Genomic DNA, 57,424 nt, shown 5'->3' with positions numbered 1-57,424 from the left:
TCCCCACGGACGGGGCCTGCGGGCAGCTGATCAGCGCGGCAGGCTGGCATGCCTGGCGCCCGGCGCACATCCACATCAAGGTCTCGGCGCCCGGCTTCCAGCCTGTAACTCAGCAGCTCTACTTCCCCGGCGACCCCCACAACGCCGACGACATTGCCTCCGCAGTCAAGCCTGAACTTATGCTCGATCCCAAGCCGCGCACGGATGGCGGCGCCGGCGAAGAAGTGGTCTATGACTACGTCCTCGCCAAAGAAGGCCAGCACAAGTAAGAACCACCGCTCACAAATGGTGCCGGTTCCCTCCGGCACCACAGGCGCTCCGGAGGGTCACCTCCGGAGCGCCTGTATCTTGTGCCGCCGTTGCCAGGAGCCGACATGCCACAATCCCGCCAGGACCCGCCCGCCGTCCCCGAAACGGAAACTGCTGCGGCCCGCGTACGACAGACCCTGCTGGAACGCCCGGGTGTCCGTCCCGCAGGCGTGCGACAGGTCTTCCGTGACCTCGGCATGCCTTATATTTCCAACGGGGTGATCGGCCTCATCTTCTCCGCTTCCGGCCCGATAGCTATAGCTCTGGCTGTTGGAACGGCGGGGGGACTTAGTGAAGCTCAGCTCGCATCCTGGGTGTTCGGCATTCTATTTTCCGGCGGAGCAGCAACCCTGGTCATGTCGCTGCTGTATCGTCAGCCCCTCGGCTTTGCCTGGTCCATTCCCGGCACGGTACTCCTGGGCCCGTCCCTGCAGCACCTGTCCTTTGCGGAAGTGGTTGGAGCCTTTTTCACGTCGGGCGTACTCATCCTGGCCTTGGGCGCCAGCGGCGTGGTCCGCCGAATCATGGCCCGGATGCCAATACAGATCGTCATGGCCATGGTGGCCGCGGTATTCCTTAAGTTCGGCACAGACATTATTGCCTCGACGCAGTCCAATCCGGCCGTTGCCGGCCCGATGGTGGCATCATTCCTGCTGCTCACTGCCGTACCGGTCCTGGGACGCTTCCTTCCGCCGGTACTCGGTACCTTGATGGCCGGCTGCGTGGCCGTGGCGGTAAGCGGCCAGTTCGTCCTCGGAGAAGCAGGACCCCTGCTGGCTGCACCCGTGTTCACAGTTCCCAACTTCACCTGGGCAGCCCAGCTCGAGTTGGTTATTCCCCTGGCCCTGACCGTGTTGTTTGTTCAGAACGGGCAAGGTATCGCCGTCCTCCGGGCTGCCGGCCATCCCCCACCTATTAACGCCTTTGCAGTCGCCTCTTGGGCCTTTTCCGTGCTCAATGCTTCATTCGGCGCCATTTCAGCATGCGTCACGGGCCCTACCAATGCTCTGTTGACATCCTCAGGAACCAAACAGCGCCAGTACTCGGCCGCCGTCGTCTACGGCACACTGGCCGTTGCCTGCGCCGTACTGGCCCCCTTGCTCACGAGGCTGATGCTTGCCAGCCCCAAGGAGTTCGTCCTCACCCTGGGCGGAATCGCGATGCTACGGGCCCTTCAGCAGGCCTTTGTGACGGCCTTCGCCACTGCCTTCACGCTGGGATCACTGGTGACATTCGTGGTCACGATTTCCGGCCTGAACCTTTTCAACATCCACTCCGCGTTCTGGGGACTGGTAATCGGTTACGCGGTTTCCAGGCTGCTTGAGCACGCGGACCATCTCGATCTCTAGGGCGGGTCGACTCCGCGGCGTTCCATACCGGCTTGCCTTGAGCCGGATTCCGTTCAGATTACGCCTCGCCAGGGGACAAATTCTTTCTTTCGGCGAGGTGAGAGGTCGTTTCTTTGGACACCGGCAGTGGCGCGTATTTTTCCAGGTTTTCGGTCCGTGCCAGCACGACCGTGTGGACGGGGCCGGCAGCGATGCGCCTTCTGAGACCGAGGCGTCCCCAGTCGTCGCCGTCCCTTCACAACCGTGTTGCCCCATGTCAGGCCGGCGTAACTTGGGGGAGCACCCTTCGACCCGCACTCCCGAGGTCAACGCACCACCCTGCGGTGACCGGCGTCCAACCGCTGGGTCCACCCCCGGGAATCGAGGTGTTCCAGCAGTGGAACCGCAATCCGGCGCGTTGTTCCGAGAGCCTGGCGCGCCTGGCTGGTGGTGAAGGGCTGCCCCAGGCCGGCAAGGGTGCGCATCGCAAGTGCCGGCGCCGTTGGCAGCAGCACCACGCCGTCACGCAGCCGCAGCAGGCGACCCGTGCGTTCGGCGGCAGCCAGCTCCCGGGTCCCTAAGCCCAGCGCGGCCAGCTCCTCGGATTCCGGGGCCCGAAACGCATGTGCGGTGAGCCTGCGCTCCAGCTCCGCGATTGCCGGTTCGATGGAGCCAAGGTTGCCCCGGCTGCCAGGCAGCCGGATGTGGCCTGCGTCCAGTTCCAGGGCAGCCGCACGGATGACATGGGAAAGCAGCCTCTCCTCGGGCAGGCGAAGCAGGTCGCGGGCTGCCCCCATGGAAAGGCCTGGCGCCAAGGGATCGCGTTCCTGCAGCGCCTGGACTGCGTCGCGAAGCTGGTGCTGCCAGGCCTCAAGGACAGGAGCGTGCACCCACCAGTCATCAATAACCTCTACGCCGGGCGGCGCCTTGGGGTCGTGCCCGGACAGCAGCCCCAGCCGGCGCAGATGCTCCAGCTGAACGGCTTTGCGGGCTGCCACCTCCCCCAGCACGTCGCCCGCCGGGTCCATGCCTGCAAGCCGCTCGGCCCAGTGGGCGCCGTCGCCGCGCCGCCGCAAGGCCGGTGGATCGGCGTCGAGGATGCGTGCCCCACCCAGCACGGAGCGGCTCCCGGGGTCGCGCAGCACCAGCCGGTCTCCCAGGACCAGAGGCAGGTGCCTGTCGAGCACGAGCCGGGCGTGGTCGGCGCCGAAAGGACGCAGCCGGGCCGGCACGGACGCGGTGCCGACATGGACCATGAGCTGCTCCGGCACATCCGTATAGGCCACGCCAGTCATCCGCTGGATGCCCAGGACGCCGGTGGTGGGCCAGGCATCGGGGGTAAGCAGCGCGTCCCCGCGCCGGATGTTCGTGGCGGAAACGTCACGCAGGTTCAAGGCCACACGGTTGACCGGCGCCACCGAGGTGTACGAGGTGTCCCGGCTTTGCAGGCCACGGACGACGACGGACCGGGAACCAAAGTGACCAAGCAGGGTAAGCCGGTCCCCTTGGACGATCGTTCCTGCTGCCAGCGTTCCGGTCACCACTGTGCCGGCACCGGTGATCGTGAACGAGCGGTCCACCCACAACCGGACCCGCCCACCGGTGACGGGATGGGGCACGCCGGCCAGGACGCCGTCGAGCGCTGCACGCAGGTCATCCAGGCCGGTACCGTCGATGGCGGACACGGCAACTGCCGGGGCGTCCCTCAGGCCAGTCCCGGCCAACTCCACGCGGGTCCGTGCCAGCACGTCTGCCACCCGCTGGCTGGACGCCCGGTCCGCGCGGCTGAGGACCACCACGCCGTGTTCGATGCCCAGCGCCGCCACGGCGTCCCGGTGGTCGCTCGACTGCGCCTGCCAGCCTTCGTCGGCGGCGACAACGAAACAGATCACCGGCGCGGGTCCGATTCCGGCAAGCATGTTGCCCAGGAAACGCTCGTGGCCGGGGACGTCCACGAATGCAACGTCCTGTCCGGACGGCAACGTGGTCCAGGCGTAACCCAGGTCGATGGTCAGCCCGCGGCGCCGTTCTTCTTCCCACCGGTCCGGCTCCATGCCGGTAAGGGCGCGGACAAGGGTGCTCTTGCCGGAATCAACATGCCCGGCCGTGGCAACGACGTGCACCGCTCAGCCCGCCCTGCCTGCATCCGCAGCCTCGAGGGTTGCCAGCGCCTGCCGTACGGCCTCGAGAATCCGGTCGTCGTCCGATGCGGGAACGCACCGCAGATCGATCAGGCAGGAGCCGTCGTGGACGCGCGGCAGCACGGCGGGATCGCCGGTGCGCAGGAGCCGCGCCAGTCCTTCGGGGAGCCGGAGCGCCCACCCGGGCAGGGGCACACCGGGGGCACCCCCGCCGCCTACCCTGCCGTCGTGCGGCACCACGGGTACTCCAAGTGCTTGGGCGAGCCGGTCGGTACGGCGCCGCAATTGTCCGACGTCGGCGTGCAGCGCCTGCACGACGGGCGGCATTCCGCCAGCGACGGTCGCCTCCAGGGCAGCGAGGGCAAGTTTGTCGGCCCTGACGGCCCGGGCAAGCGGGTGGCGGGCCAGCCGGGTGATGATCTCCTTGCGGCCCAGCAGGAGGCCTGCCTGGGGTCCGCCCAGCAGTTTGTCACCGCTGGCGATGACGACGTCGGCCCCGTCCGCCAAGGCGGAGGCAACATCAGGTTCATCAGGGAGGTGCGGGTCTGGTGCCAGCAGTCCACTGCCAAGATCGGCCACGAGCGGTACCCCGTTTGCCTGTGTCAGCGGGCCCAGTTCGTGCAGCGGAACAGCGGACGTGAAACCGTCCACCCGGAAGTTGCTCGGATGCACCTTCAGGACGCAGCCCGTATCGGGGCCGAGGGCTCCGGCGTAGTCGTGCAGGTGGGTCCGGTTGGTGGTGCCCACCTCCCGAAGCCTTGCGCCTGTTGACTCCATCAGGTCGGTGAGCCTGAAGCCGGCACCGATCTCAACGAGTTCGCCGCGGCTCACCACCACCTCCCGGCCGGCGGCCAGGGCTGTTGTGGCCAGTACCAGGGCCGCTGCTCCGTTGTTGACCACCAGTGCGTCCTCAGCGGCGGGACAGGCGGCAAGCAATGCCGCCCGGGCCCCGGCGCCCCGGCGGGAGCGGTTTCCGTCCGCCAGGTCGAGTTCCACATTGACGTAGCCGCTGGCTGCGATAACAGCTTCGAGCGCAGCCGCGGAAAGAGGTGCCCGCCCGAGGTTGGTGTGGACGATGACCCCGGTTGCGTTCAGCACCGGGCGCAGGGTTGTTGCCTTGCGCTCAGCGATGGCGGCCAGCAGGACTGGCTGCACCTGGCCGGGAGGGAGGTCGCCGCGCCGGGCCTGCTCCTGGATGGCCCGCACAAGTTCGCGGATCACACGCTCATTCAGCCGTGTCCCGGCTTCGCGGACGGGCGGCAGTGCCAGCAGGTCGTTCGTGCGGGGAATCCGGCGCCGGGGATCGACGTGGTCCACAGCCCTCCTCCTATCGCGGCATCCAGTGCCGAAAGTTGGCGGTGGCGGACGGGAATCGAACCCGCCAGGCCGAGATGCTCAGCCTCACCGGTTTTGAAGACCGGGGGGCCCACCAGGACCCGGACGCCACCGCGCATCAATATAGCAGGTCGCTTTGCGGGGGTACGCTAGGCGGGTGAACAAGGCCCAGACGTCAGTCCAGCAACCTGGCGGGGGCGCCGTCGGCGCGCTCCGGCTCACCGACTATGCCCACGGAGGAGGCTGCGCGTGCAAAATTCCACCGGGCGAGCTCGAAGATGTTGTCCGGGGCCTCATCGGCCAGCCGGGTGCAGAGGTGCTGGTTGGCCTGGACAGCGGCGACGACGCGGCAGCCGTCCTGGTGCGCGACGATCTTGCGGTTCTTACCACCGCCGATTTCTTCACTCCCGTTGTCAACGATGCCTTTGACTGGGGCCGCATCGCTGCTGCCAATGCGCTCTCGGACATTTACGCAATGGGCGGCAGGCCGGTCACGGCCATCAACCTGGTCGGCTGGCCCCGCGGCGTCCTGCCGATGGAGCTGCTCACGGAGGTCCTCCGCGGCGGCCTGAGTGTGGCGTCGGAGGCCGGTTGCCCCGTACTCGGCGGACACTCCATTGACGATCCGGAGCCCAAGTACGGCATGGCGGTCACCGGCGTCGCGCACCCCGACCGGTTGCTGCGCAACGACGCCGCCCAGCCGGGGCTGCCCATCACGCTTACCAAGCCGATCGGCGTCGGGCTTCTGAACAACCGGCACAAAGCGACCGGTGAGGTTTTCGCTGAGGCGATAGAGACGATGGCGAGCCTCAATCGCGACGCGTCCGAAGCCGCGGTGGCCGCCGGGGTCCGGGCAGCGACGGACGTGACCGGTTTTGGCCTGCTTGGGCACCTTTACAAGATGGTCCGGGCATCCGAAGTGGGCGCGGTGATCGATCTGAAGGCTGTACCGCTGATTGCCGGAGCCCGCGAGGCGCTCCGCGACGGCTTTGTCTCCGGCGGGACACGGCGCAACCTCGACTGGGTGCGTCCGCACCTGGATACCGCACCCGGCATCACCGAAGACGACCTGCTGCTTCTGGCCGATGCCCAGACCTCCGGCGGGCTGCTGGTGGTCGGCGAGCTGCCCGGGCACCCCGTCATCGGACACACCACTGCGGGCCGGGGCATTGAGATCCGCTGACGCCTGACCAGTCAGTCAGCTGCCGGTAGTGATCGCGTCGCCGGTCACGCCGGCTGCGCGGCGGGCCGCGAGCCGGTTCTTCTGCGGTTCGATGGTGTACCGCGGGTCCTTGGCGGAGGCCAGTCCCGCCTCGAACACGCCAAACCGGGTCAGTGCCGACGCGGCCAGCAAAGCCACCCCTGAAGCCGCAGCCGCAATGCGGTTGCGACCGCCGAGGAGTGTACCCAAACCGCCGGCAACTGCCAGCCGCTCGCTCCATTTCAGCATAGTGCCTGCCTTGCCCTGATGCAGGGGCTCGGCTGCTATCGGGTCCATCCGGCGCTCCATGATTTTCATGGCAAGCACATCGCCCACGACGCCGAGTACGGCAAGTTTGCGGGCAGGACCGGTCTCGCGCACCGGTGTGGTGACCATGGCGAGCCCGGCAGAAGCGAGGCACGCGGAACTCACAAAAACAAAAGGCAGTTCCTCGTGCGCGGCGTTCCATGTGGGTGTGGCGGTGTCGCCAAGCAGCACCGCAGTGTATGCCGCCAGTGGTCCGGCAAATAACGCAGCCTCAACGCCCGCCGGTCCTTCGACAGCCTGCAGCACCTTGCGCAAGGGTCCCAGCGGCAGCCGGTTTCCGCTCATCCGATCGATTTCCGCCACTGCCGCGACGCCCGCACCTGCGCTGAAGGCGCTGAGGATCCAGGAGCCCACGCTCATTGGCGAGGTCACCTTGAAGGTCCGCAGCATATGCAGGAATCGCTCCGGCCTGCCCAGGTCCTTTACCAAAGCGACGGCGCCGCCGCTCACGGCGGTCAATGCACCCAGCCGGGCATTCCGGCGAAGTGTCGGCCGCCCGGTCAATTGCCCGCCGAGGCCAAGCAGCGCCGAGCCTGCTGCCACGCCGCCCAGGAACAGGTAGATCGCAACGTCATCGCCCCAGGGTGCGGGCTTTACGACGGGGCGGCCGTAGTAAGAGGTGAATTCCGGCTCCGGGACCATGGGCATTTCGCGGGAACCGTCGCCGTTGTCCCTGCGGCGGCGCATGCCACGTTTGCCGTCCTGCCGGCGACGCCGGGCAGGCTCCGCCGGCCGGAAGCTGTCGAATTCCGAAAGGGTCACGCCCGTCCTCCCAGGAAAGCCAATGCTGCGGCCGCAGCCATGCCCGCTACAGCCATGCCTGCCCGCCGGTACATCTGCGGCAGGTCGGCTGTGGGGACGCGTGGGTCCGGCGGGAGCCCATACACCTCGGGCTCATCAAGCAGCAGGAAGACCGATCCGGTTCCGCCGACGCCGTCGTTCTCGTTCGCACCGTAAAGCCTCGCTTCGGTCATGCCCTGCGCATGCAGGGTGGCGACGCGTTCCCGGGCCGTCTCCACCATGTCGTCGTGGTCGCCGAACTTGATGGACGTCGTCGGGCATGCTTTGGCGCACGCGGGCGTCTCATCTGCCACCAGACGGTCGTAGCACAGTGTGCACTTCTGGGCGATGCCGACGTTGGGGACCTCGGGATGCTTCGCGTGCTGTTCCTCCCTGCTGGTGGCGACCTTGACCGTGCCATTGCTGCGGCGCTCGATCACGCCGAAGGGGCATCCGGCCACGCAGGTTCCGCAGCCGTTGCAGACGTCGTCTTGGACGACGACGGTGCCGAATTCGGTGCGGAAAAGGGCTCCGGTGGGGCAGACGTCGAGGCATCCGGCGTGCGTGCAATGCTTGCAGACGTCGGAGGACATCAGCCACCGGAAGTCGGCCGTGTCCGGCGGAGTGGTATCCGCCTCCGCGAGGTCCGTCACAGCCGGCGCTGCCTGGGCGGGAGGACCGATGCGCGGCATCCCCAGGTTGACCAGGGCACGGCCTGATTCCCGCGCCTCGATGATGCGTTCCTGGCCCTGCTCAATGAATGCCACGTGCCGCCACGTGCTGGCACCCAGCGCTCCGGTGTTGTCGTAGGAGGACCCGAGCAACTCCAGGTTTCCGTCCTGCGGGTTGTGGTTCCACTCCTTGCAGGCGACTTCGCAGGCCTTGCAGCCGATGCAGATCGAGGTGTCGGTGAAAAACCCCTTGCGCGGATGGTTGTGCTCCCAGTGGGCATCGGCGGTGGGGTCGGTCGGTCCGGACAGCTGGCCCATCTAATCCTCCAACGTGGGGTTGTTGCCCGGAAGGCTGCCGGCGGGCGGTCGCAATCCGGGCAGGGCGGTGTGTGGTTCGGGTAAGGCAGTGGCAATCACGTTCATCAGCCCGGCCCACCGGCGGTGCGGCCATCCTTACCCGGGCCGGGTTCGATGCCTTCCGCCGCCGGATCTGTGACCGCGCGATTACCAGTTTCGATGGTTATTCCGGCCCGCACCTGATACTCGGCAACCAGGTCAAGCAGTTCCCGCCCTCGCGGCCGTCGGCCCGGACGGATGTCGCATGAGGCCACCTTGGATTCCTGGATCTGGACGTTGGGATCCAGCGTCACACCCAGCAGATCATTGGCCGCGTCACCGCTGACGACGGCACTATTGCCGACGCCCCAGTGGTAGGGCAGCCCGATTTGATGCACGGTGTGACCGCCTATGGCCAGGGGCCTCATCCGGTCAGTGACAAGCACCTTCGCCTCGATGGCGGAGCGGGGCGAGATGATGGTGGCCCACCCATAGGGTTCCAATCCGCGCTCGGCGGCCAGCTCGGGCGAGACCTCGCAGAACATCTCCGGTTGCAGTTCGGACAGGTATGGCAACCAGCGGCTCATCCCTCCTGCTGTGTGGTGCTCGGTGAGCCGGTATGTGGTGAAGACGTAGGGGTAGATGTCTGCACCACTGGTACCGGCGCTCGGCGCGCTGAGGTTGTCCGAGCGGGGGAACACCAGCCGCGCAGGACTCTGCTGCTGCGGGTAAAGCGCGTTCGCCACCGGGGATTCCTGGGCTTCGTAGTGGGTGGGAAGGGGTCCATCCACAAGGCCCTTTGGTGCGAACAACCAGCCCTTGCCGTCGGCCTGCATGATGAAGGGATCATCTCCGCTGAGTGCGGCGGGACCACCTACAGAGGGATCGGGCTTGCTGCCCGGTGCCCGGTCAACCGGGAAGTCCGGCACGTCGTCTCCGACCCACTTACCCTGTTCCTCGTCCCACCAGATGTATTTCTTCCGCTCGCTCCACGGCTTGCCGGCCGGATCGGCCGACGCGCGGTTGTATAGGATCCGGCGGTTGGCCGGCCATGCCCAGCCCCATTCCGGCGCCGCGGGCCCCTGTTCCTGGCCCGGCTTACGGTTGGCGGCATGGTTGAAACCGTCAGCGTACACGCCGGTGTAGATCCAACAGCCGGCCGCCGTGGACCCGTCGGCACGGAGTTCGGTGTATGCCGAGAGTGGTTTGCCGGCATCCGGGCCGTCCAGGTGGCGTCCATTGATTTCCGCAAGCACCGCCTCGGCATCAGGATCGCCATGCTCATCCGTAGGATAGTCCCAGGTGAGGTCGAGCAGCGGACGGTCCCGTTCGTCTTCCGACCCGGCCAGCTTCTCGCGGATCCGCTGGCCCAGCTCGAAGAAGAACTGCAGCTCGCTTTGGCACTCCCCCGGCGGTGCCACCGCCTGGTGCCGCCACTGCAGCAGCCGCTGGGTCTGCGTGAAAGAGCCGGCTTTCTCGACGTGGGTGGCGGCAGGCAGGAAGAACACCTCGGTTTCAATATCCTCCGTGCGCAGTTCCCCGGATTCGATTTCCGGCCCGTCTTTCCACCACGTCGCGGACTCGATGAGGTTCAGGTCACGCACCACAAGCCACTTCAAATGGGACATGGCGAGGCGCTGCATCCGGCCGTGGGCGGAACCCACCGCCGGATTTTGTCCGAGGATAAAGTAACCCTCCACTTCATCCTCGAGCATGCCCATCACTGTCTCGTATGTACCGTGGGCGCCGGTCAGTCTCGGAAGGTAATCGTAAGCCCAGTCGTTGTCGGCAGTTGCGGCGTCGCCCCACCAGGCCTTCAGGAGGCTGACGGTGTAGGCGTCGGCGTCGGCCCAAAAACCCTTCTGCTTTTTCGAGCCAATCACTGACAGGTAGTCCTCAAGGCTGTCATGGCGTCCGGCGCTGGGCATCGGCAGGTACCCGGGCAGAAGGTTGAAGAGGGTGGGGATGTCCGTGGAGCCCTGGATGCTGGCATGGCCGCGCAGGGCCATTATTCCGCCGCCCGGGCGTCCGATGTTTCCGAGCAGAAGCTGCAGGATAGCGGCTGCCCGGATGAACTGCGCTCCAAGGGAGTGCTGGGTCCAACCGACGGCGTAGGCGAAACAGGTGGTCCGGTCGCGACCGGAGTTTTCCGTGATGGCGCGGACCATATACTCGAAGTCCGCGGCGTCGATACCGCACATGTCCCGGACCATCTCCGCGGTGTAACGGGCGTAGTGCCGCTTCACGATCTGGAAGACAGTCCGCGGGTCCTGGAGCGTGTCGTCGCGCTGCACTTCCGCGTGCTCCAAGGGGGGGCCCCCGCTTCCAAAAGCGTGGCCGGCGGCCCGGGCCGTGGCATCGGCGCCGTGTTCCGAACCGGGCCCCGGCTCATCAATGGCACCGTCCCCTTTTTCCGCATATGCCCACGACGACGTGTCGTAAGCGCGCTTCTCCGGATCAAAGCCGGAGAACAGCCCGCCCAGGTCCTCGGCGTCGCGGTAATCCTCGTGGACCAGCGTGGCGGCGTTGGTGTACGCAGTGACGTACTCCTTGAACCACAGGTCATTGGTGAGGACATAGTTGATGAGCGCACCGAGGAGCACCACGTCAGAGCCAGCACGAATGGGAATGTGCCTATCCGAGACCGCGGAGGTCCGCGTGAACCTGGGGTCCACGTGGATGACCTTCGCTCCGCGGGCTTTAGCCTCCGCCACCCACTGGTATCCAACGGGATGGCACTCGGCCATGTTGGAACCCTGGATGATGATGCAGTCGGCGTTGGCCATGTCCTGCAGTGATTGCGTTGCACCACCGCGTCCAAACGAGGCTCCCAAACTGGGAACCGTGGCGGAGTGTCATATGCGGGCCTGGTTCTCGGTCTGCACCGCCCCTGCAGCCGTGAAGAGCTTCTTGATCAGGTAATTTTCTTCGTTGTCCAGTGTTGCCCCGCCGAGCGAGGCGATGCCCATGGTGCGGCGGAGCAGCCGGCCCTGGTCATCCTCCTGCTGCCAGGTCCTGCGGCGCGTTTCGATGAACCGGTCCGCCACCATCTCGACGGCCGTAGCCAAGTCCAGGTGTTCCCACTCCTTCGAGCGCGGCGCACGGTAAAGCACTTTGGTCTGCCGGCCAGGCGAATTGACCAGCTGCTCGCTGGCAGAGCCCTTGGGGCACAGGCGGCCGCGCGAGATGGGTGAGTCCGGATCGCCTTCGATTTGGACGACCTTTTCGTCCTTGACGTAGACACGCTGCCCACAGCCAACGGCGCAGTAGGGGCACACGCTCTGGACAACGCGGTCAGCAGTAGCTGTGCGCGGGGCAATAGCTTTGGTCTTGGCCGAGGTGACAGCGGGCCCTCGGCCCAGCAGATCCCCCGTGCTCAGTTGACGGACGACCGGCCATTGGAGAAAACTTCGCGGTGCCATTTCAGGAGCATATCCCGTCCCGGCCTGGAGCAACAGGACAACGTTCGCGTGTCCTTTCCATGTGATGCGGCGCAAAGTTGCGGTTGAAGGGCCAGGGCCCCCGCCCCGCCACATGTCCGAGGGCAGCGCCCTGCCCTGAAAAGGGCCGGGCGCTGACTTGCTGGGGCAAACGGGTGTGCCGGGTGGTGCTCAGCCTCCGAAGGCGGCGCGGAAGGCGGCGAGGGCGGCGTCTCCTGATTCGAGGTCCGGGCCGCCGGAGGCTCCGGCCTCGAGACCGATGACCCCGTTATATCCGGCTTCTCTAAGGGCGGTGGCCACGGCCCGGTAGTTGACCTCGCCGGTGCCGGGTTCAAACCTGCCCGGGACGTCGGCTACCTGAATTTCCCCGATCGCGGGCAGCGCGGCCCTGACGAGTTCGATCAGGTTTCCCTCGCCGATCTGGGCGTGGTAGAGATCCAGCATCATCTTGACGTTGGGGTGGTCAACTGCCGCGACCAGCGCCATGGTGTCCTTGGCCCGGGCGAGCGGTATGCCCGGGTGGTCAAGGATGGTGTTCAGGTTCTCCAGCGCGAAGGTCACGCCGTGCTTCTCGCCAAGGACGGCCAGGCGCTCGAGCGTGCGCAGGCCGGTCAGCCACATTTGACCGGTGGACCGGTGGATGGGACGGACGGCCAGGCCGCCTTCGCCGAGCTCTGCCGGGTGGACCACCATCCGCTCGACACCGAGTTCAAGGGCGACAGGAATCAGCTTCTCCGCCGATGCCAGCACCTCGTCGGCGCTGTCGGGGTCGATGAGGCTGCCGCCGAAGTAGCCGCTCATCGAGGAGAATTTTGCCCCTGTGGCGGCGAGAGCGGCGATGTCCCTGCCCCGGGCGTCCCAGAGTTCAACGTCGAATCCCTGCCCGTGGATCCTGTCCACGCGTTCGATCAGGGGAAGGTCGCCGTAGACCATCTCAGCGCACACGGCCAGGCGGAAGCTCATGCCTTTCCACCCGTCAGGTGGAGTTCGGGCTCGGCAGGACGCAGCTCGGCGATCGATGCAACATCCACCGGCATGCCGGTCTCCGCCGAACGGGCGGCCGCCAGTGCGACCGCGAGGGCGTTCCGGGCATCGGTGCCGCCGGGGCCAGGAGTACCGGGAGCCTGGCGGCTGTCGCGGCGGGTTTTCACGGCGTCCACGAAGTGGGCGAGTTCCGCGGTGTAGGCGTCCCGGAAGAGGTCCACGTTCAGGCGGACGGTGGCTGCGCCGATGCCGGCGGAGGTGTAGCTCGTGGCGCTGGAGGCCTGCGGCCCGCCCGCTGTGACCATCCCCATGGAGCCGAACACTTCACCGCGCACGTCGTAGCCATAAAGGGCATTGAAGTTCGCCTCTGCCACGGCGATTGCCCCGTTGCTGTACGTGACAGTCACGACTGCCGTATCGAGAAGTCCCCCGGCCTTTGCCTCCGGGGCTACCAGCGCGTCAGCGACCGCGTGGACGCGGACGGGGACGGCGCCGGGGTTGAGCCAGTTCAGGGTGTCGAAATCGTGAATGAGGGTCTCGAGGAAGATTGTGCCCGGCGGAATCCGCTCTGGGTTGGCGATGCCCGCCATGGTGCCGGGATCGCGGGTTAGGGACCGCAGCAGCTGCGGGGTGCCCACGGCGCCGTCGTCGATGAGTTTGCGAGCGGCGGCGAAATCGGCCGCATAGCGCCGGTTGAAGCCGAACTGCACAACCACGCCGGAAGCAGCAGCCGCGTCGAGGGCTTCGTCAAGTTCTTCCACCGTGCGCCCGCCGGGCTTCTCGCAGAATGCATGCTTTCCGGCCCGCGCCGCAGCCGCGATTAGTCCGGCGTGGAAGCGTGCCGGCGCCGCGATCAGGACGGCGTCGACGTCGGGATCATTGATCACGTCGGCGGGATCAGCACTGATCTTGGCGACCCCCAAACGGCTGGCCAGAACCTCCACGGCCGGCAGGGCCGGATCGGCAATGGATTCAAGGCGGGCGCTGGCGATGCGCTGGGCGATGGACTCAGCGTGGAAATTTCCAATCCATCCCGCCCCGATCAGGCCGACACGGATCGGCCGGTCTTCGCTGACCGGATGCTGAAGATAACTCATGACAACTCCTGAAGTTTGCGACTAGATCGTTCTAGTCGCTCCATGGTGGCATGTCGAGGATGGCCATGTCTAGATCGTTCTATACTGATCCGGTTGAGGAGGAAGAATGACGGAACAGCAGCGTCGCCCAACCCTGATGGACGTGGCCCGCGCGGCCGGGGTCTCACGGGCACTGGTCTCCATCGTGATGCGCGGCGCGGCCGGCGCGTCAGAACCCACCCGACAGAAAGTTCTGGAGGCGGCCCGCGAACTCGGCTACCGGCCGGATTCCCGGGCTCGGCTGCTGCGCAGCAGCCGGACCAAACTCCTGGGCCTAAGCTTCTCCAGCTCCCAGCCCTTCCATGCGGAAATAGTCGACGCCGCCTATGCCGCAGCGTCAAAAAAAGGCTATGAAATAGTCCTCAGTGCGGTGGCCAATGGCCGGCCCGAAACACGCGCCATTGAGGCCCTCCTGGATTTCGGCTCCGAAGCCCTCATCCTGATCTCTCCCACGCTCAGCAGCCAAGAGATGGCCCGGTACGCCAGCCAGGTGCCCGTCGTCAGCCTCCTCCGCAACGACGTCGGCGAGCTCGTCGACTCGGTCAGCAGTGACGACCACGCCGGCATCCGAATAGCCGTTGACCACCTCACCACCCTCGGCCACCGCCGCATAGTCCACGTCGACGGCGGAACAGCCGTCTCCGCGGCCCAACGCCGGGAAGCGTTCCGCACCGAGATGATCCGCCACGGCCTGGAACCCGTTACCGTGCCCGGCGGCCCAAACGAAGAGGATGGCTTGAGAGCCGGCCAGTCCCTCACAGGTGATGTGCCATCAGCCGTCATCGCCTTCAACGACAGGGCAGCCCTCGGCGTCATTGAAAGTCTCCGGGCAACCGGACTGCAGGTACCTAGGGACGTATCCGTCCTCGGCTACGACGACAGCCAATTCGCCCGCCTCAGCTACGTACAGCTCTCCTCCATCAGCCAGGACGCCCCGCTCCTTGCCGCCGCAGCCGTGGACCGCGCCGTCGACCGGATAGAGGGCACCCAGCCGCCAGCCCATCTTGTCAGGACACCCCATCTGGTCCTCCGCAAAACCACAGGACATCCCGCCCCGCAGATGCAGCCCTAGTTGGTCCACTATCGAGAACTGGCCGCCAGCTCCGGCAGTTGACCAAGGAAACTCCTGCAGCGGCGCCTCCCACGGACATTGCTGCGGGTCGTTTTGTTCGCCGACCAGCGCCCAAGCCACGGTGGAGACATTGACAACGCGCAGGAAGTCCCGGCCATCGCATGCCGGGCGATTTCGAAGGCTTTACTGGTGGCCGGGCACCGTCAGCAGACCATGAAGGAAGGACGTTGTTCCGTCCTTTCTTGTGCGCTTTCGAATGCAGGCCCTAGGAAAAATGACCCAGCTGTCCACACTGGAGTTTTGTCCACAGTCGACGGCCCATTAGGCCGCTGACCTGCGGAAACATTGTGCCCGAGGTGGGACTCGGCGTGCACATCGTGCACACCCTTTTTGGGGAGGTCCAGGCAGCACCTCGCCTGTGTCACGACACCGAGAAGAAAGGCCCCCAAGAAAAGCACGATGAAGCACCAGAAGAAAGCCCTTGCCGGTTGAGGCAGGTCAGTAGAGCGCCGAGCGCCGCGGACGATTCGACGTCGCTGGCGAGTGCGGCGACCACCGGCAAAAGCTCCGCCGCCGGACCTTGATCATCAGCAGCGGGCACCCCGGCCGGACCCGGATTACCCGGCGCGCCAATAGTCAATCGCGCCATTGCACCTCCGCTTGAAACGTCCTTCAAGCCCAGGGTAGGCCCGAGGTCATGCATGCAGGAGCGGATGAAACATGACGTTCCGCCAGACCCTACTTCCGTCTCCTTGCGGTCGCTAGGATTGGAAGGGCGGGAAGACCGCCCAGTTAGTTGCGTGGAGGCAACATCATGACGCGAAGCAACGAGTTTGACGAGAGCGCGGCCGAACCGAGTGGCGGGCAAAAGCCGGGGGGCGAAGAGGTCCGTGGCCGCTATGTTGAGGGCAGTTACGGCAAGGGCGGCACTGAGGCGGGCCGTCAGGCTGGTGATGACGAAGGCCAGTACACGGAAGGCGATTACGGTGCAGCCGGCGGCGAGGGAGCCCTGGCCCCGTCCCCGGATGAAGGTGCAGAGGACGCAGGGCGCTTTGTTGAGGCCGACTACGGCACCGCCGGAACGGTTAAAGGCCGTACCGCAGGGACGAAACCCGGCCAGTACACCGAGGGCGACTACGGTCCGGACGGAGCCGTGGGCCGCGAACGCAAAGGCGGAGCGGAAAAAGAGTGACGACACATCTGACCTGAAGCCGCCAACTCCCCCTCAGACTCCGGGAGCCACGCCGCTGGGGACACCACCGGGGCGACCCGCACGTGCCGCCATTAGCGTTGGCGGGCGTGTGAACTGCCGTTCAGGGATCGGGGTACCCACCGGAACGCGCCGCAAATCTCCACGGCCCCGACTGTGCGGGTCAGCCCGGGCCGCCCGGCGAAGAGATTGATGAAGTCGTGCCACCGAAGTGGCCCGCAGGTCCACTTCTTCATGTGTTCGGCCGGCACGAGCAACCCCAATGCTCCGTCGCCGATCATCGCAACAGCCACGAGATCGACGACGCCGCCCCTGAACGAGCCACTTTTGCTGTCCGTTCCTTGAAGAGTGGACCTGTGTCATCGGCGAGTTCGTGGACGCAAGCCGCATGGTGACAGCCGCGAAGTGGCGTGACGGAGCGATCGCCGCCCTAGGTGGGACTCGAACCGGGCTCCAGCCCTTGAATAACCGCCACTCCCCCGAAAACCTCCGCAATCCGGCCCAGTCCGGCACCACTACCACCCGATCCGACGCCCAGGGTGTGTGGCTGCAATCTCGAACACTCACTGCAGGCTTGGGATCGTCGACGGATCAGGGCCGGCCTCTGCTAATTCAAACTCGGCTGCTTGACCGTCGCATCGTTGTTTCCGGCGCGTTCTTCCGGGGCCCGGGTGCCGTCATCTTCGTAGTGCGTCGCGTTTGCGATGTCGCGGCCGGCAATGTAACCGAAGGTCAGCGCCGGCCCCAGGTTGATGCCCCCGGCGGGGTAGTGCCCGCCCATGACGGAGGCCTGGTCATTGCCCGCGACGTACAGACCGCTGATGGGCCGGCCGTGGTTATCCAAGACCCGCGCTCTTGAATCGGCTGCGAGCCCGGCGAAGGTCCCGAAGGATCCCGGGACAATCCTGACGGCGTAGAACGGCCCCTTGTCCAGCGGCCGCAGCGAGGGGTTCGGGGTGTTCTTGGGATCCCCGCCGTAGCGATTGAATTCGCTGACGCCCCGGTCGAAGTCGGGATCAATGCCCTTGCGGGCGTTGTCATTGAACTCTGCGACGGTCGCGGCAAGTCCTTGCGGATCGATGCCGCAGGCAGCGGCAAGTTCCTCGAGCGTGTTGCCCTTCTTGAGGTAACCGGACCGCAGGTAGGGGAACAGCGGCACGGGAAGCGGTTTGGCCATGCCCAACGGGAACTTGCGCACGAACGCTGCGTCGGCGATCTGCCAGGCCTCCACCGGCTCACCCTCGGGGGTGGCCTTGAGCAGGCCCTCGACGTAGTCGTAGTAGCCGTTGGCCTCGTTGACGAACCGCTTGCCGTCCCGGCGGACACCGATGCTGCCAGGCTTGGCCCGGTCCATGATGTGCGGGAAGGTTCCCGTGCGTCCGTTGCGGTACGGGACCAGCGAGACCGGGCACCAGGCGGCCGGGGACTCCACGTCCGTCTCGAATCGGGCGCCCACTTCCTGCGCCATGGTGATGCCGTCGCCGGTGGTTTCCTTCGGCGCAAGTGTCCAGTGCTCCCGGCCGGTGGGCGTCTTGGAGAACAGCGCCTTGCGGCGGGAGACGTCGTTGGGGAAGCCGCCGGCGGCCAGGACGACGCCGCGGGAAGCGTTGATCTGCAGCTCGCCTTCCGGGGAACTTACGACGGCGCCCGTCACCTTCCCGGACGCGTCGGTCAGCAGGTGCTTGGCCGGGGTGGAGACGCGGATCTCCACGCCCAGGTCATCGGCGGACTTCAGCAGCCGGCCCGTGAGCGCAGTGCCGTTGACCAGCTGCATGTTGCGCCGGTGAGTCACTAAGTCCAGGATGTGGAAGCCCACCCGCCAGCCTGCGTGGAAGATTCCCTTAATGTTGCCTTGGGAGGCCGAGAGGAATTTGGTCAGGTCCTGGCCTGCCATGATGCCCATGCCCAGGAACGAGGTTTCGTAGAGCTGGTGGCGCATCTTAGCGCGGAGTTCCGGCTTGATTTTGCGTGCGTTGAACGGTTTGGGCCCCACCGACCGGTGGCCGGTACCGGCGCCGGGAGTGCTGCCGTAGATGTCCTTGATCTTGGTTCCCGGTACAAACTGGAGGCTGGTCTTGTCCTGGAAGAAGCCCACCATGTGCGGGACCGCCTCCAGGAATGCCTCCACCCTGTCTTCCTGGTAGTTCCTGCCCAGCCGGTGGCGAAGGTAGGTGCGGAACAGTTCGCGGTTCTCGTTGACGCCATCGGCTTTGGCCAGCGGGTTGCCAGGGGTCCAGGCCCACCCGCCGGACCAGGACGTCGCGCCGCCGCAGACGTCGGCCTTTTCAACAACCACTACTTTCAGTCCGTGATAGGCGGCGGTCACGGCGGCAGACAGACCACCCGCGCCGGAGCCGACTACCAGGACATCGCAGTCCAGGCTCGGGAGGGCAGATGAAGGATTTGCTGGTGCAGTCATGTTCGGTGCTTTCTCAGTGGAAGTAGGTGTCGGAGTCCAGGCGCGGCGGGGCACCGGTTTCGAGTGCATCAATCGCAGCCATGTGCTGCTGGGTCAGGGCGAAACTGAAGACTTCCAGGTTCTCCCGTTGGCGTTGGCTGTCCGCCGATTTCGGCACCGCCACGCGGCCGTGCTGCACGTGCCAGCGCAGGACGATCTGGGCCGGTGTCTTGCCAAGCTCCCTGGCAGGGTCGCGCACAGCCGTCTGCTCCAGGAAACTCCCGTTGCCGCCCAAAGGGCTGTAGGCGGCAGTGACTATTCCGTGCTCGCGGTGGTACGCCAGTTGGGCCGGTTGGCCGTGCTCGGGATCAACCTGCACCTGGTTCAGCGGGACCTCCATGCCGGCCTCCTGAACGGCCTGCAGGTGCGCCGGTTTGAAGTTTGAGACGCCCCAGGCCCTGATGGAGCCGTCGTCAACGAGGTCCTGCAAGCCTTCGCAGGCTTCAACGAATCGCCCCTGGGCGGGGTTGGGCCAGTGAACCAGGAACAGGTCCAGGTAGTCGGTTCCGAGCCGCCGCGCCGCCTGGCCGAAAGCATCGCGTACTCCGCTCCGGTTGTGCCACTGGGTGTTGAACTTAGTGGTGAGGAACAGGTCACCGCGGTCGATGCCGCTGCGGCGGATGCCCTCCCCCACGGCGGCCTCGTTGGCGTAGTTCTCGGCTGTGTCGATGTGCCGGTAGCCGTTGCCGATGGCCTGGTTCACGGCCGCGGCGGCGTCCTCACCCGTCAGGGGCCAGGTTCCCAGGCTGATAAGCGGGATTTGCACACCCGGACTAAGTTCCGTCGTCGTGGTCTCTGCGGTGGTGCCGCTCATTTCGCCCCTGCCGTGTCAAGAGTTCCGGTCAGCTGCACGCTGGCTGCCTGGGCCAGCACGGCGTCCACCCCGGATTTGAGCCGGCGCGCCCACCCCAGCTCGCCGAGTTCCGCCACGCGCCGGTCCGAAGGGGCCTCCGCACTGACCGGAAGGCCGGCCGGAAGTGCGGCAACCGCCGCCACGAGACCGAACTGGCCCTCGCCGGGAACGCCCCGCTCCGAGCGGGATTCGGTGACCAGTCCCTCGCGGGTGCCTGGCCGTTCCGCCGGGCCGTCGCACAGCTGCAGGAGCGGCACGAGGTCTGTGTTGGCGCGCAGCTCCGCCCACTGATCGGCCGCGCCCGGACCGTTGTAGCGGTGGAAGTGCAGGGTGTCCACCACGATCCGGCAGCCGGCCCGGCGGGCGATGTCCGCGGCCTGGGCGATCGAGGCGACGGGCTGGTAGGAGATCGCCTCCAGAGTGGGGGTGATCCCGAAACCGCGGCCGTCCTCGGTCATCCGGGCCAGCGTGCCGACCAGTCGGGCGCTGTCCGGATCGGCACCGGCCACGGTGAGGGAGCTTGCCCCCAGGGCCTGGCCCGCCTCCATCATGCGCAGCCATGCTTCGCGCTGGTCGCTGCCGTCCAGCAGCAGGAATTCGATATCCCGCACGGTCACGCCCGTGTCCGCCATCCTCGACAGCGTCTCGCGCAGCATCGTTGACCCCGGCTGCATGTCGTAGGGGCATTCCGCCGGTGTCACGGGGCGCACCCGGGCGCCAACGAAACCAAAGCCTGCCTGGGCGGCGATTCCCACCAATTCAGGCGGGGCGGTGTTCAGCAGGGACAGCTGGGCCAGGCCGACGGGCCTGTGCGCGTTTTCGGTCATGACTTTGCTCCGTTCAGGCTCAGTTCGTTGTGTGGGGTGGCCCCGGCAGTCTGTGTTTGGGGTCGTGTGCTTTCTGTCAGCGGGGCGAAGCGGACCGGCAGACCTGTACGGGATGATTCGTAGACCGCCAGCAGTATCCGTAGGGCTTTCGTCGCGTCTTGGCCGGTGATGGCCGGTTCTCCGCCGCCGCGCATACTCCGGACAAAGTCCCGGACTTGGGCAGTGTGGTGCGGGATGAGCTGGCCGTTGATCGTGGTGAGACTGACGTTCGGGTCAACTCCTTCAGGGTAGACGGGCTCGGTGCTGATGGTCCCCGCCACTGCCCACAGGTCCACGCGCCCGTCGCTGCCTTCCGGGAATTCGGTCAGGGAAGCGGAGGCTCCGGTTTCCCCCGTGACCCGGATCTGCACGCCCAGGCTCGGGGACAACGCCGTCGACGCTTCGAGGGTGGCCATGGCGCCGGAGGTGAACGTGATGACGGCGGTTGCCGAGTCTTCCACTTCGATGTGCTCGCCGTGCTTGTAGGTGTTGATTTTCCCGTAGACCTCGGCCACGTCACCCATAAACCACTGCAGCAGGTCGATGTAGTGGATGGCCTGGGTCATCAGCACCCCGCCGCCGTCACTGACCCAGGTCCCGCGCCAGGCGTCGCGGGAGTAGTACTCCGGGTCCCGGTGCAGCATCACCGAGCACTGGCCCATGATGGGCCGGCCAAGCGTGCCATCGTCGATCGCTGCGCGGATGCGCCGGGCGGCCGGCCAGAACCGGCGCTGAAAGAGGACACCGAGTTTCACGCCGGCGTCATCGCAGGCCTTCACCATGCGTTCCGCGGACGCCAGGTCAGTGGCGATGGGCTTTTCGCAGAGCACGTGGACTCCTGCGGCGGCGGCCTGCAGCACCACGTCCTCGTGGGTGGGGTGCGGGGTGCAGACCGCGACGATGTCCAGGTCCAGCGCCAGGAGCTCCTGGACCGTGTTGACAGCTGCAGGGAGTCCCCAGGCTTCGGCGGTGTCCCGGGCGCGCTGAAGATCGATGTCGCAGACGCCCACGATGACGACGTCGTCAAGGGCGCGGAATGCCTCGAGGTGGTTGCGGGAGATCGCCCCGCATCCCGCAATTCCAATGCGGAGGGGGCGGGCGGTGACAGGTGATGGGGTGATCATCAACAGGTGCCATCTTTCTGGTGCTGGTAGGAAATTGTGGTGCGGTCCGGCAAAGGCTGGTGCGGGGCTAGTAGGTGGCCCGGCCGCCGGACAGATCGAAGACGGAGCCGGTGGTGTAGGACGCCGCCGGTGAAACGATGAATTCGATGAGCGCGGCCGCTTCGGCCGGCGTCCCGAACCTGCCCATCGGGATCTTGGCGGCCTGGGCCGCCTGCTGTTCTTCCGGCACTTCCGCGAAAAGCGGGGTCACCACATTGCCCGGGGCTAGGGCATTGACGGTGACGCCGGACAATGCGAACTCCTTGGCCAGTGACTTGACCAGGCCCAGGATCCCGGCCTTACTGGCAGAGTAGGCGGGCATGTTGACCACGCCTTCCTTGCCCGCCGTCGAAGAGATGTGGAGCAGGCGGCCGTAGCCTGCCTCGGCCATCCCCGGCAGGACGGCCTGCGAGACAATGAACGCCCCTGTCAGGTTGATCTTCATGATGCGTTCGAAATCTTCCACCGAAGTGGCGGCTGCCGGGGCCACGGGACCCAGGATGCCCGCGCAGTTCACCACCGCGTCGAGCCCGCCCATCTCCTGGGCCGCCGCGGAGACGGCCGCCGCAACCGATGCCGGGTCGGTGACGTCCATGGCGAGTGAGGTGCCTGGTCCGCCCGGCCAAGTGGCCGAGCGCAGGTCCGCACCCGTCACCGCGGCGCCGGACGCCCTGAGGCGTGCCGCCGTCGCACGTCCGATGCCGCTGGCCGCCCCGATGACGAGGCAGCGGGATTCGGCCATGGTGCTCGGTGCCTGGGAATCCATAGCTAGCTGATCGCCTGTCGAAACATGGCCAGCATGCGCTCGGCGTCGGCGGGGATGCCGGTGAAGAGCTCGAAGGCGGCGGCGGCCTGACCCACCACCATGCGTCCGCCGTCGAGCACGGCACAGCCCTTGCCGCGGGCTGCCTTGATCAGTTCGGTTTCAAGCGGCCGGTAGATCACGTCCGCCACCCACAACCCGGGGTGGATCAGGCCGGGATCCACGGGAACACCGGGGTGGCCTGTCATGCCGATGGGTGTTGAGTTCACCAGCCCGTCTGCTTCCCGGATGCTTCCGGCAACAGCATCCGTGCGGGTCACCGAGAGCTGGCTGTCCGGGAAGTGCGGGGCCAGACGGGCGGCCAGGGCTTCGGCTCGGGCCGGCTCGATGTCCGCGATGACCAGGTGCCGGGTTCCGGTGCTGAGTAGGCCGAAGGCCACTGCTGCGCCAGCTCCCCCGGCACCGATCTGTACCACTGAGCCGGTCGCGGCGGACGGGAGGCCGGCCCGGAGTCCGCCGATGAAGCCGGTGTGGTCCGTGTTGTGGCCTACGGCCTTGCCGTCGTGAAAGGTGATGGTGTTGACGGCGCCGAGGATCCGGGCTTCAGGCGAAAGCTCGTCCAGGCCGTCCTGCACCAGTTGCTTGCTTGGGTGGGTGACGTTCAGGCCGTCGAATCCGAGATCGGATGCATGCCGGACCAGCGCCGCGGACCTTTCTGCGGGTTGTCCGATGGCGTCCAGGTCGATGACGCGGTAGGTGTAGGCAAGGCCCAGCCGGTCGGCTTCGGCTTCGTGCAGGCCCGGGGTGAGCGATCCGCGGATACCGGAGCCGAGCAAACCCACCACGAACCGATGGCTGGTATCGGCTTCACGCGGCCGGAATGCCCAGGTGCCCGGCATGGTCTGCTGGCTCATGCCCGCGCCTGGTCTGCAACCGTGGAAGCGTCGTCGGCCGTGCTGGACTGCCGTGATGAGGCCTCAGGGGTGACGGACGACGCCGCGTGGCGCCGCGGGTCGGTCTTCTTCAGTCCCAGCAGGGCCGTCGGAGTCTTGAACGTTTCAGGTGCCAGAAGCGCTGCGACGGCGGAGATGGCGCAGGCCACGGCGGCGAACGTTGCGACCGGAACCCAGTTGGCTTTGTCGCCGCCGATCAGCAGCTCGGAAATGACCGGCGCGAATCCTGCCAGCAGGAGTCCGAACATCAGGCTAATGGCCATACCGGAGTAGCGGACCTTGACCGGGAACTGCTCCGGGAAGAATGCGGGGTAGATGGAGTTCGACCCGGTGTACGCAACCCCGATCAGCAGGATGCCGGTCACAAAGATCAGCGGCACATTCGCCGCCGACAGGGCCGAGAAGAACACGAAGATCATCACTATCTGCAGCACCAGACCGGTGACGAAGACGGGTTTACGCCCGATCCGGTCAGAGAGGATGCCGGCCAGCGGGCCCATGGCCACGGCGGTGAGGTTGGCCACTGCGATTACGGTCAGCATCAGCCCCTTTTCAACGCCGATCACGGAGGTGGCGTAGGACAACGCAAAGACATTGATGATGGTGTTGATGATAGTAAACAGAGACATTGCGGTGACCCGGATGACGGTAACCCAGTGGTGCCGGAACAGGGTGACAATCGGAACCTTGACCACTTCATCCTGCGCTTTGACGTCGGCGAAGACCGGCGGCTCCTCCAGGAGCCGCCGGAGCACAAAGGCGATGACCGTCACCACTGCGCTGGCGAGGAACGGGACGCGCCAGCCCCAGGCAAGCAGCTGGTCCTCGGGCATGGATGCCACGGGAATGAACACGAGCGTGGAGAGCACGATGCCGAACATGATGCCGCTCATCGTCCAGCTGGTGTAGAAAGCGCGCTTCCTGTCCGGTGCGTGCTCGAGCGTGAGGGAACTTGAGCCCGGCGATTCGCCGCCGGCGGAGAGTCCCTGCAGGAGCCGGAGAGCCACGATGAGGATCGGCGCTGCCATTCCAATGTCGTTGTAGGTGGGGAGGCAGCCGATCAGGAAGGTTGAGGCACCCATCAGCAGGAGAGTGAGCAGCAGGACCTTCTTTCGGCCGAACTTGTCGCCGAGGTGGCCACAGATCACTGCACCAAGGGGGCGTGCGATATATGCGACACCTACTGTTGCGAATGACAGGAGCATTGCCGAAGGACCCGGGGCGAAGAACAGCTTGCCGAAGATCAGCGCTGCGGCTGAGCCAAAGATAAAGAAGTCGTAGTACTCAAGTGCGCTGCCCACGAACCCCGAAACTGCTGCGATCTTCGCATTGTTCTTGGGGCGTGCTGGCGCCGATGTCGACACTGACATGGTGTTCCCTTCAGGTAACGGGACCGTTCCGGGGCTCTTGGGGGTGGGCCGGGCTGCGAAACGGTTTGCCGCGCTATGCGGCTTCTCCCCTCCAGTGTGGCTGCGACCACTTAGCTTGTCCACGACTAAAATCATCTATCACTATGCTGTAATTCGACTATATCGAGCGGATGACTAGTTGGGGATCTCAGGAAAGATCTCCTCGACAATGGCGAGCACCGCCGCCAGCACAGCGGAGTCGTTTTCCTCGGACCACGCGACGGCGTGGTTCATGAAGTGCTGCGGGTGATCCAGTGCCACATACGTCGCACCCGAGGGTATGATCCCGGCTATCCCGCTGCTCATGAGGGTCACGCCCACGCCTGCGGCCACGAAGGTCAGCACCATGTAGGGGTCCGATAATTCCTGGACTATGCGGGGGCGGAAGCCGGCCGCCATACACGAGGCGAGCATCACTTCGGTCATGGAGGACGAGCCATCCAGCGGCGGAGATATGAAGTCATCGGCCGCCAGAGCCTGCAACGGTATGGACTTTTCCTGCGCCAGCGGATGATCCAGCGGCAGCACCGCCCCGATTTCCTCCCTTGCGACCAAGCGCGTCATCACCGAGGGAACCGGAGTATCGGGAAGGCCCACGAAGGCAACGTCCAGGGTGCCGTTCGCGACGCTGGCTAACCCGTCGGCCGTGCGCACACGGCTCGTGAGGTCCATTTTGATGTCGGGGTGACGCCGGCGCACGGCACGGGTCAGCGGCGGGAGGGTCAGGTGGTTCACAGCTCCGGAGAATCCGATTCTGATGTTGCCCCGGACGCCCTCAACCTCGGCCTGGGCCGCCTCCCGGGCCAGACGCATCTCGCGCAACACACGGTACGCGCGCGGCAGGAGGGCATACCCCGCCGGCGTTAAGGCCACGCTTCGGGTGTTGCGCTCAAAAAGGCGCGTCCCCAAATCAGCCTCAAGCTTCCGGATCGTCTGGCTCAGCGGGGACTGTGACGTGTGCAGGCGCTGAGCAGCACGGCCGAAGTGCAGTTCTTCGGCCACCGCAACGAACGCTTCCAGCCAACGGATCTCTGTCATGTCTTCAGAATGTACCCTTTACCTGAACATCGAAACGACAGGGGGCTGCGGCCGTCGCGGAGGAGCTCCACTTTGGCGGGGACCTGTTCGAGCGCAATACCCGGGCCGTCTCACTGACGGCCGCCGGATTGTCATTCCTGCGGCATGCCCGGAAGATCCTCGAGGAACTGGACCTTGCCCGCCGCGCGGCCACGACCGGACCTCCTCCGCGGGTCGTCTCGTCCAAGGCCCACGGTTTAGAAATGGCCACATAGCACCGTCCTCGGACGCGGAGGTCGGCGGTCCAACCACCGATGAGTCACTCGGGATTTCCCTCTTCAGTAACCAGCGGCTCCGAAACGATCTGCTGGTTCCAGGCTCCTCGTCCCGGGACGACCGCGGCATGTCGGTCCAGCCCGTCAGACCCAGACTATTCTTGTTTTGCACATAATCAGTGACCTAATTAGTCATAGACGCTACATTGTATGGCGCCCATAATGAGGAGGACATACAGCACGCGACGCACACAGATGTGCGCGAAGGAGAAACATGAAAACGCCCCTGTCGGACAATTGGGATCAGGAAGTGGACCTTTTGGTGCTCGGTACTGGAGCGGCGGGGCTTTCAGCGGCATTGACTGCCGCGGCCCTGGGCGCGGAAGTCCTGGTCTTGGAAAAAACCGAATTCCTCGGGGGAACCACCGCGTACTCGGCCGGGACTTGTTGGGTGCCCAACAACCGATTCCAGCGTGAAGACGGAATCCTGGACGATTACGACCGCGCCGCACGCTATCTGGATGCCGTGGTGAGCGGCAAGGCCCCGCGTGAAGGCTGGCTCGCCTATCTGGACGCCGCGCCGAAGATGCTGGACGCGATGTATGACCTCGGCGTCACCTTCCGTCGCTCCCCTGCCGTGGTCGACTACCACTCCGAACTGCCCGAGACTGGTAAGACCGGACGCGCATTGGAACCGGACCCCTTCGACGGGCGCCTGCTGGACAAGGCCGACTTCGGCCGTGTCCGTCCGCCGGTACCCGAGTTCGCTCTTCTGGGCGGGACCCTGATGTTGCGCCGCGCGGACGTGTCCGCCTTGCTCAAGCTCTACAACGGCTCGCTGGCTGAGCGTGGCAAGGCCGTGGCTCTGGCTGCACAACTCGGCCTGCGGTGGGCACTTGACCGGCTCACACGTCCGCGAGGCACGCGTCTGGTAATGGGCAACGGGCTTGTGGCCCGCATGTTCCACGAATCGCGCAAGCGCGGGGTGGAATTCCTTTTCGGTGCGCAAACCACCGAACTAGTTAAGGACGGGGACCGTGTTGTCGGTGCGGTGGTTGTGCAGAACGGCAGGCGCCTGCGCATCCGTTCCCGCCAAGGCGTGGTGCTCGCCGCCGGCGGCTTCGCCCAAAACGCTGAAATGCGAAAGAAGTTGCTGCCTTCCCCCACGCCGCTCTACTCGCGGGCCGGGGAAGGGTCCACCGGAGACACGCTGTCCCTCGCCAGGGAGGCCGGTGCCGCGCTGGCCAGGGATAACGGGGAAAACGCACTGTGGTTCCCCAGCTCCATCGGACGACGAAGGGACGGTTCTCGCGTGGTCTTCCCGCACATCTGGGACCGTGCCCGTCCCGGCGTGATCGCCGTGGACTCTAACGGCTTGCGCTTCGTGGACGAATCCTGTTCCTACCACCGTTTCGTGCGGGCCATGTTCGCCTCCCCGGACGCCGCCGCGGTGCCGGCCTGGCTGGTCGTGGACTCGCGGACCTTGGCAAAGTACGGGCTGGGCATGATCACGATGCCCCACCTGCCGCGTGCGGCACTGCGGCGCTACATCAAGGACGGTTATCTCTACGAGGCAGAGACCCTCACCGACTTAGCGGCGCAGATCGGCGTGGACGCCGCGGGCTTGGAGTCGACCGTGCAGCGCTACAACGGATTTGCCGCCACCGGCGTGGATGAGGACTTCCACAAGGGCGAGCTGCTCTTCGGTCAGGTGGCCGGAGACCCGGACCATGGGCCGAACCCGAACATCGGGCCGCTGCTGAAGGCGCCCTTTTATGCGATGGCCGTCGTGCCCACACCGCTGGCCACCGCCTACGGGGTGCTCACCGACGGAAACGGGCAGGCACTCGATACCCAGGGCAAACCGGTGGCCGGACTCTATGCCGCTGGAAACGACGCCGCGTCGGTCATGGGCTCGGAATACCCCGGCGCAGGCGTGCAGGTCGGCGCCGGCATGACCTTCGGCTGGCAGGCAGCCCGCCACGCGGCCGCCACAGCCCAGGCCGCGGCTAGTCTGGAGGAATATAAGCAGAGCAGCCGCTCAGCCTGACAACCCGCAAGCCGGAACGCTCTACGGGTGTCGGGCTATTCCACGCAGCACCCGCCCGGTGGAACTGCCGGCCGCCGGAGATGCCCTGCTCGCGGTCGCTGGAGGAATCTACTCACGGGCAGGCAGGAGCGCCGGCAGCCTCCCCGCGCTCTGATACCAAGCCCCTGGCTTCCCTATTAGCCCCAGGAACGCCCGACGGCGGGGCACTCCCGCCGTCGGGCGTTCCTGATGTGGCGGCGCTAAAGAGCGTATCCCTCCCGGCCGGATTCGCCGCTATCTGTTTGCTTAGATCGCGATAGCTTGACGGAAGGTCCCTTATCGGCGTTGAAAAGTACGGGAGTGTAAGTATTTGTCGACTCCCGTCCCATAAACCAATTCCGCATTGCCCGCAGGTTTCCTATTCGAGCCCCTTGCCATTTCGACAAACCACCGCCGCCCACGGGTAACCTTGAGCATGGCCTCATCCACACCCACCCTCGCGACGCGCTGGGAACCCCTGCCCCTGCGAGTCGTGGCGGAGCTGCTCGGGCCGTCATCGGCGCGTTGGTGGTTGTCCGGAGGGGTGGCGCTCGACCACTGGCTCGGCACTAACACTCGCGAGCACGACAATATCGACGTCAGCACGACGATCGCCGACCTGCCTCAAGTGGTGCGGGACTTGCCGGCGCCGTTTAGCGCGTGGGCTCCGTCAGGCGACGGCGTTCTCCCTTGGGCAGAGGCTGATATGGATGCCGATCTGCAGCCGATCCGTATCCATAATGACGCAACGGGCGCATGGGTACTGCAGGTCAACGTCGAGGACGGCACGGATAGCGTCTGGGTTTATCGACGAGATCCCCGACTGCAACTGCCGTGGGATCGTGCAGTGATCGACGTCGACGGCATTCCGACCGGGGCACCCGAGGTGCAGCTGGTCTGGAAGGCGCTGCGTCCCCGTCCGGAGGACGACGCCGACAAGGATGCGGTTCTACCGGAGCTCTCTAACGAAGCCCGCGCCTGGTGGGAGCACGCGATTCTGACGATCCACCCGCACTCGTCATGGTCGATCCATGTGCGTAGCCCGTTCGCTCCGGGCAAGGCCAGCTGGAACAGGACGAAACGCTAGCGCTCCGCTTGGGCCTGCCGGCGATGGGCAGCCGGCTCGTGTCGCGTCGGTGAGGTGGCTTACGATCCAGCCGATTCTCAAGAGCGATTGGTAGCACCCTGCAGGACGGGGTCGGGCCTGCGTCGACTGGCGACGCCGGGTCCCACCGTCCCCACCGACCTCTTCAGTCACGCCGATGCGGCGTGAGCGGCCTGTCCGATTTTGAGACGCCCGCAGACGCTTATGACTACGCCTTGTATTCGTCCGCCGCAACCGCATCAAGCACCAGCGAGCGGAACCATCGCTGCACCTGCGAGAGGCTGGCCTCGCGCCGCGTGTACAACTCCACTGGTGTGCTCTGCCCGGGCCAGGGCAGCTCGGCGATGCGAAGGCGGGGGAACCACCCGCAGAACACCCCCGCTACATGTCGAGGCAGCAGGACGACCAGATCCGTCGCCTCGAGCACGGCGGGCACGGTGCCGTATTCCTCCATGGTCAGCACGACCTGGGACATCAAGTCGTGTTCGGTCAGCGCCTGCAAAGGATAGACGTGCCCGCCACGGGCGGAGACCCGCACAAAGCGCCTCCCCTCGAACATGTCAGGCCCGGTCGCGGGCAGTGGATGCGACCCGGACGACAGAGCCACGTATTCGACCGAACGCACGTGCGTCCTCCACAGCCGCGGTGTGGCGATCCGCGACACGGTCAATGCCAGATCGATGGTGCCGCGGATTAGCCCGCTCTCGACCTCGTCCGAATCGAGCCGTTCTACCTGTATTCGCGGATCGGCGCCGACCCGCCCGAGGGCGGTCATGATCGGTGGGAGGAACGTCTGCTCGCCGATCGAGGTGAGTCCCAGGACGAGTTCACCGCTGAATCCGGTCGGTTCGAACACGTCCGATCCCATGACGGTCGCGTCTATTTGTGCCAAGGCGTTGTGTAGGGGCCCAAACAGTTGCGTCGCCTTCGCGGTCGGCACCATGTCGTTCCCCTCGCGACGGAACAGCTCGTCGCCGAACCGCTCCCTGAGCCGCTTCAGGGAATAGCTGACCGTGGGCTGCGTCACGTGCAGTCGCCTGGCGGCGCCCGTGACGCTGCGCAGCTCGTAGAGCGTGACGAATGTCCGGAGCTGATTGAGGTCGGTGAACGTCATGCCATAGATCCTATCTATGGATCTGTATTTGCATATCTATTGGACCACAGTGGCAAACACCCCTAAAGTCAGTTTTGGGCAGCACTGATTTAACGAAGTGCAGCTGCTCTCGCACCGCTTACACTCAGTGACAAGGACGACACGCGTGATTATCGACATCCACGGCCACTACACCACAGCTCCAACACAGCTCGGAGCCTGGCGTGATCTGCAGATCGCATTCACTGAGGGACGCGCGGACGCTCCTGGCCCTGCGACCCTGCGCATCAGCGATGAAGACATCCGTGAGACCATCGAGGCCAACCAGCTCAAGCTCATGAACGAGCGCGGCAGCGACGTCACCGTATTCAGCCCTCGTGCCTCGTTCATGGCGCACCACATCGGAGACCTCGCTGTGAGCGAGACCTGGGCCCGGATCTGCAACGACCTGTGCGCCCGCGTCAGCGAGCTCTACCCCGAACGCTTCCTCATGGGGGCGATGCTCCCCCAGTCCCCCGGTACGGATCCCGCGACGAGCGTTGCCGAGCTTACTCGTGCCGTCGAGGAACTCGGCGCCGTCACTGTGAACCTCAACCCCGACCCGTCCGGCGGCAACTGGACGTCCCCGCCGCTGACCGATCGCTCGTGGTACCCGATATACGAGAAACTCGTCGAATACGAGATCCCGGCGATGGTGCACGTCAGCACGTCGTGCAACCCGGCCTTCCACACGACCGGAGCGCACTACCTCAACGCCGACACCACCGCGTTCATGCAATTACTCCAGGGCGATCTGTTCCGCGACTTCCCCGAGTTGAAGCTCGTAATCCCTCACGGCGGCGGCGCCGTTCCCTACCACTGGGGGCGCTTCCGCGGGCTCGCAATGGCGCTGGGCAAGCCCGTAATCGAGGAGCACCTGCTGAACAACGTGTTCTTCGACACCTGCGTGTACCACCAGCCGGGCATCGACCTTCTCACCAAGGTCGTCCCGACAGAGAACATCCTCTTCGCGAGCGAGATGATAGGCGCCGTGCGCGACGTCGACCCGCGCAGCGGACACTACTTCGACGACACCAAGCGGTACGTCGACGCCACCACGAACCTGAACGACGCGCAGCGCGCGCAGGTGTTCGAAGCCAACGCCCGCCGTGTCTACCCAAGGCTTGACCGTGCCCTTACTGCGCGCGGACTCTGAGAGGACCATCAAATGAGACTGAACAACCTCGGCATCGTCCGCACCAACATCGAACGTCCGGATCCCACGGACGTCAAACGGCTTTCGCAGTTCGGCGTCGCCACTATCCACGAGGCGATGGGGCGAGTCGGGCTCCTGCGCCCCTACATCAGGCCGGCCTACACCGGCGCTAAGCTCTGTGGTCCGGCAGTGACCGTGCTGCTACAGCCTGGTGACAACTGGATGTTCCACGTCGCCGCCGAGCAGGTGCGGGAAGGCGATGTGATCGTCGCCGGCTGCACCACCGAAAGCGAGGACGGCTTCTTCGGTGAGCTGCTCGCCACCTCGCTGACCGCCCGCGGCTGCAAGGGCTTGGTGATCGACGGTGGTGTCCGCGACGTCGCCGATCTGGAGAAGATGGATTTCCCGGTGTTCTCCCGCGCTGTCAACGCCAAGGGCACGGTCAAGGCCACCCTCGGATCGGTGAACATCCCCGTAGTGGTCGCGAACGCCGTGGTGAACCCTGGCGACGTGGTCGTGGCCGACGTCGACGGCGTCGTGGTTGTCCCGCGCGAGCTTGTCGGAGCGGTGGCAGACGCCAGCCAGAAGCGCGAGGATAACGAGGAAGCCAAACGCGTGAAGTTCCGCGAGGGCGTGCTAGGGCTCGACATCTACAACATGCGGGAGCCGCTCGCCGCCGCCGGCCTCGAGTACGTGGAGAAGTGACCATGGCGCACGGAGACACCACGGGAGGCTTCGAGAAGTCCGCAGGCTGGCTCGACTGGTACGACGGCCCCACCAAGCCCACGTTCCGCCTGCCGGCCGACGCGGTCGACGCGCACTGCCACGTGTTCGGGCCCGGGGAGCGGTTCCCTTACGCCCCCGAGCGGAAGTACACCCCGTGCGATGCCTCGGCGGAGCAGCTCTTCGCGCTGCGCGACCGCCTCGGCTTCGACCGCAACGTGATCGTCCAGGCGACCTGCCACGGCGCCGACAACCGGGCACTGGTCGATGCGCTGCAGCGCAGCGGCGGCCGCGCCCGCGGCGTCGCCACGGTCCGCCGCGACGTGACCGATGAGGAGCTCGCCGAGTTGCACGCTGCCGGCGTGCGGGGCGTGCGCTTCAACTTCGTCAAGCGCCTCGTCGACCGGGTGCCCACCGACTCGCTCGAGGAGATCGTCGCGAAGATCGCGCCGCTCGGCTGGCACGTGGTCATCTACTTCGAGGCCGAGGACCTGCCGGAGCTCTACGACTTCTTCTCCGCGATCCCGGCCGACGTCGTCGTCGACCATATGGGCCGACCCGACGTGAGCAAGGACCCGGACGGCCCTGAGTTCGCACTGTTCCTGCGCTTCATGCGCGAGAACACCAATGTGTGGACCAAGGTCTCCTGCCCAGAGCGCCTGTCCGTCACCGGACCGCGCGCTCTCGACGGCGAACAGCACGCCTACACCGACGTGGTGCCGTTCGCCCGACGCGTGGTCGAGGAGTTCCCCGACCGCGTGCTGTGGGGAACCGATTGGCCCCACCCCAACCTCAAGGACCACATGCCCGACGACGGGCTGCTGGTCGACTACATCCCACAGATCGCGACGACCCCCGAGTTCCAGCAGAAGCTGCTCGTGGACAACCCCCGCCGCCTCTACTGGCCCGAAGGAGCATGACATGGCACTCGACAAGCCGTACAAGGACGTTCCCGGCACGATCATCTTCGACGCGGAGATGGCCCGCAAGGGATACCACCTCAACCAGTTCTCGATGTCGCTGATGAAGCCCGAGAACCGCCAGCGCTACCTGGCCGACCGCGAGGCGTACCTCGATGAGTGGCCCCTTTCGCCCAAGCAGCGCCAGGCCGTGCTGGACATGGACCTCAACGCCATGATGGCCGAGGGCGGCAACATCTACTTCCTCAGCAAGATCGGCGCCACACACGGCCTGAGCTTCCAGCAGATGGCCGGCTCCATGACCGGCATGAGCGAGGCCGCCTATCGCGACATGATGATCGGCGGCGGACGCCGGCCCGAGGGCGTGCGGCTGAAGGATCTCGACGGATGGACCCCTCCCGCGCCGACCGAGAAGTCCGAGGTCATGCGCCCCGACGCGCCGGCAAAGTACACGTCTGCGTTGTTCACCTCGCACGTGCCTGCGATCGGCGCGGCGATGGATCACGGCAAGACCGAGGAGCCCTACTGGAAGAAGGTCTTTGACGGCTACGAGTGGACCCGCAAGTGGGCCAAGGAGAATACGCCCGACGTCGTCATCCTCGTCTACAACGACCACGCGACGGCCTTCGACTCCTCGATCATCCCGACCTTTGTACTCGGCACCGGCGCGGAGTACCCGGTCGCGGACGAGGGCTATGGCCCCCGCCCTGTGCCCGACGTCAAAGGCTATCCCGAGCTGGCCGCACACATCGCCCAGTCCGTGATCCAGGATGACTTCGACCTCACGCTCGTCAACGAGATGGTCGTGGACCACGGCCTCACGGTGCCGCTGTCGCTCGTGTACGGCGATGTCGAGGAATGGCCCGTCAAGGTTATCCCCCTCGCTGTAAACGTTGTGCAGTACCCGGTGCCGTCCGGACGTCGCTGCTACGAACTCGGGCGTGCGCTCCGCCGCGCCCTCGACAAGTGGGACGGCCCGGAGCTCAACGTGCAGATCTGGGGCACCGGCGGCATGAGCCATCAGCTGCAGGGTCCGCGCGCCGGCCTCATCAACGAAGAGTGGGACAACGCGTTCCTCGACCACCTCATCGCCGACCCCGTGGGCCTGACAGAGTGGGATCACATGGAGTACGTCGATGAGGCGGGCTCCGAGGGCATCGAGCTGGTCGACTGGCTGATCGCGCGCGGCGCGATGGACGACCAGTTCGGCGGCGAGGCGCCTTCTGTTGACCACCGGTTCTACCACGTGCCGGCGTCGAACACCGCCGTCGGCCACCTTGTTCTCACGAACCCGACCGACTGACCGCATCCGCAACAAAGGAGCCCCCCATGACTGACAAGATCCGTGTGGCCGTCGTCGGCGCCGCAGGCGCCTTCGGCATGAAACATCTCGACGGCCTGATGAACATCCCCGATGCCGAGGTGACCGTCGTCAGCGGCACGCGGCTCGAACCGACCCAGGCAGTCGCCGCGAAGTACGGCGTCGCCAACGCCGTCGTCGGGCTGGACGCCGTGCTCGAGCGCGACGACGTTGATGCCGTCATCCTCGCCACGCCCACGGGTCTGCACGCCTCGCAGACACAGGCGGTCCTCAAGGCCGGCAAGCACGTGCAGGTCGAGATCCCGCTCGCCGACTCGATCGCCGACGCCGAGGCCACGCTCGCCGCGGCCGAGGCGTCCGACCGCGTCGCCATGGTGGGCCACACGCGGCGGTTCAACCCCTCGCACCAGCTCGTGCACAACCGGATCGCCGAGGGCTCGTTCAACGTGCAGCAAATGGACGTGCAGACGTACTTTTTCCGCCGCACCAACACGAACGCGAAGGGCGAGGCCCGGTCCTGGACCGACCACCTGCTGTGGCACCACGCCGCGCATACTGTCGACTTGTTCGCCTACCAGGCCGGCAAGATCGTACAGGCGAACGCGATCCAGGGCCCGATCAACCCCGAACTCGGCATCGCGATGGACATGTCAATCCAGCTCAAGAGCGAGTCGGGCGCGATCTGTACCCTGTCCCTCTCGTTCAACAACAACGGGCCGTTCGGCACGTTCTTCCGCTACATCGGCGACACCGAGACGTACGTCGCGCGCTACGACGACCTCTTCAACGGCCGCGACGAGCAGATCGACGTCTCGAAGGTGGCGGTGAGCATGAACGGCATCGAGCTGCAGGACCGCGAGTTCGTCAGCGCGATCCGCGAGGGGCGGGAGCCGAACTCGTCGCTCCGCCAGGTCATCGACTGCTACCGCGTGCTCGGCGCGCTGGAGGAGCAGCTCGCGTGAACCTCCCCCAGATCGGCCTCGGCTGCATGTCCCTGAGCCACGCCTATGGCGTCCCCCCGTCGCGTGACGAGGGTCTGGCGTTCCTGCGCGCGGCGCTCGACGACGGCGTGCAGCTGCTCGACACGGCAACACTGTACGGCGGCGGCCGCAACGAAGAGCTTGTAGGTGCTGCGATCGCGGGGCGCCGCGACGAGGTCTTCCTGGCGAGTAAGTGCGGGATGGCGTCCGTCGACGGCGTGAAAGTCATCGACGGACGCCCCGATACGCTGCGCGCACAGGTCGATGCTTCGCTGAGCCGCCTTGGCGTCGATTACATCGACCTGTACTACCTTCACCGGTGGGACAAGAAGGTGCCGATCGGCGATAGCGTCGGCGCGCTGGCCGAGATGGTCGCCGCGGGCAAGATCGGCGCAATCGGCCTGTCCGAGGTGTCGGTCGCGCGACTGCGCGAGGCGCAGTCAGTCACCCCTATCGCGGCCGTGCAGAACGAGTACTCGCTGTGGAGTCGCAATGCCGAGCTTGGCATGCTCGACGCCACTCGCGAGGACGGCGTGACCCTGGTTGCGTTTTCGCCGGTCGCAAGGGGGTTCCTCGCCGATGCGATCAAGGACCCAGGTAAGCTGGCCCCAAACGACATCCGCCGCAGCATGCCGCGCTTCCAGCCCGAGCACTGGGGTGCGAATGCGACGCTGCTGGTCTCTTGGCGTGAGCTGGCTGCGGAGGCCGGTTGCACCCCGGCACAGCTCGCGCTGGTCTGGCTGCTCTCCCGCGGCGAGCACGTTCTGCCGATCCCGGGAACAACGAGCGTCGCGCACCTGCGTGAGAACATGGCGGCAGCCACATCTCTGTCGACAGCGCGCTGCTGACGCGGGCCGGCGAGCTGATTGGCACGGCCACCATCTCTGGCGCGCGATATTCGCCAGCATCTGCTGCCGAAGTAGACGCCGAGAATTTCGAGGATGCCGCATGAGGGCGATCTCGTCGATGGCCACCCGCCACGTTCTCGCCGACCTCGCTGAAGCTGCCGCCGGGGCCGGGCTACCTCTTCTGCAGCTCGAATCCGTAGGCGGAGTGAACGCCGCCCAGCGGGTGACCGCCGGCGAGCCGTTCGACCTTGTGTTCCTTGCCGAGGACGCTCTCCAACGCCTCGCTGCCGAGGGGCACGTCGATCCGGCATCCATCGCCCCGATCGTACTGTCGGAGGTCGCCGTAGGCGTGGCCGCACGCAGCGCCGATGCAGCCACATGTTCCAAAGGCACGGCCTTTGCGAATGCCGACGAGCTTCGCGGCGCCCTGCGCGCGGCATCCCGCATCGGATATTCCACCGGACCGAGCGGCACCGAGCTATTGCGAATGATCGACCACTGGGGCATGAGCGATGAGGTCAGCGACCGGCTTGTGCAGGCCCGTCCAGGCGTACCCGTGGCGCGCCTGCTCGCCGAGGGAGAGGTCGATCTCGGCCTGCAGCAGCTCAGCGAACTGGTCGGGCAACCCGGCGTGTGCATCCTCGGCGTTCTCCCGGCCGACTGCGCGATTATCACGGTCTTCGCGGGTGCTGTCGCGGCATCCTCCAACAACCCGGCTCGTGCTGCGGAGGTGTTGGCCTTCTTCCGCTCGGACCTCTCGGCATCGATCAAGTTGTCGCACAGTTTTCGCGCGCCCTGAGGCCCTGCCGTGACGGATTGACCGAGATACGGGTCCTGCAGACGCGGAGGAACCCGTCTTCGGCGACACCGCCGCCGTAGACCTTGACGTTCGCGGCCGGCCAGATTTTCCGCATGTTCGCCTCGCCTCACAGATCCGCACGTTCCGGCAGCAGGATTCGGCCGGCTCCATGATTGCGGAAGATGCTTTCCGGTAGAGAACGGGCAACTGCGCCACCACAGGGCAGGCAGGGACCGATTGGATTTCAGATGGACGTGAATCCGCCGTCGGCGTTGATAACGGATCCCGTCAGTGCGGAGGAGGCACATCCGTGAGAATGAATTCGGCTCTGCCCTCACGGGCCAATATTTCATTGACAATCCTCGGGACGCTGCTTCGGATATCGCCGATGGTGACCGCAGCACAGGAATCGACAAGTTTGCGGGCTATGGCTTCGCCGATTCCGGAAGCCCCACCCGTCACGACTGCGGATCTACCATTGAGCACCACACTGGACGGCATCAATGCTCCACATGAGCGTTGTCGTCGTGGTCCTCGTGACCGGCGGCGCGGCAGCGGCAATGCGGCCGTCACAGCAGGATAAAGGCACCCGAACGAAAGAGAGAGGTGGCGTACGCTGCCGGCATGAGGGCAATAAACCCGCATGGGCTTCCCCATTTGCCAGCTGACCTGGCACCAAAGAGCCAGGGGTCCTGGCGGTCATCAATGCGTCTTCGCCCCTTCCCAGCGGTGGTGCCAGAACTTTCAGCACGGGGCCAACGGTTATGCCGGCGGGCACGCCACACCGCCCCGCTGGGAACAGTGAGCCGGGAGGCCAGGGCCGGACAACATTCCGATGCCGCCGAGCATGATTTTGACCGCAGATTGCTCAGCGCCACCAAGGTTCCCAGTCAAATCGAACTACACCCAAACCGGACGATTCCTAAACTGGCTCCAGGACCGGAGTGGGCTGCCGCGGCGCACAACCGGGGACAATTCTCACAGGTTATCCACCGCTAATGCTGCCAGGGAGCTACCCCAACGGCTCCAATTTCCAGCCGTGGATAACCAGAATTTGCTCCAGCCGTGGAGCGCCCACAGTCGCCCTAGTGGGCAGGAAGCAAAGGCTTATCCCGACATGGTCAGGCTGACAGAAAGACCGCTATCGGCGTCCGGGCGAGACTAATAGATCAAGTCGGAGATGGACCATTTCCGCCCGTCGGCCGGACCTCTATTCCTGGCCCGGAATGGACCGGAGACGGTCCTCCATAGGGCTGGAGCCCTTTTGCAAAGCAGATCGACGTCGGGATGGCGTGCTCGTAGGGAGGATAGGTTGGTATCTGTGTGTATCCCAGTTTTTTATAGAGGGCTTCAGCTTCGGGCTGCTTACCCCCGGTTTGCAGGATAACGCGGCGGCCGCCGGCAATGGCGGCAATCCTTTCGAGTTCTGTCATGAGTGCGGTCGCAGCGCCCAGACCCCGGGCTTCAGGGTCTGTAATGACCCGCTTGACCTCCCAATCCCCATTTAACCGGCGAAGAGCGCCGTGCCCTATGGGTTCACCGACAGCAGTAAGTACCAGGACGTTGGCGATGAAGTCTTGCGGTGGCACCGAGAGGGCCTTCCTCGCAGCTTCGGAAAGATGAGGCTCTTCTTCGGTAGCGTACCTGGCGAGAAGCTCGTCGGTTAACAGACCCCGCAGACGGGCTGCTCTGGGGTCTTCAAAGTCAACTATTTCCAGTGTCAGCGCCGGACTGCCGAACATTTATCTCCTCTTGACGTATCTCTTGTTGGTATCCCACGGTTCGTGCGTCCGCTACAGCGGACGACCGCGGGGTGTTCCGTCGTCGCCCTGCAGATTTGTCGTTACTGGTCCACCGGGACCGTGTCGGCCGAAGACACCAGCGGTCCCAGCATCAGACTGCCCACTCTGAATTCCTCGCCGCATTCCGCGCAGGTCAGCACCGGTTTCAGATCCGCCCCGCAACTGTGCCGGTAGGAGGCGCGGGGTGTCTCGTCGCGCATCCAGGTGCTGCTCCATGCCGCGAGTGAGATGAGGATGGGAGCAACTTCGGCCCCGGACGTTGTGAGGTGGTACTCAAAGCGCGGGGGGCGCTCGGAATATTGGACGCGCTCAATAACGCCCTCGCTTTCCAGTGTCCGCAGCCGGCCCGTCAGTATGTCGCGGGACGCGCCTGTATTTCGGGCTATCTGGTCGAACCGATGAACGCCCAAGGACATCTCCCGAAGCGCCAGCAGCGCCCACCGCTCGCCCAGGACCTCAAGCCCTGCTGCGATGAAGCACGCCCTGGGCGCATCCCTGGCCGTATCGGTTGGTGTCATGACTTACCTGCTTTCAGTGCTTTCTATAAGCATACAAGCTAGTTGGAAAATCCAACCGACTCAGCTAACCTGACTTTCGAAGGCTGCTGCAACCGCGTCGCCGCCCTGTCTGAGATCAGGAGAATTCATGCCACAGCTGTCTGGTTCCGTCGTCCTTGTTACGGGCGCGAATGGAGGGCTCGGCCGCGAGTTCGTGGAACAGTCCCTCGCCCGCGGCGCTGCGAAGGTCTACGCGACAACCCGCCGTCCCCGGGAGTGGCACGATGCCCGGATCGTCCCTCTCGTTCTGGATGTCACCGACCCCAACTCGATCCGTGCCGCCGTGGCGCAGGCTCCTGACGTTACGGTTCTCATTAATAACGCGGGCATTGCCGTGGAATCGGACGCACTCCTTTCACTGTCCAACGAGGAAATCAGAAACGTGATGGAGACCAATTTCTTCGGACCGGTCGCCCTGACCAAGGCATTCGCGCCGGTGCTCGCGGCCAGCCGGACGTCAGCGGTCCTCAACATCCACTCGGCGCTCAGCTGGATCGCGCTCACCGGCGCCTACAGCTCATCAAAGGCCGCTCTGTGGTCGGCGACCAACTCCTTCCGGATGGAACTGACTCCCCAAGGCACGCACGTCACAGGCGTACATGTCGCCTACATCGACACGGCCATGGCTGAAGGTGTGGATGCCCCGAAAACCACCCCCGAGGACGTCGTTCGGAAGTCGTTCGATGGGCTCGAGCAGGGAGATTACGAGGTCATCGTGGATGACATCACCGCCGGCGTGAAGCTTGGCCTCTCCGGTGCGATCTTGGATCTTTACCCTGCCCTGGCAGCTAACGCCCGGGCATGACCGCGGCAACCTTCGAAGGCATCCAAAAATCTAGGAAGAAAGCACCCGTGTCAACAACTACCTCCGCAGAGCGCTCTGAAACCTTCACCTGGATGGACCCGGCAATCGCGCTCGAACAGCTGCCACGACTGTCGGGGCTCGACTACTTTTCCGGCCTCCGCGACGGCAGTATAGCGCCGCCGCCGATCGCATCCCTGATGAAGTTCGATCTCGTCGAAGCTAAACATGGGCACGTCGAATTCGAGTGCCGGCCAAGTGAAGCCCACTACAACCCCCTTGGAATGGTCCACGGCGGCCTGGCCTGCACTCTCCTTGACACGGCCCTCGGCTGCGCAGCACATACCACCTTGGCAGCAGGTCTCGGCTACACCTCCATCGACCTGGCGGTGAAATACCTACGGCCCGTCACGCTCCGGAAGGGCGCCCTTCGAGCAGAGGGGTCAGTGGTAAAAGCCGGTTCGCGGCTGATTTTCACCGAGGGCCGCCTCTGCACCACCGAAGGTGAACTCCTCGCCACCGCCACAAGCACACTCCTCGTCTTTCCCCACCAACCAGAGGTGCTGACACCATGACACATAGTGCCATGATTGTGTCAAGTATTTTTGGCCCCAGAGGGGCGATTGAAAGTGGCCCCAGGTTCACGGGACGTTGTTGTGGCTCTCGGGCTCGCGGGACGGTTTTCGCACCGGTTGGCTAAGGGTTCCTGTATCGCCCGGGGGAACGGCAGATGCCGGTCGGGGGTATGGAGTCGGGGCGCCGTCGTTGCTAGCATGTCAGATCTCTTGAGTGGGAGAAATCCATTCTGGAATGGAAAAGGTCCGACCTGGCGTGCGCCGGGCCGGACCTTTTCAGTGAGACGCGCTAACAGTCCAGACCCACTACCCGACCTTGCCGGAGAGTGCGACCAGTACACCTGCCGTAGCGAAGTATTTATTGCTTCCCAGATCGCGGATGGTTTTGATTCCCATACCGGCAAGCAGTTCGTCGTGCTTTTCGGTCAGGCCGGCAAGAGTCGAGGGCGGGGCCGACAGGACCTCGTCCAGAGTCGAGTTCTCGTAGGCCTTGTCCAATGCCTTGCCCAATTCAATCGAAACAGCCACTTTTCATGTCCTTTCATCGATGACGGAAAACAAGCACAGCCAGCCTGCGGCTGCACGAACGCCGGGATTTATCCCTGCGCCGCTGGGAGACACGCTATCGGAGCATCGCTCTGCGGAACGTAAGCGTGCCGAAGCGATTGGGCGGCGGTTTAGCCCTGAAAGCGGATTTTGGTGGGTTTGGGTCCGCCGACTTGATTAGGCCCTGCGGTCTTGCCGTAGGGAATCCCGGATTTCCGTGAGCAGGGCAATCTGGGGGTCTTCGGCCGCTTCTTCCTTGACGTCCGGGTTGATGCCGAGGCGCCGGTTGCGGCGCTCGATCATGTGGTTCATGGGCACGACGATGACGAAGTAAATGGCTGCCGCCACGAGCACGAAGTTAACAATTGCTGTGAGCAGGACACCGAATTTAATGTCGTTTCCGTTGAGGGTCACGACGGCGAAGCTATCGAAGTTCGGAGATCCGACCAAGGCCGCGATGAACGGCATGAGAACGCTCTGGACTAGGGCCGTGACTACGGCACCAAAGGCGGTACCAATCACGACGGCGACGGCAAGGTCTACGACGTTGCCCTTCATGATGAAATTCTTGAATCCGGTCAACATAGGGATCAAACTACCCCACGCGGACGCCGTATCGGATACTTTTGGGGAAAGTTTCGTGGTGAGTTATCCAGTGCCTGCCGGCGCCCGTGGCATGAGGTCGGATTCACCTCTGCGGGGACCTCGGGTTCCTGCAGCGGGGTTGTTCGCCTGTTCCGAACTTTTACGCGCGATGCCATGGGCCAGGCGATAGGAGTCGGTGCCGGTTTCGATGATGGTGCCCTTGAAGGTGAGGCGGTCCACGATGGCTGCACAGAGGCGCGGGTCGGTGAAGGTTTTGGTCCAGCCGGAGAATGACTCGTTCGAGGCGATCGCGATGGAATTCATTTCCTCGCGTTCGGTGAGGACCTGGAACAGTAGTTCGGCGCCCCGCCGGTCCAGTTCCATGTAACCAAGCTCGTCGATGCAGAGCAGGTCCACCCGGCCGTACCGGGCGATGGTCTTGGCCAGGACCTTCTCGTCGGCGGCTTCGACAAGTTCGTTTACGAGCCGGGTGGCGAGGGTGTATTTGACTCGGTAGCCCTTCTCTGCGGCGGCGGTGCCGAGTCCGATGAGCAGGTGGGATTTGCCGGTCCCGGAGTCCCCAATCAGGCAGAGGGGTTGTCCTTTGCGGATCCATTCCCCGGTGGCCAGGGTGTGGATGGTGGCGGGGTTGATGTTCGGGTTCGCGTCGAAGTCAAAGTCCCCGAGCCACTTGTCCCGGGGAAAGTTCGCGGCTTTCACGCGCCGGATCGAGGAGCGCCGGTCCCTGTCGTCGCACTCGGCCAGCAGCAATTCGGCCAGGAAGCCTTGGTAGGAGAGTTGTTCCTTCCCCGCGACGGCGAGGGCTTCATCGAGGACTGCCCGGATGGTGGGCAGGCGCAGCCGGCGGCAGGCCTGGTTCACGGCGGCAACCGCTGCCTGTTCGGTCAGGCCTCGCCGCCGGCGCAAGGCCGGGGTGATGGTGGTCGCCGGTGCGGTGGGGCTCATGAGATGTTCTCCTTTGACGCGGTTCCTGCGGGGTGTTCCGAACGTTTGGCCAGCAGCTCGTCATAGGCGCGGACCGACGGCAGGGGCCGGCTATCAGGTGGCAGCCCGGCGATGACGGCGACGGGGTCCATGAGGCGGCGCTGGGTGAGACTGACAACCCGTTGCACCTTCTCTTCAGCATGAACACCGGGATGACGGTCCGAACTGGCCCCACCCCGGCAGGATGTCGTGGCGTGTCTGCGGGCTTCGACCGCGACGACGTCGGCGCTGACCGCGCCCACTACGAGGGCCGCGGTGATGCCTGCGTGGATGTCGCAGGCGTCCATGGACCGGTGGAGGAGCAGGATGTCGATGAGTTCACGGGTCCCGTCGGCGTCGCCGTTGACCCGGCGGGAGGCGGCCCAGAATGCCTCGTGCGCGCTGCTGAACGTCCCGGACTCTCTCGCCCGGGCCAAAGCGGTGGAGCCTGGAAGGGCGCCGGGCTTGGTTTTGAGGACCTCGAGATAGTGGTCCAGCTGGACCGACTGTCCGGACCGGGCGGCGAGCCGCTGATGCCTGGCGACCACGGTGCGGCCATCGAACACCACGACCTCGGACGCCCGCAATGAGACCCGGACTCTCCGGCCGATGAACCGGGCCGGGACGGAATACTTCACCATCCGGACGGTGACCATCGAGGACCTGTCGACCCTCGGGTTCAGCGCCAGACCCGGATCAAATTCCTCTGCCGGCAACCTGGCCAGGAACGGCCGTTCGATCTCGAAGTCCTGGCCTATGGTGCGGATCCTGTCATTGATCCTCCTGTCCTCGTCCTGGGCTTCCCATTTGCGGATCCGGTCGTTGAGCTCGTCCAGGGAGTCAGCAACCGGCATCGGTGAAAGCCGGTTGCGGCGGAACCAGCCCACCTCACCTTCAACGCCGCCCTTTTCGTGGGCCCCGGCGATGCCGGGCTGGCAATAGAAGGGGTCGAAGCCGTAGTGGGAACGGAACAACACCCATCTGTCGTTCTCCCGGCGCTGCCGGCCCTGACCGAACACCACAGCGGTGACAGCACTGGTGAGGTTGTCATAGCGGATGTGTTTAGTCGGGATGCCGCCCAGAACCTTGAAGGCCTCGATGTGCCCTTCAAGGAAGGCCTCCTGGGCCTGGGTCGGGTAGATCCGATGGATGGCCCTGCCCGAATGCGATAACCGGAAAATGAACAGGTGACACTTCGTCTTCACCCCGTTCAGCACGACATAGACCTCGCCGAAGTCCACCTCAGCCTCAGCACCCGGAGCGTGTTGCTGAGGAACGAACACCTCAACCCGGCGGCCGGCCTCCACATCAATCTGGGCCCGACGGACCCTTACGTAATCACGGACCGTCGAATACGACAGCTCCTGCGCTCCGTGCTCTTCTATGAGCCGGGCCAAAATCCTGCGTGCAGTATGGCGCTGCTTCCGCGGCGCCGTCGTGTCCTCGATCAGCATCGCATCGATCGCGCCCTTAAAAGGCTCCAGCCTCCAGGACACGCCTTGCCTCTGTTTACGCTCCGGAGGGGCAGCCGAATCCAGTGCCTGCCTTACCGTTCGCCTGTGAACCCCGTACCGGACCGCCAACGCACGAACCGACAGGCCCTCAACCCGGGCGTCCCTTCGAATCCGCGCGAACAACTCCACTCTCGACTCCATCCAGACCAGCCTTCCGCCGCATCCATCCAGTGATGAATCCAACGTTGAAGGTGGGGCCACAAATAACCGCCACAGGTGCCCGGCGAGTCATGAAGGGGGGCCAGAAATAACCGTCCTGCCGGGGCCATATAAACCTGTCACAGCCAGTGCCACCGCTATCGCACTGGCGCCCGCCACCCAGGATCCAGTTCTGCCGCCGGCCACCGCTTCAGGAATGCATGAGTTGAGCCGCTTCGGCATTCCCTTGGGGCTTGCCGGTCTGGGTGGCGGCTGGTCCGCTGCGAGGAGCTCTCTCGTATCCCCCGTCTGGCCGGAGGAAATTCTCTACGGAGCGGCCACCGCCCTGTGGCTGGTCCTGACCGTCCGGTACGTGTTCCGGGGCCTGCGGCGGAAAGGAACATTCCGTGCTGATCTAAAGCACGAGGTGGCAGGGCCTTTCGCCTCCTTTATTCCACTCGTCGGGATCCTGCTTTCCTCCCACTACAGCCAATATTTACCGGCCTGGGGTGCCTGGCTGTGTGTGGCGTCCATCTCCGCGCTGGTCATCGTCGCCGCACAACTTCTCGCACACTGGGTTACCGGCGGGGTATCGATGCAGTCCATCCATCCCGGCTACCTGCTGCCTGTCGTTGCCGGGTCCTTCGTAGCGAGCATCGGATTTTCAAGCCTCCACCTCCACGGTGCGGCCATGGCTGCGTTCGGCGTCGGCGTGTTCTTTTGGCTTGTCGTGGGCACCGTCGTCACCGTCCGGCTCATGACCGGAGGCGCGCTGGCACCAGCAGCCAAGACCGGACTGTCCGCATACCTGGCTGCGCCTGCAACGGCCAACATCGCTTGGATGGTGTCACACCCCGGACCCGTGGGGACCATGCAACTCGGGCTCACCGGCGTGCTGGCAATGATGGCGCTAATGCAGGTCATGCTCCTCCCCCAATATCGCAAGCTTCCCTTCTCACCAGCGTTCTGGGTGTTCACGTTCCCCGTGGGCGCGACCACCAACTACGCCATCCGCTGGCTTGCCGCAACCAGCCTCCCCGGTCGGGAAATTTACGCCTGGACGATACTCGGGCTCGCAACAGCCTTCACCCTAGCCATTGCTGCCCGCACCGCAACGACGGCAGTTGCCCGCGCATTGTGAAACGAGTCGGACGAGGAAAACAGAAGGCGGGCTGAAGCTGCTGCTGCCTGAACAATTCCGCGAAAACCGCAACGGAGACTAGAAAGTCGGGCTTAAGAACCTGACATCGGCTAGGGACAGCGACCGTTTGGCGTGCGGATGTAGCACATCCCAACCTGACGTCAGGCAGGCCCACACTGCCCCACGGCCACTCCAATAAAGCTGACATAATTGTGGACAATGTCCATACCTTCTTTGGCAGGACAAACTCCTCTCCACTCTGCCCCTGCGCAACAAAAGCGGCCTCCAAGACCATTCCGCGTCACAGAGGCTTCGTCATGTCGTTCCCCTACCCGAAAGCCATGAACAGGTGTCGGCCACCCCGACCAACCCGACAAAACCGGAACGAGGAAACCCCCCAAGCACCAGGACACGGCAGGCGGAGCACCCACCAGCCAGGGCACTGAGCCCGCCGCCCCCCACACCTAAATAGGCCCAGCGCGGCGGCCAGGCCACAACCCGCGGACCAACCCGTCAGAGCGAGGCGACCACAGGCTTTGTCCACACATTAAAGGCAAACACCCCTCTGACGAGGGGTCATGCGTGCCCGAGGTGTGACTCGAACTGCATTCCAACCCCTGCAAATATTGGGCTCCCGCGGAAACATGCGGAATCCGGCCCGATCCGACCGCAGTACGGCCCAGTCTGAAGCCCAGGGTGTGCACATTGTGCACACCCCCTTTTTGCTCTGCGGCAGCACACAGGCACACGCTAGCGACCACCGGACGACCACGACGAGCCACCGGTACCGACGCGGCCGAGCCACGACATTCGGCCACCAATCGAGGGACCAGACACATAACGCGCCCCCTTCCATCCTCCGGCGATTTCCTACGTAGCTCATGGGGCATTGGACGACACAGGACAGGACCGCCCCCGGCCGAACACGAAGCCTCCCAGCAATGATGCTCATGTCACCATTCGGTGACATACTGGATATAGCACAGGAGGATGCCATGACATTTGAAGCCAGCATCGACTCGCCCGCAGCAGCGGGCGCCATCATCCGCGCCCGCCGCACGGCCCGCGGGCTGTCCCAGCAAACCCTTGCCGACATGGCCGGAGTGTCACGGAAGTTCATCATCGATCTGGAAGCCGGCCACGACCGCGCCGAACTCGGCAAAACCCTGGCCGTCATGGCCGCTCTCGGCCTGTCCTTGGTCGCCACAGATCCAATCCCCCGCGGCAGCGACTTCGACCCGGCACGGCGAGACTACGCGACAACCTTCACCCGACTCATCGCCGAACGGGACTTTGAGTTCGCCATCAAAATGCTCGCCGACTACGCCACGGCATCCCTCACCGCCGGCATGCCGCTGCTCCAGCGCAGCCCCCGCCTCAAAGACCCGCGCTGGTTAGCGGCCCTCGCCGGAATCACCAACTACACCGCACACCGCCTCGGCCAACCAGCGCCATCCTGGACCCGACGGATCAAGCCCCTTGATGCGGCGTGGATGCCGGCAGAGTCCTACCGCAGCATCCGTACGCCCATGAAGGAACTCACCCGCACCGAGACACCGCCGGAACTCGCCGCGTTGAACGTCTTCATCCGCGAACGTAGCCTGGCCACCGCATGACCGGCGGGGAACTCACCGCCGCACAAATTCGGGCCCTCCTCCATGAACTTGGCAGGCGCCTGCAGGCCGCCGGTGCTCACGGCGACGTCAAGCTAGTCGGCGGTGCCGCACTCATCCTCCAGAGCATCGGCAACCGCCCCACCGCCGACATCGACGCCAGCTACGCCAACCCACACACCATCCACACCGTCGTCGCCGACATGGCCGCAGATTACGACCTCGCCCCGACTGGCTCAACACCAACGCCTCGGCTTTCGTCCCCGACAACGCCACCTGGGTCGACATCGAACAGCTCGACGGACTTACCATCCAGGCCGCCGACACCGAAACGCTCCTGGCCATGAAAATCGCCGCCGACGCCGTGAACCTCGCCTACGACAAATACGGCGAACACTCCATCCCACTCGCCGCACACTGGACGCCGACGCCCTGTCTGGGATTATCGAACAGATCAGCGCCGCCGGCTACGGCTTCGCCACCCTGGATGCGCTGCTGGGCAGCTAGCCCCCTCACCCGCAGCCGGTGGTACGTTCGCAGTCCACAGCGTTCGCCGCATTGCAGGTGCAAGTAGGCTCACCCCATGGCCACCGTCTCCATTGTCATCCCCAGTCGTAATGATGCCGTCATGCTGAAGAAATGCCTCACCCTCCTGTCCCTGCAGGCACGGCCCGCCGACGAGGGCATTGTTGTGGACAATGCGAGCGCGGATGAGACGGCGGATGTCTGCAGGGCGGCTGGTGTGAAACGTATCCCGGTGGATCTGCAAGGCATACCGGCCACAGCTGCTGCCGGCTTTGACGCGGCTGCCGGCGACATCATCGCCCGGCTGGATACTGACCACGGCCTCCGGCCGATTGGCTTGCGCGGGTGGAAGCCATTTTCCTGGTGTCGGGGCCGATGTCCGTTGTCACGGGACCCGGTGATCTGCGCCCGGAGATGACAGTCACCTACGATCGGACCCTCCGTGTCGGGGTCTCGTCGCGGCCGTTCGGGAACTGGTCATCGCTGAGGCGGCGCCTCGAGATGTCCCTTGTGACATTCAGGGTCAAGTTTAGGGAGAAACCGCCGCTAAAGCGCCGCTTGGGACGCATACACTGGTAGCGCGTGCATGGGGGGACCGCCGATGACGCGTGTTCCGATGCCGTTCAGCTATCCTTCCCGTAAAGGACCAGCAGGTCACGGCTGAACTGGTGTGGCGAAGTTTCACAGGGACTGTGCCCGCCGCGGTAGACGGCGATCCGGGCTCCGATCGCCTGCGCGAAACGCCGGTGCAGGTGCAAAGGCCATAAGTCATGCTCACCGACCGCAACGAACTTCGGGAGTGCGGCGTCGGCCAGGAGTTTCCTCAGGTCCGGTGCATTCTTCATCAGTCCATAGATGTCCCGGACAGAGGCCCGGCGGGTAAAACGGAAGCGGTAGTTGACGAACCGCCGGCGCCCCTTGGGAACCGGGACAAAGCCCCTGCGAATGCCCCAAATCAGCAGGGCTGCCCCGATCCGGTCATTGGCCCAGCTGCTGAAACGGCCGATCCGGCTGACGCCACGGAAGCTTTGCCCGGGCTCCGGCGGGCAGCTCAACAGGGTGAGGGTCTTGAACAGGTCCGGTCTCTTCGAAAAGGCGATTTGGGCAACAATGGCGGCGAAGGAGTAAGCCACTATGTGCACGGGTTTGCCGGCGGCCTCGATGACTGCAAGGAAATCCCCGGCAAAGAGTTCGTAGTCGTAACGCCGCTTTGGTGGAACCAGCTTCTCCGGCCCCGCTGCTGCTGACTCATACTGGCCGGCCAGGTCATAGCTCAGTACAAAAAAGCCCTCGCCGGCCAGGTCCGGCATCATGAGCGAGAAGTCTTCTTTCGAGCCAGTGGCGCCCGGAACCAGTACGATCCATGGATCGTCGGGGTCACCCATTGCCAAGGCCGCAAGTTGACCGCTGGGTACGGGGATGCGCATGGTCACGGAGCCAGCAGGCGGGATGGTCCAGTCTACGTCCCCCAGTTGGGCATCCCGCAGGGCAGCCGTATCAACCCTCGCGGAGCCATTCCCCTCTGGATCGACCCCGGACGGTTCCTGACCCTGCGTCTGCGCTGCCATGGTCCAAACATAGCCCGGACGGCTGTCTATGGTGCGGGGTCATGGTCAACAGGCTGCTGTGAGACATTCCGGACGAAAGCGCGCAGGCGCCGGTATACTTCCTGGGATTCCGGATAGCGGTAGTCCTGCTGCCATGTGTGTTCAGTATTGGCATTCGCCCAGGAGTAGATCAACATGTCTACTGGCACGGCGTCCTGTTGAAGCCGTTTAATGAAGTTCACGTTCGCCTCGTAAAAGAAGTCGCGCTCGGACGTAGTGACGAACACCGGTGGGAAGCGGCCGTCGAGCCACTCAATGGGAGACACGAAGCCGGCCGCGGCCCTTAACCGTTCCATGCCCGGGCCAGTGGAGAAGGCACTTTGCATCCAGCCCCTAGCCTTGCCGGCCGATGGCAGCAACATTCGGACGAAGTTCAGGCTGAGGACAAAGCCGCTCTTGAAAAACACAGAGAAATCAACCACGCTGCAGTGCTGAACCAGTCCCTTCAGGTGCTTCCCGGGGACAGCTGGCTTCAAGGAGTAATGCGCGGCGAGCTCAGGCCTGAAGATGGTAGCGGTGAGCAGAGCCGCGATCTGACCGCCGGCGGAGTCACCCCCTAAGATCACGCATTCCGGATCCCCGCCGTATTGGCCTATGTTCGCACTTACCCACGCCAAGGCCGCATTTGCATCCCTCAGAACATGGCCCATGTGGAAACGGGGAGGCTGACGGTAGTTGACGTTGACCACAACCATCCCGCCGAGCGCCTGGTTCGCGCAGTACTTGGTCAGGGCAGACTTGTCCCCGGACGTCCAGCCTCCGCCGTGGAAATAGACGTAGACAGGAAAGGACTTTTGATTCCCGGCTCTCCCCTCAGGGCTGTCCACAGCCGGAGCAGCAGGGGTGAGCACGTCCAGGTGGTGCGCCCGCACATTGTCGCCCAAGTAATTTATGTCGTGGACGTAGTCCACTTCCGTGATGGGTTCGCTGTTAAACCTCGTCCGCTCACGTGAGCGCACCGAGCGCATGAGGAGCCGCCATGTCCAGACCGGGACGCGGCGCACCGCTCCTCGCGCCCGGCGTGCCAGCGAGAAGGCATTTTCGGAATGGTGGACCGCAGTGGTCATCCAATAATGCTAGCCGGAAGACCAGAAATGCCGAACCTCGGCGGGCCCCGGGGGCCTTTCGTCTTTGTTGCCTGTTTCGCCCGCAGTATCTATTGGAGGGACACCGGTCCGCTGAAGGCCCTTCCTTGCCCAGGGTCTGGAGAAGCTGTCATGTCTGATCTGCTGAAATGGTGTCCTTTCGCGACGACCCGTTGGACCTTGCTATTCAACACGCTTATGCACCCCGTCGGGGCTGATGCACTCCCTGGACAGACTGTTTGACTCCCAGCGCTTCCGGTCCGAATTCCGGTACGGACCCTTCGGCCGCAGCGTCCCGCTTCCCGACGATGTTAAGGAAGGAGATATCAAGGCCACCTACTCCGACGGGGTTTTGGAAGTCCCTGCCAACCTTCAGACCAAGCAGCGCAGCCGGCGGCCCCGAAGACACCGGCATTGGTTCATGGACCATACCGGCGCAGCCGCTGCGCCCCCACCATCACCGCCGTGCTGTGCCAAGGCAGCTGGCCAGCTCCTGTCCCCGGGATTCAGACTGCCAGGTCTGGCTCGCCGCGGACGAGATGCTGTTCACGCGGAACCGGGCCCAAAGCGCCTTCGCCGTCCATGACACCGAACGGCTCTTTGAAAGCTGAATTAGAACGGCCTCAGCGGCGGTCGCCACGCAAATGTGCTGCCGGAGACCTGGTAAGCGCACAACAGTGGGCACCCAATGACACTGTCGAGCACAGCAGGTATGGCACCCGATTGCGATGACAGCGGCGGAGGGACACCACCTTGGTCGGCCAAGTTACCTTCAGCCGTGGCTGGCCAGGTAGTTGACCATGCCGTCAACCGTTGCCACGGCCGGATAGTCGCGTTCCGGAATGTCCACGCCCATGGTCTTTGCGATGGTTTCCACGAGGTGGAGAAAGTCGAGTGAGTCGAGCTCTAGGTCCTGTCGCAGCCGGACGCGGCCGGCGAGGTCTTCAAGCTCGACGTCGGGGGCCACCTGGCAGATAGCTGCCTGCACGGCCTGACGGGCGTCCTGTCCTTCATAACTCCTCCGGTGACTGCAGCAATTCAGTCCTTAGGGTCGTGTCCGGGCGGTCCCGCGGGAACTACGCGAGGGGGTGGCGAGGGCCCTTCGACGCGGACGGGCAGCTCGTCGTCCCCCCGCAGCATGGCGCGGAGCAACCGCCGCTCCTCCCACCTGAGCGACACGTGCGCTTGGCCGCGCCGCAGCACCAGACCCCCGTTCGGGGTCGCGTACCGCTTCTGCAGATCCCCCAGCTCCTCGGCCTGCAGCAGCGCGACCGTGCTACCCGCAGCCGAGTCGATCAAGCGGACCAGCGAGGAGGGTCCCGTCAGATCGGTCGCAACGACGCGTCGCTCGCTCGCGGCGAGAATTGTCTTCTGCGCCGCGCGGGTCACGACCAGCGGACGGGACGGCCCGTCCAGCAGTCCGGACAGCACGTCCGCCGCAGCGTCAGGGCGGCCCGTTCTCCGCGCCGCCGCCTGCATCCGCTGCAGGCGGCCTGGCTCGCGCAGCACCTCGTCGATCTTCCAGCCGATCGTCGCGGGAGTGTTGCAGCGGACCGCCGCCCCCTGCTCCATCAGGTAGTCGCCGTTGCGAACCTCCTGCCCCGGGATGGGGTTCACTAGCACCATGGGCAGCCCTGCAGCCATGCACTCCGACGCCGACAACCCGCCCGGCTTGCCCACAAACAGGTCGGCGCGGCGCAGCAGCTGCGGCATCTCCGCCGTTAAGCCGAGCACGCGGTAGCGGTCGCCAGCGGGCGCCACCAGCTGCTCGATGCGCTGCCGAAGCGCATCGTTGCGTCCGCACATGACCGTGGCCGTGAACGACGAACGCATGTGCAGCGTCTGCCGCACGACCGAGAGGGCATAGTCGCCGCCAGTCGCGCCCGCCGAGATCAGCAGCATCGGGGTCTCGTTTGCATCGCGCGCAGGCGCTATGTTCAGCTGGGTGGCGATCGGGATGCCCGTGGCCGCGACGCGGTCGGGGGGCAAACCCAGCGCCATCAGCTCCACCTTCCCCTCCTCCCTGGCCAGGAAGAGCGCGTGGAACGCGCCCGTAAGCCATAGGCCCTGGAAGTCGTAGTCCGTCGTGACGACAGCGACCCTCGCGTCAATCACGCCGCGAAGGAGCAGTGACGCCAGCAGTTGGGCTGGCAGGAAGTGCGTGCACACGATCGCGGTCGGCCGGAATCGCTTGATCGCACCGATGACCGGAAGAGCGTTCACCCGTGTCCAGGGGTCTACTGGGCCCCGGCGCCGGAACGGACGGTCGTTGATGTCGTAGCCCCACTCGACCAGCCAGGGCAAGTCCTCGACCAGGACGAAGTAACCCTTGCCCAGCAGGGTGCGGTAGAGCACGCTGCTCACCTGCAGCACGTCCAGCACCTGCACCTCGTCGATGTCGGCGCGCGCGGCACACGCCTGCTGCACCGCCGCCGCGGCGCTGTTGTGCCCCGCTCCTACCCCTGCTGACAGGATAAGCACGCGCTCCCTCCCAGCGGCGCAGGGGCCTCGTGCCGACGTTCTGCGCATGAAGAGAGTCTAGCGGGCCGTATCACCACCGCCTGAGCCCAACTTGTACTCGATCAGCATGGGACTTGTTGAACCGGTCCCGGGTTTGATGCCGCTATCTTCTGTGCGAAAGATAGTGATTATGCCCGAGCAGTTCCCGCCCGAAGTCCGTGACCGTGCAGTGCGCATGACCATGGATCGGTTGTCCGAATACCCATCTGTTTACGCTGCTGCGAGTGCGAGTTCCGAGACGCGGTTTCCGAGACCCGACCACTGCGTGGATCCGACGGCCGAATCTCACCGCACCAAAGAGTTGTTCGCGAGACGCCGGGCATGCGGCTCCGTTGCGCATGAAGACCGGTTGCTCCTGCCGCCTCATAAGCGGGCCCAGGGCCCGCCAAAGCGGTCTGACCGGTACGCGCGGATGCCCAGAGCGCGGGACAGCCGGCTGCCGCGCCGGCAATGACATTGCGTCCCAGGGCCTGCCATTGCCTGCCACGCTCGGATGCTTGCACGCAGCACGCCGGCAGCGTCTCCACATCGGCTCGCTACTCGCCGCCGACGTGCTGCGCGCATGGTCCGACCGGCTCGATATCAGCCGCTGAACAGCTGTATGTTCCGGGAACAGCATCATGCTCCGACGGTGGACTGCTCCTCTCCCCCAAGGTTCGACTCTCAAGGGCCGCGGCCCGATGCCGGTGAGCAGAAGTTTGCGGCCGATTGAAGTCTCACGGCGCATCGAATACCTCAAATTGAACATTGGTGGCAGAGACCGCTGTTCGATGAGTTGTTCGCCAGCATGCCACTGGCAGCCGAGCCGGTCGGGATTATGCCAATGAGGGCCCGCGACGGGGACGGCATCCGAATTCCGGCTGATTGTTAAGCCTTTGACCGACAGCACCTTCTCTTAACCGAACGGCGCAGGGAGCCCCGACGAAAGCACGTCTCCGTCACAGACACGCCTCGAGGCCGAACCGGCGCCCAGCGGACCCAGTGAAAGCCTACGCACGCAGAAGAATTCGTGCCGACGTGTGGCACTTTACCGCGTCATGCCGCCCCACTCCCCCACGTCCATGAACCACCAGAAGCAACGTCATTCTGATCCCCATCATCGCTGGGCGGGTCCTCCACGCAACCAGGGCGCAACGCGTCGGTAACAATCCAAAGTCTCGTTCGGCGCTCCTTCGACGCTTATTTCCTCGCGAAACTTTGAATCGCTCCCGGTTCCCCAAGTTGCGTTCCAGACCCTCACACCCAGCGGTGACTCCATGTATCAGAACGACGCACACATCTGACAGACACATCCGGTGCCCGCCAGCCGCCGAAGGAGAAGGATCATGGAACCGCTCACCATCAAAACCCCGGCCGACGTCCTCAGTTTCGTAGGGCACACCCTCGGGTTCTGGCCGCACGAAAGCCTCGTGTGCATCACCCTGGACGCCAACCGCGTCGACGCAACGCTCAGAGTTGACCTCCCCACCCGCGAGGGCGGACTCAGCTACGCCCGCACCGTGGCCGACTACCTTGCCCACGACACCAGCGCCGCCAGCGTGCTCTTCGCCGTGTACACCTCCGAGCCCCAGAAACCCGGGCAGCCTAAGCCGCACGCAGCAACCATCGCAGCACTAACCTGTGCGCTGGCCGAACGCGGAATGACCATCCGCGACGGACTCCTCGTCGGCGACAACACCGTGTCCCCGTACGACGGCGACCCCCAGGACGGACTGACACTGCCCCTGAAAGCGACCCAGTCCAGCCAGATCAACGCCGAATTCGTCTACCGCGGCAGCACCATCGCACCGACAAACCACATCACCCTGCCGACCTCCACAAAAGAAGGCCGCACAGGAGACGCCGTCGACGACCGCGTGAAAGCAATACACAGGATGAACCCGGGCGAGGCCCTCGAGCAAGCCAGGACGCTCTGGGACGGCATGCTCGACGCGATCTCCTATCCGGACGACGATGAGACCATCAATCTGATTGCCAACTTCCAGGCCCCCGCCATCCGTGACCAACTCATGGCTGACATCCCGGGAACCGATGAACCGATGGACCGGGTTCTCCTGGCCCAAACACACGGCGGGCCCCAGTGGTCATGGGTCGAATGGGCACAGCAACTGCTGCTCCACGCGTACACGCACAGCAGCACCAAACACTCGGCCCCCATCCTCACCGCCATCGCCTTCGTCAACTGGTGGGAAGGCAGAGGCAGCAAAGCCCACCAGTTCCTGCAACTCGCCCTCGAAGCCGACCCCGCCTACCGTTTGGCCAGGCTCAGCGACCTCATGATCGGCTCCGGAATGGTCGCCGGCTGGAACATGGACAAGGACCGGGCCTTCCGGCCCCGGGGCCTCGAAGCCTCCTAGCCGCGCAGCTATACGGATAGGGACGACGACGGCGGGCCGTTCCGGAGCCAGTCCTCCACCGCCGCGTCCCACCCGTCCGGATCGGAACTCCACTCCTGCGTATGCTCCGCGCAAGGGAAAGTCAGCAGCGTTGCCAGCTCGGGGCGCCAAACTCAGGTGGATCAACCAAACCAGGGCTGCCCGGAAGAAGAGTCCGGATCCCGCACACCTGCAATCTGCCGCCGGGTGGAACGCCACAGCGTCTGATACCCCAGAAACTTTCCCGCTAGACCCGGCTCGTCCGCCGACACCGACGATCCAAGCCGCAAAGTCATGTCGCCTGCAACAGAGAACTCAATGAACTAGTGAAGGCAGAACCAGGAGGAAGGGACCAAAATGCAGGTCCAAAAGTCGCCCGTGCACGAAAGTGCGCACAATGTGCACACCCCCTTTGACCGGACAAACACGCGATGAACGCACTCTGGCTGGTGCGCAGAAAGCAGCTATCCACGGAAGATTGTCCACGAGATTTCGCCTTCGTCATGTCGTCACCACAACTTTTGGCCATGAATGAGTGACGGCCAACAACTGGCCTCCGGAACAGCAAGAAGGACGACCCATAACCCCACATCCCAGCAGGCGGGACCCCGAACCCGCCACCCCCACAACTGAACAGGCCACCGCGGCGGCCAGGCCACAGCCCGCCCACCTAGCGTCAGAGGGACCCGCGGAGGCTTAATGTCCACACATTAAAGCAAAAACCCCTCTGACGAGGGGTTCTGCGTGCCCAAGGTGGGACTCGAACCGGGTTCCGGCCCCTCCAAACACTGGGAACTCCCGAAAACATGCGGAATCCGGGCGAGTCCGGCCGATGTACGGCTCAGTCCGAAGCCACGAGTGTGGACATTGTCCACACTCTCTTTTTGCCCCATTCCAAGCAACTCCGAACGACCGCCGCGCTCCCCACAGAGTCACACTGTTGGTGCGGGTTCTTGACGGTAGCGAGCCACATGACTGCAGACCCCGCTGCGTTAAGGGGACATCAGGGTCCGATAGGAGCAGCTAGGGTCAGCGAGAAGGGCAGATGAGGAGTTGCCCCCGCTTCGCTTGGTGTTTGCCCGTCTCCAGGCTTTGGTCGGTCGTCATCAAGTCGCGTCTATGAAGAAGGCAGCGCCCTGGCTCTTTCACCGATACCAACGGACATCCATCACCGGAGGCGTCACTAACGGTCCCGCCACGATACTTCCGGGACGAGATCCGACATCAGCAGCATGCGTCGCTCCCCGAGTTCATTTTCGCGGATCCACACGACACCGATCTCCGGTGCTGCCTGCTCCACTTCCCCGCGAACCGGAGACCCGCCTTCTTTTGCACTAGCTACAAAGTCGCCTTTTTGGACCTTGTAGGCCCATCCTTTGGCTGTCATGCGTCTCCTATATCTCCGATGAGATGCTGGGCCATCTTGAATGATGGGCGGTGATCTGATCGAACGTTCAGTCCTTGGGACGGCGGTCTCCTGGGCCGGAGGCTTCCCTTGCAGTGGTGCAAGGAAAGCCTCCGTCCGGCAGGACTAGAATTCCACGACGCTCACGGACTTTCCGGTGGCGGCAGACTCGGCCGCCGCGTTCGCCAGGACCAGGGCGGACACTCCGTCCGCGAAGCTGGGTGAACAGGGTGATCCCGTGCGGATGGAATGGGCGAAGGCCTCCAGTTCCGCGTGATAGGCCTGGGGGTAGCGCTGGAGGAAGAACGGGAGGTAGGGGTCTGCCTCGTCTGTTCCTGCGGCACCGGACTTCCGCACGGTTGTCGGTGCTACGTTACCGGCGGAGAGCATGCCTTTAGCGCCGAAGGCTTCCAGCCGCTGGTCGTAGCCGAAGGCGCAGTGACGGGAGTTGGTGATGGTGATCAGCTCTCCACCGCTGCCGCGTAGTGTCACCACTGCGGAATCGAAGTCGTTGAGCTCAGCGATGTCTTCGCTGAAGACGTTGGACGCTACGGCCGTGACCTCGACGATG

General features: G+C 64.8%; 50 protein-coding genes, 1 tRNA gene and 1 pseudogene (2 of these 52 only partly in view). 21 read left to right on the top strand and 31 right to left on the bottom strand.

All coding sequences use genetic code 11. The features are described from left to right. Together catA and TV39_RS09760 are read left to right on the top strand one after the other, a co-directional pair. Positions 1 to 269, top strand: partial view of a catechol 1,2-dioxygenase gene (gene catA / locus TV39_RS09765; protein ID WP_043481025.1) — the 3' end only. Its footprint begins 628 nt before the window's first position; the window shows 269 of its 897 coding nt (coding positions 629-897); the start codon falls outside the window, past its left edge; its stop codon occupies positions 267 to 269. Positions 270 to 374: 105 nt separating this feature from the next. After that, entirely contained in the window at positions 375 to 1,658 is a 1,284-nt protein-coding gene (locus tag TV39_RS09760; protein ID WP_082049651.1) for a benzoate/H(+) symporter BenE family transporter, read from the top strand. A 305-nt stretch (positions 1,659 to 1,963) separates the two neighbouring features. Here TV39_RS09760 and selB read toward each other — a convergent pair whose 3' ends face one another. From selB to TV39_RS09745, 3 genes are all read right to left on the bottom strand, one after another. Then, positions 1,964 to 3,760 carry a selenocysteine-specific translation elongation factor gene (gene selB / locus TV39_RS09755; protein WP_043481024.1) on the bottom strand — a complete coding sequence of 599 codons (1,797 nt, stop codon included), beginning with the start codon at positions 3,758 to 3,760 and terminating at the stop codon, positions 1,964 to 1,966. A 3-nt stretch (positions 3,761 to 3,763) separates the two neighbouring features. Beyond that, positions 3,764 to 5,095 carry an L-seryl-tRNA(Sec) selenium transferase gene (gene selA / locus TV39_RS09750; RefSeq protein WP_043481022.1) on the bottom strand — a complete coding sequence of 444 codons (1,332 nt, stop codon included), beginning with the start codon at positions 5,093 to 5,095 and terminating at the stop codon, positions 3,764 to 3,766. A 36-nt stretch (positions 5,096 to 5,131) separates the two neighbouring features. Continuing rightward, positions 5,132 to 5,226, bottom strand: a tRNA-Sec gene (locus TV39_RS09745). A 44-nt stretch (positions 5,227 to 5,270) separates the two neighbouring features. Between TV39_RS09745 and selD the strand changes: the two genes are divergently transcribed. Next, positions 5,271 to 6,296, top strand: a complete 1,026-nt coding sequence (selD, locus tag TV39_RS09740; RefSeq protein WP_043481020.1) for a selenide, water dikinase SelD — start codon at positions 5,271 to 5,273, stop codon at positions 6,294 to 6,296. A 15-nt stretch (positions 6,297 to 6,311) separates the two neighbouring features. Here the strand turns inward: selD and nrfD are convergent, their stop codons facing one another. The 5 genes from nrfD to TV39_RS09710 all read right to left on the bottom strand — a co-directional run bounded on the left by nrfD (position 6,312) and on the right by TV39_RS09710 (position 13,949). Next, positions 6,312 to 7,403 carry an NrfD/PsrC family molybdoenzyme membrane anchor subunit gene (gene nrfD, locus TV39_RS09735; protein WP_043481018.1) on the bottom strand — a complete coding sequence of 364 codons (1,092 nt, stop codon included), beginning with the start codon at positions 7,401 to 7,403 and terminating at the stop codon, positions 6,312 to 6,314. Continuing rightward, a complete protein-coding gene (locus tag TV39_RS09730; protein WP_043481017.1) occupies positions 7,400 to 8,410 on the bottom strand; it encodes a 4Fe-4S dicluster domain-containing protein in 1,011 nt (336 codons plus the stop codon). The genes nrfD and TV39_RS09730 overlap by 4 nt, the downstream gene beginning before the upstream one ends. A 104-nt stretch (positions 8,411 to 8,514) precedes the next feature. Further along, a complete protein-coding gene (fdh, locus tag TV39_RS09725) occupies positions 8,515 to 11,850 on the bottom strand; it encodes a formate dehydrogenase (RefSeq protein ID WP_235347333.1) in 3,336 nt (1,111 codons plus the stop codon). Positions 11,851 to 12,039: 189 nt separating this feature from the next. Further along, positions 12,040 to 12,831: a TIM barrel protein gene (locus TV39_RS09715; protein ID WP_043481014.1), complete on the bottom strand. Its 792-nt coding sequence runs from the start codon at positions 12,829 to 12,831 to the stop codon at positions 12,040 to 12,042. Further along, positions 12,828 to 13,949, bottom strand: a complete 1,122-nt coding sequence (locus tag TV39_RS09710; RefSeq protein ID WP_043481012.1) for a Gfo/Idh/MocA family oxidoreductase — start codon at positions 13,947 to 13,949, stop codon at positions 12,828 to 12,830. Before TV39_RS09710 ends, TV39_RS09715 begins: the two co-directional genes overlap by 4 nt. 106 nt (positions 13,950 to 14,055) lie before the next feature. Here TV39_RS09710 and TV39_RS09705 point away from each other — a divergent pair, with 106 nt between their 5' ends. Next, a complete protein-coding gene (locus TV39_RS09705) occupies positions 14,056 to 15,060 on the top strand; it encodes a LacI family DNA-binding transcriptional regulator (RefSeq protein WP_043481010.1) in 1,005 nt (334 codons plus the stop codon). 421 nt (positions 15,061 to 15,481) lie between these two features. Here TV39_RS09705 and TV39_RS22095 read toward each other — a convergent pair whose 3' ends face one another. Then, positions 15,482 to 15,709, bottom strand: coding sequence for a hypothetical protein (locus TV39_RS22095; RefSeq protein ID WP_144406381.1), 228 nt, complete (start codon positions 15,707 to 15,709; stop codon positions 15,482 to 15,484). A 165-nt stretch (positions 15,710 to 15,874) separates the two neighbouring features. Between TV39_RS22095 and TV39_RS21395 the strand changes: the two genes are divergently transcribed. Continuing rightward, positions 15,875 to 16,252: a hypothetical protein gene (locus tag TV39_RS21395; protein ID WP_052500550.1), complete on the top strand. Its 378-nt coding sequence runs from the start codon at positions 15,875 to 15,877 to the stop codon at positions 16,250 to 16,252. Positions 16,253 to 16,877: 625 nt separating this feature from the next. On the opposite strand, the gene TV39_RS09695 is transcribed toward TV39_RS21395, so the two are convergent. The 8 genes from TV39_RS09695 to TV39_RS09660 all read right to left on the bottom strand — a co-directional run bounded on the left by TV39_RS09695 (position 16,878) and on the right by TV39_RS09660 (position 25,773). Then, a complete protein-coding gene (locus TV39_RS09695; protein ID WP_043481008.1) occupies positions 16,878 to 18,689 on the bottom strand; it encodes an FAD-dependent oxidoreductase in 1,812 nt (603 codons plus the stop codon). 13 nt (positions 18,690 to 18,702) lie between these two features. Further along, complete coding sequence (locus TV39_RS09690; RefSeq protein ID WP_043481007.1) at positions 18,703 to 19,542, bottom strand: aldo/keto reductase; 840 nt, start codon at positions 19,540 to 19,542, stop codon at positions 18,703 to 18,705. Then, positions 19,539 to 20,408 (bottom strand): sugar phosphate isomerase/epimerase family protein, encoded by an 870-nt coding sequence (locus tag TV39_RS09685; protein WP_052500549.1) that lies wholly within the window; start codon positions 20,406 to 20,408, stop codon positions 19,539 to 19,541. The genes TV39_RS09690 and TV39_RS09685 overlap by 4 nt, the downstream gene beginning before the upstream one ends. Beyond that, entirely contained in the window at positions 20,405 to 21,571 is a 1,167-nt protein-coding gene (locus TV39_RS09680) for a Gfo/Idh/MocA family protein (protein ID WP_043481005.1), read from the bottom strand. The genes TV39_RS09685 and TV39_RS09680 overlap by 4 nt, the downstream gene beginning before the upstream one ends. Before the next feature lie 67 nt (positions 21,572 to 21,638). Then, positions 21,639 to 22,376, bottom strand: coding sequence for an SDR family NAD(P)-dependent oxidoreductase (locus tag TV39_RS09675; RefSeq protein WP_082049647.1), 738 nt, complete (start codon positions 22,374 to 22,376; stop codon positions 21,639 to 21,641). 2 nt (positions 22,377 to 22,378) lie between these two features. Beyond that, entirely contained in the window at positions 22,379 to 23,287 is a 909-nt protein-coding gene (locus tag TV39_RS09670; RefSeq protein ID WP_043481004.1) for a shikimate dehydrogenase, read from the bottom strand. Next, positions 23,284 to 24,696 (bottom strand): MFS transporter, encoded by a 1,413-nt coding sequence (locus tag TV39_RS09665; protein WP_043481002.1) that lies wholly within the window; start codon positions 24,694 to 24,696, stop codon positions 23,284 to 23,286. The genes TV39_RS09670 and TV39_RS09665 overlap by 4 nt, the downstream gene beginning before the upstream one ends. 174 nt (positions 24,697 to 24,870) lie before the next feature. Continuing rightward, on the bottom strand, positions 24,871 to 25,773 hold the full coding sequence (locus tag TV39_RS09660; protein ID WP_043481000.1) for a LysR substrate-binding domain-containing protein: 903 nt from the start codon (positions 25,771 to 25,773) through the stop codon (positions 24,871 to 24,873). Between the two features lie 528 nt (positions 25,774 to 26,301). Between TV39_RS09660 and TV39_RS09655 the strand changes: the two genes are divergently transcribed. Both TV39_RS09655 and TV39_RS09650 read left to right on the top strand, forming a co-directional pair. Next, complete coding sequence (locus tag TV39_RS09655; RefSeq protein WP_043480998.1) at positions 26,302 to 28,077, top strand: FAD-dependent oxidoreductase; 1,776 nt, start codon at positions 26,302 to 26,304, stop codon at positions 28,075 to 28,077. A 511-nt stretch (positions 28,078 to 28,588) separates the two neighbouring features. Next, positions 28,589 to 29,182: a nucleotidyltransferase domain-containing protein gene (locus TV39_RS09650; protein ID WP_235347332.1), complete on the top strand. Its 594-nt coding sequence runs from the start codon at positions 28,589 to 28,591 to the stop codon at positions 29,180 to 29,182. Between the two features lie 226 nt (positions 29,183 to 29,408). Here the strand turns inward: TV39_RS09650 and TV39_RS09645 are convergent, their stop codons facing one another. Further along, a complete protein-coding gene (locus TV39_RS09645) occupies positions 29,409 to 30,314 on the bottom strand; it encodes a LysR family transcriptional regulator (protein ID WP_043480996.1) in 906 nt (301 codons plus the stop codon). Between the two features lie 145 nt (positions 30,315 to 30,459). Here TV39_RS09645 and TV39_RS09640 point away from each other — a divergent pair, with 145 nt between their 5' ends. From TV39_RS09640 to TV39_RS09610, 7 genes are all read left to right on the top strand, one after another. Continuing rightward, positions 30,460 to 31,488 carry an amidohydrolase family protein gene (locus tag TV39_RS09640; RefSeq protein ID WP_043480995.1) on the top strand — a complete coding sequence of 343 codons (1,029 nt, stop codon included), beginning with the start codon at positions 30,460 to 30,462 and terminating at the stop codon, positions 31,486 to 31,488. A gap of 12 nt (positions 31,489 to 31,500) precedes the next feature. Next, positions 31,501 to 32,193, top strand: coding sequence for a 4-carboxy-4-hydroxy-2-oxoadipate aldolase/oxaloacetate decarboxylase (gene ligK / locus TV39_RS09635; protein ID WP_043480992.1), 693 nt, complete (start codon positions 31,501 to 31,503; stop codon positions 32,191 to 32,193). A 2-nt stretch (positions 32,194 to 32,195) separates the two neighbouring features. Beyond that, positions 32,196 to 33,131 carry an amidohydrolase family protein gene (locus TV39_RS09630; RefSeq protein WP_043480991.1) on the top strand — a complete coding sequence of 312 codons (936 nt, stop codon included), beginning with the start codon at positions 32,196 to 32,198 and terminating at the stop codon, positions 33,129 to 33,131. A 1-nt stretch (position 33,132) separates the two neighbouring features. Then, positions 33,133 to 34,434, top strand: coding sequence for a protocatechuate 4,5-dioxygenase subunit alpha/beta (locus TV39_RS09625; RefSeq protein WP_043480989.1), 1,302 nt, complete (start codon positions 33,133 to 33,135; stop codon positions 34,432 to 34,434). Between the two features lie 26 nt (positions 34,435 to 34,460). Continuing rightward, the gene (locus TV39_RS09620) at positions 34,461 to 35,414 is read left to right on the top strand and encodes a Gfo/Idh/MocA family oxidoreductase (protein WP_200890993.1); all 954 of its coding nucleotides are present in this window, start codon (positions 34,461 to 34,463) and stop codon (positions 35,412 to 35,414) included. After that, the gene (locus tag TV39_RS09615) at positions 35,411 to 36,280 is read left to right on the top strand and encodes an aldo/keto reductase (RefSeq protein ID WP_326942334.1); all 870 of its coding nucleotides are present in this window, start codon (positions 35,411 to 35,413) and stop codon (positions 36,278 to 36,280) included. Before TV39_RS09620 ends, TV39_RS09615 begins: the two co-directional genes overlap by 4 nt. A gap of 100 nt (positions 36,281 to 36,380) precedes the next feature. Further along, the gene (locus TV39_RS09610) at positions 36,381 to 37,079 is read left to right on the top strand and encodes a substrate-binding domain-containing protein (protein ID WP_043480988.1); all 699 of its coding nucleotides are present in this window, start codon (positions 36,381 to 36,383) and stop codon (positions 37,077 to 37,079) included. A 288-nt stretch (positions 37,080 to 37,367) separates the two neighbouring features. Here the strand turns inward: TV39_RS09610 and TV39_RS22260 are convergent, their stop codons facing one another. From TV39_RS22260 to TV39_RS09600, 3 genes are all read right to left on the bottom strand, one after another. Then, entirely contained in the window at positions 37,368 to 37,580 is a 213-nt protein-coding gene (locus TV39_RS22260) for an SDR family NAD(P)-dependent oxidoreductase (RefSeq protein WP_160292499.1), read from the bottom strand. Between the two features lie 668 nt (positions 37,581 to 38,248). After that, on the bottom strand, positions 38,249 to 38,821 hold the full coding sequence (locus TV39_RS21705; RefSeq protein ID WP_082049646.1) for a GNAT family N-acetyltransferase: 573 nt from the start codon (positions 38,819 to 38,821) through the stop codon (positions 38,249 to 38,251). Positions 38,822 to 38,922: 101 nt separating this feature from the next. Further along, positions 38,923 to 39,399 (bottom strand): winged helix-turn-helix transcriptional regulator, encoded by a 477-nt coding sequence (locus TV39_RS09600; RefSeq protein WP_043480983.1) that lies wholly within the window; start codon positions 39,397 to 39,399, stop codon positions 38,923 to 38,925. 127 nt (positions 39,400 to 39,526) lie between these two features. On the opposite strand from TV39_RS09600, the gene TV39_RS09595 reads away from it, so the two are divergent. Then, positions 39,527 to 40,243 carry an SDR family oxidoreductase gene (locus TV39_RS09595; RefSeq protein ID WP_043480982.1) on the top strand — a complete coding sequence of 239 codons (717 nt, stop codon included), beginning with the start codon at positions 39,527 to 39,529 and terminating at the stop codon, positions 40,241 to 40,243. 47 nt (positions 40,244 to 40,290) lie between these two features. After that, positions 40,291 to 40,815, top strand: a complete 525-nt coding sequence (locus TV39_RS09590; protein ID WP_200890992.1) for a PaaI family thioesterase — start codon at positions 40,291 to 40,293, stop codon at positions 40,813 to 40,815. Between the two features lie 306 nt (positions 40,816 to 41,121). On the opposite strand, the gene TV39_RS09585 is transcribed toward TV39_RS09590, so the two are convergent. The 4 genes and pseudogenes from TV39_RS09585 to istA all read right to left on the bottom strand — a co-directional run bounded on the left by TV39_RS09585 (position 41,122) and on the right by istA (position 44,585). Continuing rightward, positions 41,122 to 41,343 carry a hypothetical protein gene (locus TV39_RS09585; protein WP_043480981.1) on the bottom strand — a complete coding sequence of 74 codons (222 nt, stop codon included), beginning with the start codon at positions 41,341 to 41,343 and terminating at the stop codon, positions 41,122 to 41,124. Between the two features lie 195 nt (positions 41,344 to 41,538). After that, positions 41,539 to 41,946, bottom strand: a complete 408-nt coding sequence (mscL, locus tag TV39_RS09580; RefSeq protein ID WP_043480980.1) for a large conductance mechanosensitive channel protein MscL — start codon at positions 41,944 to 41,946, stop codon at positions 41,539 to 41,541. A 174-nt stretch (positions 41,947 to 42,120) separates the two neighbouring features. Continuing rightward, a pseudogene (istB, locus tag TV39_RS09575) lies at positions 42,121 to 42,912 on the bottom strand (IS21-like element helper ATPase IstB); the annotation flags it as partial. Further along, positions 42,909 to 44,585: an IS21 family transposase gene (gene istA / locus TV39_RS09570; protein WP_043480979.1), complete on the bottom strand. Its 1,677-nt coding sequence runs from the start codon at positions 44,583 to 44,585 to the stop codon at positions 42,909 to 42,911. The pseudogene istB and the gene istA, both read right to left, overlap by 4 nt. Before the next feature lie 214 nt (positions 44,586 to 44,799). On the opposite strand from istA, the gene TV39_RS09565 reads away from it, so the two are divergent. The 3 genes from TV39_RS09565 to TV39_RS21695 all read left to right on the top strand — a co-directional run bounded on the left by TV39_RS09565 (position 44,800) and on the right by TV39_RS21695 (position 48,279). Next, complete coding sequence (locus TV39_RS09565) at positions 44,800 to 45,723, top strand: TDT family transporter (protein WP_235347331.1); 924 nt, start codon at positions 44,800 to 44,802, stop codon at positions 45,721 to 45,723. Between the two features lie 995 nt (positions 45,724 to 46,718). Further along, entirely contained in the window at positions 46,719 to 47,339 is a 621-nt protein-coding gene (locus tag TV39_RS21700) for a helix-turn-helix domain-containing protein (protein ID WP_144406379.1), read from the top strand. A gap of 580 nt (positions 47,340 to 47,919) precedes the next feature. Continuing rightward, complete coding sequence (locus tag TV39_RS21695; RefSeq protein WP_235347330.1) at positions 47,920 to 48,279, top strand: glycosyltransferase family 2 protein; 360 nt, start codon at positions 47,920 to 47,922, stop codon at positions 48,277 to 48,279. A gap of 205 nt (positions 48,280 to 48,484) precedes the next feature. Here TV39_RS21695 and TV39_RS09550 read toward each other — a convergent pair whose 3' ends face one another. Then, entirely contained in the window at positions 48,485 to 49,429 is a 945-nt protein-coding gene (locus TV39_RS09550; RefSeq protein WP_082049644.1) for an alpha/beta fold hydrolase, read from the bottom strand. 26 nt (positions 49,430 to 49,455) lie between these two features. Next, positions 49,456 to 50,535: an alpha/beta hydrolase gene (locus TV39_RS09545; protein WP_235347329.1), complete on the bottom strand. Its 1,080-nt coding sequence runs from the start codon at positions 50,533 to 50,535 to the stop codon at positions 49,456 to 49,458. Positions 50,536 to 50,770: 235 nt separating this feature from the next. Here TV39_RS09545 and TV39_RS22795 point away from each other — a divergent pair, with 235 nt between their 5' ends. Beyond that, entirely contained in the window at positions 50,771 to 51,139 is a 369-nt protein-coding gene (locus TV39_RS22795) for an Hsp20/alpha crystallin family protein (protein ID WP_082049643.1), read from the top strand. A gap of 186 nt (positions 51,140 to 51,325) precedes the next feature. On the opposite strand, the gene TV39_RS09540 is transcribed toward TV39_RS22795, so the two are convergent. Further along, a complete protein-coding gene (locus TV39_RS09540) occupies positions 51,326 to 51,541 on the bottom strand; it encodes an acyl carrier protein (protein ID WP_235347328.1) in 216 nt (71 codons plus the stop codon). A 50-nt stretch (positions 51,542 to 51,591) separates the two neighbouring features. Beyond that, complete coding sequence (locus tag TV39_RS09535; protein WP_043480974.1) at positions 51,592 to 53,082, bottom strand: MGDG synthase family glycosyltransferase; 1,491 nt, start codon at positions 53,080 to 53,082, stop codon at positions 51,592 to 51,594. 1,316 nt (positions 53,083 to 54,398) lie between these two features. Between TV39_RS09535 and TV39_RS09530 the strand changes: the two genes are divergently transcribed. Further along, positions 54,399 to 55,430 (top strand): DUF4192 domain-containing protein, encoded by a 1,032-nt coding sequence (locus TV39_RS09530; protein WP_043480971.1) that lies wholly within the window; start codon positions 54,399 to 54,401, stop codon positions 55,428 to 55,430. A 1,201-nt stretch (positions 55,431 to 56,631) separates the two neighbouring features. Here TV39_RS09530 and TV39_RS22075 read toward each other — a convergent pair. Further along, complete coding sequence (locus TV39_RS22075) at positions 56,632 to 56,835, bottom strand: hypothetical protein (protein WP_144406378.1); 204 nt, start codon at positions 56,833 to 56,835, stop codon at positions 56,632 to 56,634. A gap of 144 nt (positions 56,836 to 56,979) precedes the next feature. Next, on the bottom strand, positions 56,980 to 57,424 hold the final stretch of the coding sequence (gene iolG, locus TV39_RS09525; RefSeq protein ID WP_043480968.1) for an inositol 2-dehydrogenase. The gene runs 569 nt beyond the window's last position; the window shows 445 of its 1,014 coding nt (coding positions 570-1,014); its start codon lies beyond the right edge, outside the window; it ends in the stop codon at positions 56,980 to 56,982.

The organism is Arthrobacter sp. SPG23, from assembly GCF_000876655.1.
Taxonomy (GTDB): domain Bacteria; phylum Actinomycetota; class Actinomycetes; order Actinomycetales; family Micrococcaceae; genus Arthrobacter.
Note: the sequence above shows the minus strand (reverse complement) of the source record. Positions and strands in the feature narration are given on the sequence as shown.

Excerpts from the sequence above, each read along its gene's own strand:
- TV39_RS09565 (WP_235347331.1), top strand. The coding sequence starts at position 44,800 with ATGCATGAGTTGAGCCGCTTCGGCATTCCCTTGGGGCTTGCCGGTCTG.
- TV39_RS09675 (WP_082049647.1), bottom strand. The coding sequence starts at position 22,376 with ATGGATTCCCAGGCACCGAGCACCATGGCCGAATCCCGCTGCCTCGTC.
- ligK (WP_043480992.1), top strand. The coding sequence starts at position 31,501 with ATGAGACTGAACAACCTCGGCATCGTCCGCACCAACATCGAACGTCCG.
- mscL (WP_043480980.1), bottom strand. The coding sequence starts at position 41,946 with ATGTTGACCGGATTCAAGAATTTCATCATGAAGGGCAACGTCGTAGAC.
- TV39_RS09545 (WP_235347329.1), bottom strand. The coding sequence starts at position 50,535 with ATGACCACTGCGGTCCACCATTCCGAAAATGCCTTCTCGCTGGCACGC.
- TV39_RS22795 (WP_082049643.1), top strand. The coding sequence starts at position 50,771 with ATGCACTCCCTGGACAGACTGTTTGACTCCCAGCGCTTCCGGTCCGAA.
- TV39_RS09705 (WP_043481010.1), top strand. The coding sequence starts at position 14,056 with ATGACGGAACAGCAGCGTCGCCCAACCCTGATGGACGTGGCCCGCGCG.
- TV39_RS09630 (WP_043480991.1), top strand. The coding sequence starts at position 32,196 with ATGGCGCACGGAGACACCACGGGAGGCTTCGAGAAGTCCGCAGGCTGG.
- TV39_RS09760 (WP_082049651.1), top strand. The coding sequence starts at position 375 with ATGCCACAATCCCGCCAGGACCCGCCCGCCGTCCCCGAAACGGAAACT.
- TV39_RS21695 (WP_235347330.1), top strand. The coding sequence starts at position 47,920 with ATGGCCACCGTCTCCATTGTCATCCCCAGTCGTAATGATGCCGTCATG.
- TV39_RS09655 (WP_043480998.1), top strand. The coding sequence starts at position 26,302 with ATGAAAACGCCCCTGTCGGACAATTGGGATCAGGAAGTGGACCTTTTG.
- TV39_RS09530 (WP_043480971.1), top strand. The coding sequence starts at position 54,399 with ATGGAACCGCTCACCATCAAAACCCCGGCCGACGTCCTCAGTTTCGTA.
- TV39_RS22095 (WP_144406381.1), bottom strand. The coding sequence starts at position 15,709 with ATGGCGCGATTGACTATTGGCGCGCCGGGTAATCCGGGTCCGGCCGGG.
- TV39_RS09685 (WP_052500549.1), bottom strand. The coding sequence starts at position 20,408 with ATGACCGAAAACGCGCACAGGCCCGTCGGCCTGGCCCAGCTGTCCCTG.
- TV39_RS09730 (WP_043481017.1), bottom strand. The coding sequence starts at position 8,410 with ATGGGCCAGCTGTCCGGACCGACCGACCCCACCGCCGATGCCCACTGG.
- TV39_RS09715 (WP_043481014.1), bottom strand. The coding sequence starts at position 12,831 with ATGAGCTTCCGCCTGGCCGTGTGCGCTGAGATGGTCTACGGCGACCTT.
- TV39_RS09645 (WP_043480996.1), bottom strand. The coding sequence starts at position 30,314 with ATGACGTTCACCGACCTCAATCAGCTCCGGACATTCGTCACGCTCTAC.
- TV39_RS09600 (WP_043480983.1), bottom strand. The coding sequence starts at position 39,399 with ATGACACCAACCGATACGGCCAGGGATGCGCCCAGGGCGTGCTTCATC.
- TV39_RS09665 (WP_043481002.1), bottom strand. The coding sequence starts at position 24,696 with ATGTCAGTGTCGACATCGGCGCCAGCACGCCCCAAGAACAATGCGAAG.
- TV39_RS09535 (WP_043480974.1), bottom strand. The coding sequence starts at position 53,082 with ATGCGCAGAACGTCGGCACGAGGCCCCTGCGCCGCTGGGAGGGAGCGC.
- TV39_RS09550 (WP_082049644.1), bottom strand. The coding sequence starts at position 49,429 with ATGGCAGCGCAGACGCAGGGTCAGGAACCGTCCGGGGTCGATCCAGAG.
- TV39_RS21700 (WP_144406379.1), top strand. The coding sequence starts at position 46,719 with ATGACATTTGAAGCCAGCATCGACTCGCCCGCAGCAGCGGGCGCCATC.
- TV39_RS09695 (WP_043481008.1), bottom strand. The coding sequence starts at position 18,689 with ATGACTGCACCAGCAAATCCTTCATCTGCCCTCCCGAGCCTGGACTGC.
- istA (WP_043480979.1), bottom strand. The coding sequence starts at position 44,585 with ATGGAGTCGAGAGTGGAGTTGTTCGCGCGGATTCGAAGGGACGCCCGG.
- TV39_RS09710 (WP_043481012.1), bottom strand. The coding sequence starts at position 13,949 with ATGAGTTATCTTCAGCATCCGGTCAGCGAAGACCGGCCGATCCGTGTC.
- TV39_RS09670 (WP_043481004.1), bottom strand. The coding sequence starts at position 23,287 with ATGAGCCAGCAGACCATGCCGGGCACCTGGGCATTCCGGCCGCGTGAA.
- TV39_RS09625 (WP_043480989.1), top strand. The coding sequence starts at position 33,133 with ATGGCACTCGACAAGCCGTACAAGGACGTTCCCGGCACGATCATCTTC.
- TV39_RS09620 (WP_200890993.1), top strand. The coding sequence starts at position 34,461 with ATGACTGACAAGATCCGTGTGGCCGTCGTCGGCGCCGCAGGCGCCTTC.
- TV39_RS21705 (WP_082049646.1), bottom strand. The coding sequence starts at position 38,821 with ATGTTCGGCAGTCCGGCGCTGACACTGGAAATAGTTGACTTTGAAGAC.
- TV39_RS09680 (WP_043481005.1), bottom strand. The coding sequence starts at position 21,571 with ATGATCACCCCATCACCTGTCACCGCCCGCCCCCTCCGCATTGGAATT.
- TV39_RS09595 (WP_043480982.1), top strand. The coding sequence starts at position 39,527 with ATGCCACAGCTGTCTGGTTCCGTCGTCCTTGTTACGGGCGCGAATGGA.
- TV39_RS09610 (WP_043480988.1), top strand. The coding sequence starts at position 36,381 with ATGAGGGCGATCTCGTCGATGGCCACCCGCCACGTTCTCGCCGACCTC.
- TV39_RS09690 (WP_043481007.1), bottom strand. The coding sequence starts at position 19,542 with ATGAGCGGCACCACCGCAGAGACCACGACGACGGAACTTAGTCCGGGT.
- TV39_RS21395 (WP_052500550.1), top strand. The coding sequence starts at position 15,875 with ATGACGCGAAGCAACGAGTTTGACGAGAGCGCGGCCGAACCGAGTGGC.
- TV39_RS22260 (WP_160292499.1), bottom strand. The coding sequence starts at position 37,580 with ATGCCGTCCAGTGTGGTGCTCAATGGTAGATCCGCAGTCGTGACGGGT.
- TV39_RS09660 (WP_043481000.1), bottom strand. The coding sequence starts at position 25,773 with ATGACAGAGATCCGTTGGCTGGAAGCGTTCGTTGCGGTGGCCGAAGAA.
- TV39_RS22075 (WP_144406378.1), bottom strand. The coding sequence starts at position 56,835 with ATGACAGCCAAAGGATGGGCCTACAAGGTCCAAAAAGGCGACTTTGTA.